At 45.8% G+C, this 57,671-nt stretch carries 42 protein-coding genes, 1 tRNA gene and 1 CRISPR repeat array (2 of these 44 only partly in view); of the genes, 22 read left to right on the top strand and 21 right to left on the bottom strand.

What is annotated here, in order from left to right; all coding sequences use genetic code 11:
• On the top strand, positions 1 to 153 hold the 3' end of the coding sequence (locus tag OSC7112_RS20990) for a DUF423 domain-containing protein (protein ID WP_015177791.1). Its footprint begins 240 nt before the window's first position; only the last 153 of its 393 coding nucleotides appear in the window; its start codon lies beyond the left edge, outside the window; its stop codon occupies positions 151 to 153.
• 41 nt (positions 154 to 194) lie between these two features.
• Here OSC7112_RS20990 and OSC7112_RS20985 read toward each other — a convergent pair whose 3' ends face one another.
• A complete protein-coding gene (locus OSC7112_RS20985; RefSeq protein ID WP_015177790.1) occupies positions 195 to 1,292 on the bottom strand; it encodes a bilin-binding protein in 1,098 nt (365 codons plus the stop codon).
• An 844-nt stretch (positions 1,293 to 2,136) separates the two neighbouring features.
• Here OSC7112_RS20985 and OSC7112_RS20980 point away from each other — a divergent pair.
• On the top strand, positions 2,137 to 3,570 hold the full coding sequence (locus OSC7112_RS20980; protein WP_015177789.1) for a phosphoglucomutase/phosphomannomutase family protein: 1,434 nt from the start codon (positions 2,137 to 2,139) through the stop codon (positions 3,568 to 3,570).
• 369 nt (positions 3,571 to 3,939) lie between these two features.
• Complete coding sequence (locus tag OSC7112_RS20975; protein ID WP_015177788.1) at positions 3,940 to 4,215, top strand: LapA family protein; 276 nt, start codon at positions 3,940 to 3,942, stop codon at positions 4,213 to 4,215.
• Between the two features lie 16 nt (positions 4,216 to 4,231).
• On the opposite strand, the gene OSC7112_RS40025 is transcribed toward OSC7112_RS20975, so the two are convergent.
• The 3 genes from OSC7112_RS40025 to OSC7112_RS20960 form a co-directional block, all read right to left on the bottom strand.
• Positions 4,232 to 5,275 carry a helix-turn-helix domain-containing protein gene (locus OSC7112_RS40025; RefSeq protein WP_015177787.1) on the bottom strand — a complete coding sequence of 348 codons (1,044 nt, stop codon included), beginning with the start codon at positions 5,273 to 5,275 and terminating at the stop codon, positions 4,232 to 4,234.
• A gap of 154 nt (positions 5,276 to 5,429) precedes the next feature.
• Positions 5,430 to 6,485: a hypothetical protein gene (locus OSC7112_RS20965; RefSeq protein ID WP_015177786.1), complete on the bottom strand. Its 1,056-nt coding sequence runs from the start codon at positions 6,483 to 6,485 to the stop codon at positions 5,430 to 5,432.
• Between the two features lie 559 nt (positions 6,486 to 7,044).
• Entirely contained in the window at positions 7,045 to 7,719 is a 675-nt protein-coding gene (locus OSC7112_RS20960; RefSeq protein WP_015177785.1) for an Npun_F0813 family protein, read from the bottom strand.
• Between the two features lie 941 nt (positions 7,720 to 8,660).
• Between OSC7112_RS20960 and OSC7112_RS20955 the strand changes: the two genes are divergently transcribed.
• Positions 8,661 to 8,734, top strand: a tRNA-Arg gene (locus OSC7112_RS20955).
• 39 nt (positions 8,735 to 8,773) lie between these two features.
• Here OSC7112_RS20955 and OSC7112_RS40020 read toward each other — a convergent pair.
• Complete coding sequence (locus OSC7112_RS40020; RefSeq protein ID WP_190274243.1) at positions 8,774 to 8,938, bottom strand: hypothetical protein; 165 nt, start codon at positions 8,936 to 8,938, stop codon at positions 8,774 to 8,776.
• A 122-nt stretch (positions 8,939 to 9,060) separates the two neighbouring features.
• Between OSC7112_RS40020 and OSC7112_RS20950 the strand changes: the two genes are divergently transcribed.
• The 3 genes from OSC7112_RS20950 (at position 9,061) to OSC7112_RS20940 (ending at position 12,777) form a co-directional block, all read left to right on the top strand.
• Positions 9,061 to 10,689 (top strand): site-2 protease family protein, encoded by a 1,629-nt coding sequence (locus OSC7112_RS20950; protein WP_015177784.1) that lies wholly within the window; start codon positions 9,061 to 9,063, stop codon positions 10,687 to 10,689.
• A gap of 240 nt (positions 10,690 to 10,929) precedes the next feature.
• Positions 10,930 to 11,880 (top strand): hypothetical protein, encoded by a 951-nt coding sequence (locus tag OSC7112_RS20945; protein ID WP_015177783.1) that lies wholly within the window; start codon positions 10,930 to 10,932, stop codon positions 11,878 to 11,880.
• Between the two features lie 228 nt (positions 11,881 to 12,108).
• On the top strand, positions 12,109 to 12,777 hold the full coding sequence (locus OSC7112_RS20940; protein ID WP_015177782.1) for a hypothetical protein: 669 nt from the start codon (positions 12,109 to 12,111) through the stop codon (positions 12,775 to 12,777).
• A 129-nt stretch (positions 12,778 to 12,906) separates the two neighbouring features.
• Here the strand turns inward: OSC7112_RS20940 and OSC7112_RS20935 are convergent, their stop codons facing one another.
• The 3 genes from OSC7112_RS20935 to glpX form a co-directional block, all read right to left on the bottom strand.
• Positions 12,907 to 15,927, bottom strand: coding sequence for a UPF0182 family protein (locus OSC7112_RS20935; protein ID WP_015177781.1), 3,021 nt, complete (start codon positions 15,925 to 15,927; stop codon positions 12,907 to 12,909).
• Positions 15,928 to 16,178: 251 nt separating this feature from the next.
• Positions 16,179 to 17,471 carry a glutamyl-tRNA reductase gene (locus OSC7112_RS20930; protein WP_015177780.1) on the bottom strand — a complete coding sequence of 431 codons (1,293 nt, stop codon included), beginning with the start codon at positions 17,469 to 17,471 and terminating at the stop codon, positions 16,179 to 16,181.
• A 145-nt stretch (positions 17,472 to 17,616) separates the two neighbouring features.
• Complete coding sequence (gene glpX, locus OSC7112_RS20925) at positions 17,617 to 18,654, bottom strand: class II fructose-bisphosphatase (RefSeq protein ID WP_015177779.1); 1,038 nt, start codon at positions 18,652 to 18,654, stop codon at positions 17,617 to 17,619.
• A 495-nt stretch (positions 18,655 to 19,149) separates the two neighbouring features.
• On the opposite strand from glpX, the gene OSC7112_RS20915 reads away from it, so the two are divergent.
• Positions 19,150 to 19,767, top strand: coding sequence for a CP12 domain-containing protein (locus OSC7112_RS20915; RefSeq protein WP_015177778.1), 618 nt, complete (start codon positions 19,150 to 19,152; stop codon positions 19,765 to 19,767).
• A 120-nt stretch (positions 19,768 to 19,887) separates the two neighbouring features.
• On the opposite strand, the gene OSC7112_RS20910 is transcribed toward OSC7112_RS20915, so the two are convergent.
• The 5 genes from OSC7112_RS20910 to OSC7112_RS20890 form a co-directional block, all read right to left on the bottom strand.
• Entirely contained in the window at positions 19,888 to 20,274 is a 387-nt protein-coding gene (locus OSC7112_RS20910) for a VOC family protein (protein WP_015177777.1), read from the bottom strand.
• Positions 20,275 to 20,503: 229 nt separating this feature from the next.
• A complete protein-coding gene (locus OSC7112_RS20905; protein ID WP_015177776.1) occupies positions 20,504 to 21,175 on the bottom strand; it encodes an SOS response-associated peptidase in 672 nt (223 codons plus the stop codon).
• 490 nt (positions 21,176 to 21,665) lie between these two features.
• Positions 21,666 to 22,610 carry a UV DNA damage repair endonuclease UvsE gene (gene uvsE, locus OSC7112_RS20900; protein ID WP_015177775.1) on the bottom strand — a complete coding sequence of 315 codons (945 nt, stop codon included), beginning with the start codon at positions 22,608 to 22,610 and terminating at the stop codon, positions 21,666 to 21,668.
• Positions 22,611 to 22,948: 338 nt separating this feature from the next.
• The gene (locus OSC7112_RS20895; RefSeq protein WP_015177774.1) at positions 22,949 to 23,155 is read right to left on the bottom strand and encodes a hypothetical protein; all 207 of its coding nucleotides are present in this window, start codon (positions 23,153 to 23,155) and stop codon (positions 22,949 to 22,951) included.
• Positions 23,156 to 23,451: 296 nt separating this feature from the next.
• On the bottom strand, positions 23,452 to 25,104 hold the full coding sequence (locus tag OSC7112_RS20890; RefSeq protein ID WP_041623325.1) for an ABC1 kinase family protein: 1,653 nt from the start codon (positions 25,102 to 25,104) through the stop codon (positions 23,452 to 23,454).
• Positions 25,105 to 25,418: 314 nt separating this feature from the next.
• Here OSC7112_RS20890 and OSC7112_RS20885 point away from each other — a divergent pair, with 314 nt between their 5' ends.
• On the top strand, positions 25,419 to 26,003 hold the full coding sequence (locus OSC7112_RS20885; protein WP_015177772.1) for a Uma2 family endonuclease: 585 nt from the start codon (positions 25,419 to 25,421) through the stop codon (positions 26,001 to 26,003).
• A gap of 76 nt (positions 26,004 to 26,079) precedes the next feature.
• On the opposite strand, the gene OSC7112_RS20880 is transcribed toward OSC7112_RS20885, so the two are convergent.
• The 3 genes from OSC7112_RS20880 to OSC7112_RS20875 all read right to left on the bottom strand — a co-directional run bounded on the left by OSC7112_RS20880 (position 26,080) and on the right by OSC7112_RS20875 (position 36,359).
• Positions 26,080 to 27,141 (bottom strand): mannose-1-phosphate guanylyltransferase, encoded by a 1,062-nt coding sequence (locus tag OSC7112_RS20880; protein WP_015177771.1) that lies wholly within the window; start codon positions 27,139 to 27,141, stop codon positions 26,080 to 26,082.
• A 361-nt stretch (positions 27,142 to 27,502) separates the two neighbouring features.
• Positions 27,503 to 34,522: a CRISPR direct-repeat array (repeat unit 37 nt; unit sequence GCCGCAATCAAACTAAAACCCTATTAGGGATTGAAAC).
• Positions 34,523 to 34,584: 62 nt separating this feature from the next.
• The gene (locus OSC7112_RS42595; protein WP_015177770.1) at positions 34,585 to 35,514 is read right to left on the bottom strand and encodes a trypsin-like serine protease; all 930 of its coding nucleotides are present in this window, start codon (positions 35,512 to 35,514) and stop codon (positions 34,585 to 34,587) included.
• Positions 35,515 to 35,747: 233 nt separating this feature from the next.
• A complete protein-coding gene (locus tag OSC7112_RS20875) occupies positions 35,748 to 36,359 on the bottom strand; it encodes a thylakoid membrane photosystem I accumulation factor (protein WP_015177769.1) in 612 nt (203 codons plus the stop codon).
• Between the two features lie 321 nt (positions 36,360 to 36,680).
• Here OSC7112_RS20875 and OSC7112_RS20870 point away from each other — a divergent pair, with 321 nt between their 5' ends.
• From OSC7112_RS20870 to OSC7112_RS20855, 4 genes are all read left to right on the top strand, one after another.
• A complete protein-coding gene (locus OSC7112_RS20870; RefSeq protein WP_015177768.1) occupies positions 36,681 to 37,583 on the top strand; it encodes an undecaprenyl-diphosphate phosphatase in 903 nt (300 codons plus the stop codon).
• A 162-nt stretch (positions 37,584 to 37,745) separates the two neighbouring features.
• Positions 37,746 to 38,558, top strand: coding sequence for a class I SAM-dependent methyltransferase (locus tag OSC7112_RS20865; protein ID WP_223300657.1), 813 nt, complete (start codon positions 37,746 to 37,748; stop codon positions 38,556 to 38,558).
• Between the two features lie 24 nt (positions 38,559 to 38,582).
• On the top strand, positions 38,583 to 39,065 hold the full coding sequence (locus tag OSC7112_RS20860; RefSeq protein WP_015177766.1) for a hypothetical protein: 483 nt from the start codon (positions 38,583 to 38,585) through the stop codon (positions 39,063 to 39,065).
• 86 nt (positions 39,066 to 39,151) lie between these two features.
• Complete coding sequence (locus OSC7112_RS20855) at positions 39,152 to 41,710, top strand: AAA-type ATPase lid domain-containing protein (RefSeq protein ID WP_015177765.1); 2,559 nt, start codon at positions 39,152 to 39,154, stop codon at positions 41,708 to 41,710.
• Between the two features lie 38 nt (positions 41,711 to 41,748).
• Here OSC7112_RS20855 and OSC7112_RS20850 read toward each other — a convergent pair whose 3' ends face one another.
• Positions 41,749 to 42,387: a ceramidase domain-containing protein gene (locus OSC7112_RS20850; RefSeq protein ID WP_015177764.1), complete on the bottom strand. Its 639-nt coding sequence runs from the start codon at positions 42,385 to 42,387 to the stop codon at positions 41,749 to 41,751.
• A 256-nt stretch (positions 42,388 to 42,643) separates the two neighbouring features.
• On the opposite strand from OSC7112_RS20850, the gene OSC7112_RS20845 reads away from it, so the two are divergent.
• The 4 genes from OSC7112_RS20845 (at position 42,644) to psbM (ending at position 46,987) form a co-directional block, all read left to right on the top strand.
• A complete protein-coding gene (locus OSC7112_RS20845; protein ID WP_015177763.1) occupies positions 42,644 to 44,098 on the top strand; it encodes a DUF512 domain-containing protein in 1,455 nt (484 codons plus the stop codon).
• A 141-nt stretch (positions 44,099 to 44,239) separates the two neighbouring features.
• The gene (locus OSC7112_RS20840; protein ID WP_015177762.1) at positions 44,240 to 46,132 is read left to right on the top strand and encodes a TolC family protein; all 1,893 of its coding nucleotides are present in this window, start codon (positions 44,240 to 44,242) and stop codon (positions 46,130 to 46,132) included.
• Positions 46,133 to 46,281: 149 nt separating this feature from the next.
• A complete protein-coding gene (locus OSC7112_RS20835; protein ID WP_015177761.1) occupies positions 46,282 to 46,578 on the top strand; it encodes a 2Fe-2S iron-sulfur cluster-binding protein in 297 nt (98 codons plus the stop codon).
• Positions 46,579 to 46,873: 295 nt separating this feature from the next.
• A complete protein-coding gene (gene psbM / locus OSC7112_RS36000) occupies positions 46,874 to 46,987 on the top strand; it encodes a photosystem II reaction center protein PsbM (RefSeq protein ID WP_015177760.1) in 114 nt (37 codons plus the stop codon).
• Between the two features lie 121 nt (positions 46,988 to 47,108).
• Here the strand turns inward: psbM and OSC7112_RS20830 are convergent, their stop codons facing one another.
• The gene (locus tag OSC7112_RS20830) at positions 47,109 to 47,960 is read right to left on the bottom strand and encodes a universal stress protein (protein ID WP_015177759.1); all 852 of its coding nucleotides are present in this window, start codon (positions 47,958 to 47,960) and stop codon (positions 47,109 to 47,111) included.
• Positions 47,961 to 48,101: 141 nt separating this feature from the next.
• Here OSC7112_RS20830 and OSC7112_RS20825 point away from each other — a divergent pair, with 141 nt between their 5' ends.
• The 4 genes from OSC7112_RS20825 (at position 48,102) to OSC7112_RS20810 (ending at position 54,332) form a co-directional block, all read left to right on the top strand.
• Entirely contained in the window at positions 48,102 to 48,602 is a 501-nt protein-coding gene (locus tag OSC7112_RS20825) for an acyl-CoA thioesterase (RefSeq protein WP_015177758.1), read from the top strand.
• Positions 48,603 to 48,744: 142 nt separating this feature from the next.
• Entirely contained in the window at positions 48,745 to 49,806 is a 1,062-nt protein-coding gene (locus OSC7112_RS20820) for a DMT family transporter (protein ID WP_015177757.1), read from the top strand.
• Between the two features lie 23 nt (positions 49,807 to 49,829).
• Complete coding sequence (locus tag OSC7112_RS20815; RefSeq protein ID WP_015177756.1) at positions 49,830 to 51,005, top strand: D-alanine--D-alanine ligase family protein; 1,176 nt, start codon at positions 49,830 to 49,832, stop codon at positions 51,003 to 51,005.
• A 471-nt stretch (positions 51,006 to 51,476) separates the two neighbouring features.
• The gene (locus OSC7112_RS20810; protein WP_015177755.1) at positions 51,477 to 54,332 is read left to right on the top strand and encodes a right-handed parallel beta-helix repeat-containing protein; all 2,856 of its coding nucleotides are present in this window, start codon (positions 51,477 to 51,479) and stop codon (positions 54,330 to 54,332) included.
• A gap of 70 nt (positions 54,333 to 54,402) precedes the next feature.
• Here the strand turns inward: OSC7112_RS20810 and OSC7112_RS20805 are convergent, their stop codons facing one another.
• The 3 genes from OSC7112_RS20805 to OSC7112_RS20795 form a co-directional block, all read right to left on the bottom strand.
• Positions 54,403 to 55,368: a DUF6282 family protein gene (locus OSC7112_RS20805; protein WP_015177754.1), complete on the bottom strand. Its 966-nt coding sequence runs from the start codon at positions 55,366 to 55,368 to the stop codon at positions 54,403 to 54,405.
• 68 nt (positions 55,369 to 55,436) lie between these two features.
• A complete protein-coding gene (locus OSC7112_RS20800; protein ID WP_015177753.1) occupies positions 55,437 to 56,342 on the bottom strand; it encodes an alpha/beta fold hydrolase in 906 nt (301 codons plus the stop codon).
• Positions 56,343 to 56,356: 14 nt separating this feature from the next.
• The gene (locus tag OSC7112_RS20795) at positions 56,357 to 56,803 is read right to left on the bottom strand and encodes a SufE family protein (RefSeq protein ID WP_015177752.1); all 447 of its coding nucleotides are present in this window, start codon (positions 56,801 to 56,803) and stop codon (positions 56,357 to 56,359) included.
• A gap of 196 nt (positions 56,804 to 56,999) precedes the next feature.
• On the opposite strand from OSC7112_RS20795, the gene OSC7112_RS20790 reads away from it, so the two are divergent.
• Positions 57,000 to 57,671: the 5' portion of a FecCD family ABC transporter permease gene (locus tag OSC7112_RS20790; RefSeq protein WP_015177751.1), read on the top strand. It continues 327 nt past the right edge of the window; 672 of the gene's 999 nt are visible here — the first part of the coding sequence; the start codon lies at positions 57,000 to 57,002; its stop codon lies off the right edge, out of view.

The following is a 57,671-nucleotide window of genomic DNA, read 5'->3' as shown; positions in this document are numbered from 1 at the left end:
GCTTTTATTGCCGGCACGATCGTCTTTTCAGGCAGTTTGTACGCCCTGAGTTTGACTGACATCAAATGGCTGGGTGCAATTACGCCACTGGGGGGAGTTGCTTTTATTGTGGGTTGGGGATGTTTGGCAGTTGCAGCTTGGAGTTTTAAATAGGCTATTGGTAAAATTAGAGGCAATTACCAATTACCAATTACTTAATTATCAAACACATTGCTGGAAAACATCTCTGTCACAGTACGCAAGTAAGGTAAAAATACCGTTAAATCTTCATCGGGAAGCCGATCGGATATTTCCCAAAACAAAATCAGCAGCATATCCTGCACTAACTCCCAACTTACATGAAGTTTGGGGTACAACATCACGCAAATTGGAAACAATTCTTGCTGTACCGGGCGAATGCTACCTTCCAAAACGCACCAGCACAAATAGCTTTGAAAAATCTCGACATCCCGGATGCCAGAAATTTTTACCTCCCGATCGCTCAAATAACCGCTGTTGCTGCAGTATCCTTGATGCTGGGAACTAGCCCGATCGTACACTGCACTAGCAATCTGAGTCGTATGCTGCAACAAATGCTGAACGGCCAATACATCTCTTGAATTCGGGGGCTGATTCGCCGCAGCCTGGTTAATCTCTCCGTAGGGAATGTGCAGGTAGTCCTCTATAACTTTTAAGTATGGTGTAAATTCCGATCGCTCTGACTCCGAAAGACATCCTAACAAGATTTTGCTAGTGTATTGAAACTCCACCGCCACAAATCCCAGCATTAACGGATCGGTCTCTGAGTATTTCCGCCTCACTTGGATAATATCTTTTCCTACCAGCACTGACAAGCGGAAAACAGGTTCTCTATCCCCGTAAGCGTCTATTGCTTTCCGATATAAAGTGCTAGTGTCGGCAGCAATTTCTAAAGGATTAATTAAGCTCGGAGCGATCGCGTACCGATCTATTTGTTCCCCTAAAACAGCTTCTACTCTACTCCAAGCTATCTCGCTGGCTAATTTCAGGGTATGTTTCAATTTGTCAACTATTTTGGCTCGATTTCCCTCAAAATTAGTCAACTTTGGGCTTGGGGGAATTTGTCGTAGCGGGGCTTGGTTTTCTCGTGCCGCCACTGTAGTGTAATATTTTTTTGCCCAGCTAACTGCTAAGGAAGAAACGTTGACGCCTTTAGCGTCTGGGAGTTTGTAAATTTCCGATCTGCTAATACCTTGCGCCGCCAAACTGTCGCCCTGTGGAAGTTCGCCTGCTGCTCGTAAATACTTTGAAGATATTTGTGAAATACCCGTCATGACAAACCTGGTTTTTTTTTTATTCGCACCCGATTCACTCCCTTAATAACGTTGCTAACTACAATTTTCTGCATTTGTACGCTGACAGTCATCTGCCTTTGTGCTTAGAACTAAAGGCTATTTTCCTCGACTGCCTGCATCTTTATATCATCTATACGTTAATAAGGTTATTTATTGTGTTTTAGAACACAGTCATCCTGTGAGCCGCCACCCAATTTTTTTTACCAGTAAAACCATCTGAAAATAAATTTAATTTGTCTTACAAGTTCAGACTTAAAGTCAATTGTGTCTGAAAAAAAATGAGCTTTGAAATATTTTATCTTTGTTTTAAATCGCTGTTGTCGATCGCCCTAGTTTCTCAAAGAACCTATGCTAAAGCACCAGCGAGCGGTGATTTGGATTGATTTATTTCCGTTTTTAAACGAAAAATTTATTTTTAGCCTTGCGGTTGTTCGGAAACCGTCACAAATAAAACAAGCTGCTTTTATAAAAAATTAAATTTAAGATTAGAATAAAATTGATGTGCCTTTGGTTAATGCCATTGCCATTGCGGTTTTTTAGATTTTCCAATAGCCCGCAATTGATAGGCGTTTATTGAAGCGTTTATTCGATAGCCAAACCACCTTTCAAAACCGGAATTTAGATAGGCTGGCCCGAGCGCTCTTCAACACTATCAACTCCGGCTGCTTCGAGTCATCCTCCTGCAGAGAGAGCTTGCCCCCATAGGGATAAGATGGGGTTGATTGGGCCCCGCGGGCGATCGCTCCTGACAAACAGCACGACCAGTACGTCTTTAAGGCTATGGCTTCGGGTAGGATTAATAGGACGAGAGGAAGTGGATAAAATGAGCGCCAGCAGCAATTCAACAGAAATCAAGTTCGGAACCGACGGGTGGCGGGGACTGATTGCCCGTGACTTTACTTTTGCCAACGTGCGAAAAGTAACCAGGGCGATCGCCAGCTACCTAGAAACCGCTTACACCAAAGACCGCCCAGTTCTAGTCTCCTACGATACCCGCTTTCTGGCAGACGAGTTCGCCCGCACGGCGGCTGAAGTATTGGCAGATTTGGGATGGACTGTGAAAGTGGTCGATCGAGATTGCCCCACACCAGTCATCGCTTACAGCGCCAAGCATCTCAACTCCGCAGGAGCTCTGATGTTCACGGCTTCCCACAATCCCGCACCTTACTGCGGCATTAAATACATCCCCGACTACGCCGGCCCGGCAACCCCGGAAATTACCGATACTATTGTGGCAAATATTGCTGGTGCTTCTGATGCGCCAGCCAAAGGCAGTCACAACGATAAAATTTCGACTTTTGACCCGAAACCCGAATATCTGAAGTTTCTTTATACTTTGATAGATGTGGAGCGGATTCGCTCTGCTAAGTTGAAGGTGAAGTACGATGCCCTTTATTCGACTTCTCGCGGCTATCTCGACGGTGTTTTGGAACACTGCGGCTGCGATGTCGAAAGTTTTCACACCTACCGCGACGTGCTGTTTGGCGGCGGAATGCCCGAGCCCAAGGGCGAACAGTTAGTCGAGTTGGTGGAAGCTGTTAAGAAGGATGCGGCGGATTTGGGTTTAGCTACCGATGGCGACAGCGATCGTTTTGGTATTGTTGACGAGTTGGGAAATGTCTTGACTCCAAATACTGTACTGTTGCTGCTGGCGCGTCACTTGGTGAAGAATAAAGGCTTGACTGGGGCGATCGTCCGTACAGTCGCAACTACTCACTTGCTAGACAATTTAGCCGCCAAGTACGGTTTAACAATCTACGAAACCGCAGTCGGTTTTAAATACATCGGCGAAAAAATGCGGGAAACTGCGGTGCTCATCGGTGGCGAAGAGTCTGGCGGTTTGAGCGTTTTGGGTCACATCCCCGAAAAAGACGGGATTTTGGCTGATATGCTAGTTGCTGAGGCGATCGCTTATGAAGGCAAACCGCTTTCTCAGTTAGTCGAAGAAGCCATTAAAGAAGCCGACGGCCCCCTTTACAACAAACGCTTGGACTTGCACCTAGAAGAAGCCCACAAAGCAGCCGTTTTGGAATCTTTTACCAAGAATCCCCCCACAGAAGTAGCAGGTATCGGCGTTAAGGAAATCGGCCGCAAAGACGGGATTAAACTTTATCTTGAAGACGGTGGCTGGGTACTGCTGCGGCCTTCGGGAACCGAACCATTGATGCGCGTTTACATGGAAACCAATTCTGTGGAAAAAGAAAGCCAAGTTGCCCAACACATGGAAAAGGTAATTTCTCAGTTAGAACCTGTTTAAATTTCTACCTATTCCAACGGGGGTTTTTCCCCTAGCGCTTGGGATTGTGAGGTGCGCCGAAGCGCACCTTACGTATTTTTGATAACTCTTGCAAAGCCTCTGAACATCAATCACCGATATTGGTCAGCGATTTATATATTTGCAATACATTGGGATTTGTTAAAGTTTGGGATTTGTAAATTTATCTATTTATTTTTAATTTTTAGTTAATTTAAAAAATTCGTAAATCTTTTCCGAATCTACTTGACTTTTATCCGGATAATCTTGTATATTATTAAATAATGGGGTGTTTGCAAAAATAAAAAAATTACATAGATTTCGATTATAAAATAAGTATATAAGTTAAATTATTAACCTGTCAACACGTTTATGAAAACAATTCCTCTGCTCGCCATTAGTTTTTTAGTAGCAATTTTAGCAAGCGCGATCGGCATTATCTCAGTGCAGAACGCCGCCCCAGTGTCCTTAAACTTTATCTTCTTTAAATCGATACAAATACCTGTAGGAGTAGTATTGGCCATGAGCATTAGTGCAGGACTCATTGGCGGTGCGCTGCTGCAACCTCTGTGGAACCTTTCAGATTCCCAAAACTCGCGTCCTAAATTTCAGACAAATTCAGAAGACTCTAACACCGCAGAATATTAACTTAATTGCTGAATCCTTAGATGGAATACACTTGGCCGTCAATCAGCAGCCGAGTAATTCCTTTGGCTAGCAAGTAAGGCGCGGCTTTTTGCAGCAGCCTGCCGTCAGGAATTTTGAAAACCCTTTGATTGCGAGTAGCAAATCGGCGGGCCACTCGGTGATTGTCAAACACTGCCAGGGTTTTCTCGCGAATTTCCGCAGGCGGAATTTGACCCAGTTCGCCAAAAGCTTTTAGAGGTCTGGTGATTAACTCCGCTGCCCGATCGACCACCAAATAACAAATTTTGGGTACAGATGCTTCGCTTAAAGGCAAAACTTGAATCAGTCCTGTACCCCGAAGCTCGTAAGCGTTGCCCTCGAAGAGGATCGACTCGCCCGACGACGAAATCGATCCCAGCATACCGCCTTCAAACAGAGAGTCTTCATCCTCTAAATCTTCGTCGAAGTCGTCATCTAAATCGTCCTCATCATCCTCATCATCCTCATCATCCTCATCATCCTCATCATCCTCATCATCCTCGTCGTCCTCGAAGTCGCTAAAGTCTTCACCTGCCAGCAGCCCGGATGCTGGCAGCATTGCCTTTCGTTCACCAGTCACAACAGCGCGGTGGCTGCGACCGGCAAGATTGGCTGCTTGGGCTTCTGGCACATCAGAAACATCCAAATCCGACTCTACATTCCCTCGAATTTTGAGTTCTGCAACTGGTTCAGGGACCGATCCAGAACGCTTTCGGATCGTCGGTCTCGAATTTGAGGCTGACTGCTGGACGGGGACTGACTCCGACAGGGGGACACCTACAGGAGCGATTTCGCCATCTGCCGACGGCTCAGTAGTCGCCTCTGTCGGTTCAGAAACACTGGTGCGATCGGGCAAACGCTTTTGTTTTTGCTGCACTAAAAATTCGTATTCCGGCTCCGACAAAGCCCCCTGAATGATGCGCCTCACAGTCGAACTGCTCACTCCGTAGCGCTTTGCCAGAGTGATAGTATTCTCGTTTGACTGTCGGTACAGCCTGATGAGTTCGCGTTTGTCTGAATCGGAGAGTTTTGTAGGCGTCATGCCAAGTTTTCCAGCAAAAAGACGTGAAAAGACGCAGGATAGCAGTCAGCGAACTGTGATTTTTCATCTTCGATTTCAAGCTCAGAGATGCCGACAAGGGCAAAAAAGCTTTCGCCTCCCCATCGCTTGCCAAAGCAACTCGAATCTCAAATCGCTACGCTGCGCGACGACTGCGCCTGCTCTGGCGAGAACGGGTTGAGATGTCATGTTCCAAGATAGCTCCTATTCCGAACAGGATGGCGCTGAAAACAAAAAAGACTTCCAGCAAACTGCCGCTTTGATAACTACCCTGAGCCTGAGTATCGCGCCATTTAAAGTACATATCCGCGATGTAAAGCGAAAAAGTTGCAGCCGCAATCATTCTCCAAGATTGGGAAAAACGTCCTCCCCAAAACGCCAGCAGCAATGCCGTAGCAATAATCAGCAGAAAAACGTCCCCGACGATGTAAAACAAATTGATTGCATTTTTGTAAGGCGACAGTTGCTTGTCCAGTGCCATCACCCATCCGGGAGCTTTGATTTCTGCTTCTTCTGCTTCGGGTGCGGATGCAGCATCAGTTGCAGCAGCTTTTGGCTGTATCTTGGACGAATTGTCCAAAGCAGGCGCTCTTCCTGCTGCAACTGATGCTGGTGCAGATTCTGTCACTACTTCCTGAGTGCCTGCCGGAGCCATTCCTAGCTGGGTTCTCCAAGAGTCAGGTGCAGCCACCCAGATAGCTACAGCAATCCCGAAGGCTGCAATTCCCGCTAACAAAGCCCACTGCCAAATTTCTAGATTCAGCCGCTTGGAAGTCACAGCTACAACCATGCCCCCGATCAGGACCACATAGCTGCCCAGATAAAACGCATCTGCAGGAGACACGTCGGGATCTAACTCGAAATAGAGTTCCCAAATCCCGAACAGCACGCCACCTAGGAAATAAAACAGCATCCCCAGACCTATGCCCAGCCAGACGTTGCGCCCGCTGACCATGTGCGGGCTTTGCCAGTTTCTAAAACAGACTAAAGCCGCTCCGAAGTATGCTCCGCATTCAAAAATATAAGTGCCGATCGAGTACCACAGAGGTAAACCCTCTTCTGCTGAGAGGGGGACGCTGAACAGCAAAAAGAACAGCAGCGCCATGACAGCCCAGACAATGCCCGCAATCACTAGGGTCTGAGCTGACAGTAAAGATGAAGATGTAGATGACTTTTCTGAAGTGCTACTCATAGGGATTCCACGAGACCTAACTAGCGGTTGAACGCACCCCATCTCAATCTTTGATTGGAGATGAGGATTCTTTCGCCAAAAAACCTTAAAAAACCTCTATCTGACGCTTCCGGAATAACTGGCGTCCTCAGTGTGTCGTCGAGACTTTTGCCCTCGTACACTATAGAAAGACTAAGCAAGAATAATATCTATTTACTAATTCAATAAATTAGTCGTTAGTCGATCTTGTACCCGGAAATACAATGATAGACATACGGTAGATGTCTGCACCGTTAAGGTTTTTACAGTACCCAATCTATCTCTGAAATTATACCCTCAAAGGTTGAGGTATCTGTTTTTTTGCTTTCCTGCTCCCCTACTCATATCAATGATTCTGGGTGGGGACTGGGATCGAAACTTAGTTAAATTGCCAGACCATAGGTGGCATCCAAACCGAATCAACAATTTGGTTGGTCAATACAAGTTGGCAATCCAACCTGTATATCGCGTACCCCCTACAGTGCAATTATCTAAGCTCCATTATCGGGACCCAATTGTCTGAGCAATTGTCACAGATTTTCTATCCTGCGATCCACAACTTGTTGAGGGCTGATTGTTTCAGCCAATCTAGAAACTGAGTCCGATCCGGTGCTGGCATATCTTGCAGCACATCGCTCACTCCCTCCGCGAAGTCTGTATTGCCAAAATATGATTTACCCAAACGGTGGACTTCTTGCAATAAGGTCTTGAGATGCTGCTCTTGCCAAGGAGGCACCTTGTGATTTTGCAAGGGACTAACGGTTAGCCAGTTTTTTATCGCATCAGGGGAGTCTGCCTGGGGGAAGTTTCCCTGCTGAAATACCTTGGCGATATCTTTCTGAAACGATGTGGCTTGCCTTGCGCCTAAGAGGTCTTCTACATCGAAGTAAACAGCTTGGAGCAGCAGCAGACAAGCTTGCGCGAACAGCGGTGCTTTGGCTGCTTCATTCCCTGCCGGTTCTTCACCGGCAAGCTGATCTAAACGGACTTTTCCCCAGACGCTATATCTATCCGGCTCTTCTAGCAGAACACAGGCTTTGCCTCGGTTGTCGGTTAAGTCCCGCCACAAGGCTCTGGCGTCTTCTGCTTGCTTGCCGTTGAAGGCGCTGATCAGGCGAAAAGTCTGCCCCTGATAATTGAGAATGGGAATTTGTTGATCCCGTTTTGGGTGTTGAAAATTGGTTATTTCAACATCCTGCCGTTTCAGAATAAACATGACACTGCGATTTGACTCCTGTCATGGCCGAGGTGCTGTGCTTTTGACACTCCCCATGCCTAAAGGCGAGGGGATTCTTGATTCAGCGAGTCCACTTAAATTAGCAGGATTGCTCCCGATCACCCAGAGATGGTTCTCTCCTCAAGCGTTCCGATACTTTTTTGCTAACAAATGCTAACAAATATCTAAGTTGAGATTGTCTCTCAGCCTTGGCTTATAAATCAATGCACGAAGGAAAATCCCCCGCGCACAATTTACTACTGCTGTACTGGCAACGCTTGATTTTCGCGCTCGTGCCGAGCGGGCGATTGACTGTTTTGCTTTGATGCCGTAGAGGAAGCTTATATAGAGGCTCCTTACCATCAGGGATTTTCACCTGAGTCTTTCAATCCTAGTTCTACCACATTTTTATCAAATATCAAGTCGAGCATAATGTTAGCCAACATAACTCCATGTCAGCAAATTAGTCATTCTGACTCAACTCATACCTCAAATCAGGGGACGCTCTCTGGTTTTGCGGTAATGCGGTCAGCGTTTTAGGCTTTGTCACTAGCGGATGTTAACATAACCAACAGACTTCAAGGAAAAAGCACCTGTGGCTCTTGTCCTGTCTGAGCTCCGTCTTAATTTGGGGAGATATCCGATCGCCCAAATAGTTGGGTTTCACCTCGACCTCTAAATACTTTACCCGAGTTCACGTCCTACCGAGTTTTGATTGTAAATTTACCTTTGTGCTGTTTGCCGGTGAGTCCCTCCAGCTTTTGTCAGATACAGTCTTGGAGGCCCAGGCACTCTCATCATCTTGGTTTTTTTTCCCGATCCCTCGCACTGCACCCCATATTTTTGTACATCGAAGCGGTTTCTGCGTAAGTCATCACATAATTTACTTGCTCGATCGCACACTGCACCGATACAATAATCTTGTTAGCGATTTTTGAGTTGGGTGCGTAACTCAGTTGGATAGAGTAGCTGCCTTCTAAGCAGCGAGCCGCAGGTTCAAGTCCTGCCGTACCCGTTAACTAAACCTAATAGCATCAATGCTTTGAGCCGTTCTTCACCCCGTCAGGAGAGAGCTGCTCAAACCTTGTTTGTTTCGCGTTTGTTTCGCCCAACAAATGCACAACACCGCCTGCCAAACCCAGACCAATCTTCCTGCTTCTGGGCGATCGACACTGCTACCCTTTTGAGTATATGTTTGCCACAGCCAATGTGGTATCATAAAAGGTTTATTGTGTCAATAGCCGAGATCCTGCGATGTTCAAACAGCACCAGCAGGTTGTGGGCCGAGTAGCCCTCAGAGGTTATCCTTAGTAATCAGGCTAGTTTCCGACAGGTTTGGATATGTTCCCAACAACTCTATTTCACGTTCCCCAAAATGTAATGCTATTACTCGACCGCAGCGCGATCGACCGATTAAAGCCCCTATTGGCGCAAGCAACCGGAATGCCTGTAGTTGCATCGGAAAATACGGCAACAATTGCGCTCGTATTGGTTGCTCTGGGAATTCTGGGTTGGGGATTTTATCGCGCTAGACCTTTTGGCAAACTGGGAATTTTGGCTTGGTTGCAGTCTGTTGCGCTGATGAGTCCCTGGCTGCTGTTCTTTGGTTTGTTCGCCGCCGGAATTTACCTCAATCTAGTGGCGGTATTGTTGCTGCTGGTGGCATCCACGGGATTGTACATTTATCTGGGCCGGCAATTGCGTAAGGCTGCATCTGATACAGTGCTGCCGCGGCCCGATGCTGCTGAGGTAAAGTCGCAAAGCGATGCTTTCTCTGCCCCTGAGTCGCAGCGACCACCAGCCCCAGAAACCGTTAAGATCGTCACCTCGTCGCCTGCGAATAATGAATCAGAAATAATTCCCGTTCCAGTGGAAGACCTCAAGGCAATTAAAGGCATCTTTGGAATTGATACTTTCTTTGCCACAGAAACGATTCCCTATCAAGATGGGGTAATCTTGAAAGGCAATCTCCGAGGAGACCCAGAACAAGTACACTCGCGTTTGACGGCAAGTTTGGAAGAAAGATTAAACGATCGCTACCGTCTATTTTTAGTAGAAAATCAGGACGACAAGCCCGTAGTTATTATCTTGCCCAGCACCAACGACCCCCAGCCAACTACCGTATATCAAAAAATCCTAGCAGTCGTGCTGCTGCTGGCAACAATTGCTACTAGCTTAGAGACAGGCGGTTTGCTGCTGGGTTTCGATTTCTTTAACTCGCCGGCTAGATATCTAGAAGTTTTGCCAATTGCAGCCGGAATTTGGGCGGTTTTAGGCTCTGGGGAAATTGCTCGCCGAGTGCTGGCAAATCGGTACAAGGTTGGCTTGAGTTGGCCGTTTTTTATACCAACTTTGCAGATAGGTTGTTTTGGAGCGCTCGACCGTTTTGAGTCGCTGCTGCCCAACCGTAAAGTTTTGTTTGACATCGCTTTTGCCGGATCGGCGGCTGGGGGAATAGTTTCTGTGCTAATGCTGGTAACGGGTTTGCTGCTGTCTCACCCCGGCAGTTTGTTTCAAATTCCCGCAGAATTTTTCAAGGGCTCGGTTTTGGTGGGAACTTTGGCAAAAGTGGTTTTGGGTTCGGCTTTGCAGCAGCAGATTGTTGACGTTCACCCGCTGGTTGTGATCGGTTGGTTGGGCTTGGTAATAACGGCGATTAATTTGATGCCGGCGGGACAATTGGACGGGGGTAGAATCGTGCAAGCCATCTACGGTCGGAAAATAGCCAGTCGCACTACTTTGGCGACTTTTGTGGTGCTGGCCATCGTTTCTTTAGTTAATCCTTTGGCTCTGTATTGGGCGATCGTGATTCTGATTTTACAGCGGAATCTGGAGCGGCCGAGCCTCAACGAGCTGACTGAGCCTGACGACGCTCGCGCGGCTTTGGGTTTGCTAGCTTTGTTCTTGATGATTGCTGCGCTGTTGCCGTTGACTCCGGCTTTGGCTGGCCGTCTGGGAATCGGGAACTAGCAATAGTCGGGCATTTTTGGTAATAGGCTCTTGGGTTGCGGTAAATTAGTGGAATATAGGAATTGAGCGATCGAACTGCGAACTGAAGGGCGATCGGGTTCCTAACTACTAATTTCCAATTAAGACCCGCGCCCAGGGCAATTTATCTACTACCAAAAGTTGATTTTTTTATAACCCAAAATTTGTTTAAACTCGATCGATTAAGTGTAAATAACTTATCTGAGCCTATAGGATAAAGTCATGGCTAATCAACTTCCTCCTGTATTGGTAACTTTTGATGCAGATGTTTTAATGACTGGCAGAACCCAAGTGTGGCAAGAATATGCCAAGGTGGGAACTTGCTATATCCCGGAAGTAGTGTACGACGAAATAGATCGTCTGACAGGGCAAGCGGTGGAAAAAGCTCAAGAGCAAGTAGCTAGAGAGTTTATGCGATTTTTTGCCGACAGCGGCTGGATTGCAACTGACGCTCAGGAAACACACCGAGCTCTCGAACCTTCGATCAAAAATCAAAGCAAGCCAGCAATGCTGGTAGTGGCGACGGCTCAGTGCGTTTACGGTTTGGCTCAGGAACACCCGGACGCATTGGTGATTTTTGTGTCCAACAGTCAGCCTCTGCTGAAGCGGCTGGCTTCTGTCGGCGCTACGAATCTCTGCGGGATTACCGGGGCGATGCTGTTAAATTGGGCGAGGAAAGGGGAACGCCCGCCGGCGGCGACTCAGCAATTGCAAAGTTTGATGCGTACTCTCGCCGAACGCAAATCGACTCAGCGCCCTAACAGCAGAATTCAGGATGCTGCTGTTGGTCAAACGGCTACTTCTGCTAGCAAGTTAACGGGAACCCGCGGCGCTTCTGATCTAAAGTCGCCCAGCAGTTTTACTAAAACTAATAAAACGGGTTTGACTCAGAGGCGCAGTGCGAGCTCGCGCCCCAAAACGCCGCCCCGCAGTCGCGAGGAGTCGAAAGATTACGAGCCGGCTGTATATCGCATGAAACATATTACACCTCCGAAAAAAAGGGACAGCGGTTTTCTGTCTACTGTGTTCAATTTTTTGGGAGCGTTATTTTTCTTGACGGTAGCGGTAGGTATTTTGTGGCGAGTGTTCGATGTTAGGGGTTTTAGAAAGACTTTTGTGCCGGCTCTACCACAACCTGTGCAACAATTTGTTAAGTCGATCGACCGTAAATAATCTGGTTTTCTGAAAATTATACCTTCTGATGTGGCTGATTTGCACCTTCGGAAACTGGGATAGCACGCTTGATTAATACATCGGTTCGCTCGCCTAAATATAGCGGTAAGCTGCTCGTGGCGCACGCTACGTTTAGAATTTCTGGCCTTAGTCGGCTGGGAATTTTCAACGGCTACTATCACAACAGAAGATGAACGCTTCACTTTAGTGCTCTAAAAATCCATCGCCATGCTGAACGGGAACCAAATAATTAGTGGATTAGCACTGGCTTTTGCGGGTTTTGCTTATGCTTTAGTATTTTTTGTTCTTCTTCCCTTCAGACAGTACGATTATGCAGCACCACTTGGGGCAATAGCAATGGCGATCGCCCTTACTATAGCCATGAACTGGCTACTATCTGCATCGTTGCTAACTGGGTGGAGTTGGGTAGCTGCATTATTTGGTTTTCAGGTAGCCCTCATGTTTTTTGGTAGCGTGTTTCTGGAAGATGGGCTGTACCTGCCAAATTTGTTGTTTTTTGGAACTACGATCGTAGGATATGCGAGCGTTTATACCAGTTTTTCACAACAAAAAACACTGGTAATTGTAGGTTTATGTACAGTATTTTGCCTAGCTTCAATGTACTTATCTTTGATTGGTGGCTATGTGCTCAAAGGCAAAAATCCGTTTCAGGGTTCTTCTACCCAGATGCTGCCGCTGTTGAATCAAAGGGTAGAAATTATCACCGACAATCCCAAACAATTGTATTTGAATGGTAAAACTGGGGAACTCACGCATATTGACCGTTATGAGGTGACTGTGAAGCTAGATTCTGGAGGAGACGAGAGATTGATGTGGCCCTATGTCGATGTTTGGTGGCAGGATATCAAGGCTGCTAGCGAACAGAAATCGCAGTAATTTATATCGTTTCCGGTTGCATTAGAATCATAAAATTGAGTCAACACTTAACAATCAACCATTCAGTTTTTCGACCTAGAGTCAACAGTCAACAGTCAACAGTCATGACGACTGCAACCGGAATTCATATCATTCACTATTTAAAGCTGGTGCTGTTCCTTCTAGAGGTCGAATAATGGCCGGTTTATTAGTAGATTGTTGCTGAAAAAGTGCCTTGAGTGCCAATTCAAGATTTTCTGCCATGACTATGCGGTTTTCGTAGACAGCAATAACTCTGACTAAAGTTGGCAAACTATTGCGCTCTGCTTCTAAGTAAAGAGGTTCCACATACAGTAAAGATTGTTCAATGGGAATTACTAATAAGTTTCCTTGAAGTGCTTTGGAACCCTGGCGATTCCAGAGAGAGATTTGTTCGGAAATAACCGGATCTTGGTTAATTAAAGCTTCTATTTGTTCCGGGCCGTAAACTAATCGCTGTTTGGGGAACAGATACAGCAGCAATTTTCCGTAATCGCCACCATCCGATCGCCCTGCAATCCAAGCAATTAAATTGTTGCGACTTACTGGTGTAAATGGGAGCAGCAAAATAAATTCTTCTGCTGTTTCCGTTGGCAGTTTGGTAATCAAATAATACGGTGCTACTGGCTGTTGTTCGGTGCCATAAATTTCATTGGGAACTCGCCACAAATCCTCCCGATTGTACAATACTTGCGGGTCTTCCATATGATAAGTTAGCAAGCGTTCTGATTGAATGCTCAACAAATCTACTGGATATCTGATATGTTTGCGGAGAGCCGGAGGCATTTTGTCAAGGGGTTTGAAGAGTCCGGGAAAGATAGCTATCCAACTGTTAATAATCGGATCGGAGGGATAGGCAACGTAGAAGTCAACAGACCCGTTGTAGGCATCAATAACTACTTTGACGGAGTTGCGGATGTAGTTGAAATCATGATTTCCCGGGTCAGAATACGGATAGCGATCGCTCGCTGTATAGGCATCGATAATCCAGTAAAGATAGTTGGGAGATTTATCAGTATCCGAGGGTGAAGGTTTAATCTTGTTGCCATTTCCCTCCCTTTCTTTTTCTATATCATCATGGCTAAGATTGGCGTTGGCTACTACTAAATAAGGGTCGGAATCGTAGCGCAAAAAAGGAGCGATCGCCCGGACTCTTTTATTAATATTTCGGCGGTACAGCAATTTAGTTTCTGGCGTAAAATTGCGGGTAAGCGCCATTTGCCAATTTTTGAGATAATTAGCAAACAGCCAGCGCCGCCACATAGAACCGATCGCAATTCCGCCCCTACCGCTGTAAGTATTGTAAACATTGTCTTCGCCGCTGGGATAGTCGAATTCTTGGACTTTTGTGGGCGCCATCGCGTCTGTATCGGTGATTTCGCCGTAGTAAATTCGCGGGTAGCCGATCGGAATACTGGCCCGAATTCGATCGCTCGTTATTTCCAAAGCAGTCTCTCCTTTCTGGGCTGCAACTCCAATATCTTTGACAAAATAATCGGGTAAACCGCCGACACCGACTCTGTTTACGGGAGAAAGAGTAAAGCCGTAACCGTGAGTGTAAACGAGGTGTTCGTTCACCCAAGTTTGAGCTTCGGGGGCAACTGCTGTGTAATCTAATTCCCGCGCTGCCAGAAACACCTGTTGGCTGTCCGAATCTACCTTTTGTGCTTTTTCATTTTTGATTGTGTAGCGATCGATATCGGCATCAGGAAATGTATAATAGGGTCTGATTTGCTGTAACTGTCGGTTGGTTTGCAGCAGCGGCAGCTTGTCCCACAGCCGGATGTTGCTAATAGTAAGTTGATTTTTTTCTAAGTCGGCATAAGTCAGTTTTCCGGCGGGATCGAATGTTTTTATTTCGATTTTGTTGAGTTCAAAGGCTTCTTTAGTAAAGGCAATACTGCGCTGAATGTACGGCTGTTCTCGTGCTAGTTCGTTGGGTTTAACTAGGAGTTGCTGCACAATTGTTGGCAGCAGCAAAGTTACCAAAAAACTTAAAGTTAGCCAAGCTAAAATAATCTTTTTTATGAGTTCATTTTTTATTTTGAATGGGTAAACCTGGCACAGCATCAAAAGTGCGATCGCCCCCGCCAAAATACTCACAAATCCATAGCAGGGCAGTCGCACCGTCACGTCAGCGTAATTCGCCCCGTAAGTAACGTCTCCCCGGGAATACAGCAATGCGTAGCGCCCCAGCCAGTAGCGGAATGCGGCGGCTAGCATTAAAGCTGCACCCAACCCGTACAAGTGGCGCTGCTGCGATCGAGAAAACCCCAAAAATCTCCCTTGACTCAGGCTATTTCCCGACAGCAAATATGTTAAAGCACAAGATACTAAACTGTACAAAAATACAACTGCCAGCCACCAGCCTAGCAAATCTAAAATTGGCAAAATAAATACATAAAAGCTAATATTTTGATTGAAAAGAGGGTCGGTTGTGTTAAAATTAGTAGGGTGAAAATATTGCAAAACATTTGTCCAGCGACTGGCGGCAATCAGCCCGATCGCCAAACTCAGAAAAAGGGCGATCGCCCGCAGCCAAAAATCAGGCTTAATTACCACAGCTAACATTGTCCCCAGCAGCAAGCCCAACTGCCACCAGCGAGAAAATAGCTGCACCGCCCCATGCTGGATTGACTCAATTCCCAACTGCACCGGCGGTAGAGGTAAATTGTCAACTATACCGAAATAGGCGATACTGCTGGCAGCTAACAGCCCGCAGTGAATTACTGTCAAAGTTGCGATCGAACTCAATCCGAATATAGTCAACAGCAGCCAGGAAAAGGTAATTTGGGATTTAGCAACAGGTATTTCGTAATTATTCCCGGTATTCTTCCCCGTTTTGTTCGCCCTCAGTGAAGCAAATAGCGCCCCCGCAACCGGCGATTTCTTTTCTTCCGCAGGATGTTGCAGGCGGCGGGCTAAAGCCAAATTTCCCAGTAAAAAGCCAGAAGAAACAGCAATTGCGATCGTCCCCAACAACCCTTGAGTTTTGAGCTTTAATAGAAAAACCTGAAGATATCCAACTTCCTGAAACCAGAGAATTTCTGCTGAAATGCGGGAGGCAAACTCAACAACCAGCCATAGCCCCGCAATCAGTAGGATTATTTGATAAATTCGCCTATTAGTCATTAGTTATTAGTTATTAGTCATTAGTTATTGGTTGAATGATAACTGATATCAGGTTCGAGCAATTTACCCTCCCGAATGATGCTTTTGCCGCAAGGGTTAAAGGCATTTTTATTCATGGTAATTGACCGGACATAATATGACTCCTGCTTTCGGGTCAACGGCTAACTGCTTTCGGGTCAACTGACTAATGACCAATGACTAATGACTAATGACCAATGACTAATGACTAATGACAGATGACAGATGACAAACTAGCTGTACTGCTGATTGACATCCACATCCAAATTAAACAGTGTTTGCAAAGTTTGCATCGCTTGCCGCCGCGCCTCAATATCCTGCTGAGCGCGCAACTGTACCATCGGATCGTGCAAAATCTTATTCACAATCCCCCTTGTTAAAGATTCAATCACATCTTGATGTTTCTCCGAAAATTCAGAACCAAGACGCGATAAAGCTTTTTCTAACTCTTGTTCCCGAATCAATTCTATCTTATCCCGCAAACAGCTAATAGTAGGAACAGTTTCTAGGCTGCGCCACCAGAGATCGAAAGCCTCTACTTCCTGTTCCAGCAAGCCCTGAGCTTCCATTGCCATTTTGCGGCGGCTTTCGTGATTTTGAGCTACCACTGCTTTCAAGTCGTCCACATTAAACGATCGCACATTAGCGAGTTCGTTCGCATCCGAGTCAATGTTGCGTGGCACAGAAATATCCACCAACATCAAAGGGCGATTCGGGTCTAAAACCGCTTCCAATTTAGCTTTATTTAACAGCGGATCGGTAGCTGCGGTACTGGTAAAAACCAAGTCAGAACTGGCAATTACCTGCATCATTTCCGAGAGCTGATACAGGTGCAATTGTGCATCTTTAAACTGACCGGCCAACTCCAGGGCGCCCCGCACAGAGCGGTTAACGATCGAAATATGGCTAGCTCCTTTTGAGAGCAAATGCTGCACCAAAAGCCGCGACATTTTGCCAGCACCGATAATTGCAATTTTGCTGCTTGCTAAATTCTGACCCTTCATTTGAGCCAATTCTGCCGCCGCCGAACTGATAGAAACTGCACCGGTACCGATGCTAGTTTCCGTGCGAACTCGTTTCCCTGCTGTGAGAGCTTGCTTGAACAAGCGCTCTAAAATTCTGCCTACACCTTTGTACTGCTGGGCGAGTTTGTGAGTTTGTTTCACCTGAGCCAAAATTTGTCCTTCTCCGAGAACCAAACTATCGAGGCCAGAAGCCACTCGCATCAAGTGCATCACCGCATCTTCGTGCAGCAAAATAAACAGGTGAGGACGCAAAGACTGCACATAAACTTTACTGCATTCTGAAAGGAACTGAATAACCTCTCGCACACCCGGTTCCGACTCGCTGGTAACAATATAAATCTCTAAGCGGTTGCAAGTGCTGAGGATGGCAACCTCTTGAATGTGCGGGTAGCCGCGCAATTGGGCGATCGCCGCTTCAACTTTCTGTTCTGGAATGCTCAGTTTTTCGCGAACTTCTACCGGCGCTGTTTTGTGGCTGAGACCTACGACTGCAATATTCATATCTGTGATTTGTCACTATTTCTTTCTTAGTTGTTAACAGTCACCTGTTATTAGTTCTTAGTTTATCGCTAATTGCTAATCATCGGTGACTGTTAACCGTTAACTGTTAGTGGTTAACATTTAACTGTTAACCACTAACTAATCACTAATTCAATTGCAAAGCTTTCGGGTGGTCAAACATATGGATTGTATCCACAAACCGAGCAGTTTTCGACTGAGAAGAAATTACCAAACTTTCCGTGCGAGCGCCACCGCCAAAGAAGCGAACTCCATCCATCAGCGTTCCGGGAGTAATCCCGCAAGCTGCAAACAGAACTGTTTCTCCAGATGCCAACTCTTCAGCATTGTAAATCTTGTCAGGGTCTGTGATGCCCATCTCTTTAAGTCGAGCTATATTGCTCTCTTTGCTTTCACCGATCAAACCAGTTTTTACAACAGCCGGATCGTAAATTAACTGCCCTTGGAAGTGACCGCCCAAGCAGCGCATTGCTGCTGCGGAAATCACACCTTCCGGTGCTGCGCCAATACCCATAAGTGCGTGGATGTTGGAACCAGAAAACGCGCAAGAAATCGCTGCCGAAACGTCGCCGTCGCTGATCAGCCGAACTCTTGCACCCGCTCCCCGAATTTCATTAATTAAATCTTTGTGCCGGGGGCGATCCATGACCACCACCACCAAATCTTCAATACTGCGGCCGAGGCAATCAGAGATAATTTTGAGGTTTTGAGTGGGCGTTTTGCGAATATCTACATGATTCTTAGCAGCCGCAGGAGCAGCCAATTTGTTCATGTAGAAATCCGGTGCCGCAAACAAACCACCTTTTTCAGAGATTGCCAAAACTGCCATCGAACCGTTTTGACCGTAAGCCACGAGGTTAGTACCTTCGCAGGGGTCAACGGCGATGTCAATTTCTACCAATTCATCTGGGTTACAGAAAGTATGGGCATCCTCGCGGGTACAAATACCTACTTGTTCGCCGATATAAAGCATGGGTGCGTCATCGCGCTCGCCTTCGCCGATCACGATGCGACCGCGCATATGAATTTTGTTCATGCGCTCCCGCATTGCTTCTACAGCCACTCTATCGGCTTCGTCTTTCTCGCCTTTGCCCATCAAGCGAGCGGAGGCGATGGCTGCCTGCTCAACTACTTCGATAATCTCTAAACCGATTACATTGTCCACGAACTAGATCCTCCCAACTGCTGATGCGTGCCTTGTGCTCTTTTGCACTCCCAGCCATCAAGTTTATCAGAGGCGGGGATCTGTGCGAGCGCAAGCAGTTGCTTAGTTTGTGTTAACTTTTGCTTCTTTGATACTGGGGCTGGAAAATCTGAGTCCAACCAGCTCAAAGATCGATCGCCCCAATACTTCACTCTTGCTTGGAGGATCGCACGCTAGCCCCGTATGAGCGATAAATCGCGGATTCCAGGGGGTTCCGGGGGAGCGAGGGGCTGTTTCAGGCAACTTGTGATACCGAGTGCCGTTAAAGGTTTTATGATGAGTTTGCGATCGCACGATTTCTCAGAAACCTGGTGGCTAAACCGGATTTATCGTTACTAAACCCAAAATTTTGGTAGCAACCGAGTTTTTGAGGGTAAGTCCTAATGACGATCGCAAATCAAATGGACAGCCCCAAATCGGGACGCAGTAGACTTTATCAGCGGGAAGGAATAAAAAATGATGATGAAAGCCCAAGATATTATGACAACAGAAGTTGTTACCATTCGCGGTTCAGCAACGGTAGCTGAAGCGGTGGCGATGATGAACGATTTGTGTTTGCGCGCGTTGATTGTGGAACGCCGCCACGAACAAGATGCCTACGGCATTGTGACTGAAACGGATATTGTCTATAAAGTAGCCGCCTACGGAGTAGACCCGAAAAAAGTCCGCGTCTTCGAGATTATGACCAAACCGTGCATTACGGTCAATCCTGACTTGGGCGTGGAATATGTGGCTAGGTTGTTCGCCAATACCCGCATCCGCCGGGCGCCGGTGATTAAGGACGAGCTAGTGGGCATTATTTCGGTCACGGATATATTGACAAAAAGCGATTTTCTTGAGAAGCCAAAGAGTGTTTTATTTGACGAAGCAATCGAACAGGCGATCGCCGATGCCAGAACTATCTGTGCCGAGAAAGGCGTTACCTCTAGAGAGTGCGCGGTAGCGTGGGATATTGTAGAGGAAATGCAGGCTGAGGCTTCTCACCAGCGAGCGATGAAGCTTGAAAAAACGGCTTTTGACGAGTATTGCGAGGAAAATCCCGAAGCTGCTGAAGCGCGGATGTACGAGAGTTAATTTAGTTATTAGTCATTAGCCATTAGTTATTAGTTATCAACTCTTATTTAGGGATTGATAACTAATAGCTAACGCTCGGAAATAGCTGGTTTTCGGCGAGATTCACGAAAAATAAAAAACTTAAGTGTTTGGCCCCATCATACAAAACACATTCAGCTTGTTCCCATCAAGATCCCGAAAATATCCCGCATAAAAACCCGGCAACACGCCTCTTGGCCCGGCAGCTCCTTCATCCTGAGCCCCAAGTTCGATCGCTTTGTTATAAACTAAGTTGACTTTTTCGGGACTGTCAACTTGAAGAGCTATCATTACTCCATTGCCAACAGTTGCTCTGTTACCATCAAATGGTTTTGTAATAGCAAGTGCTGGTCGATCGGGAGAAACGCTCCATGCGATAAATCCCTCAAATTCCATGAATCGTCGAGCGCCAATTTCAGCAAGCAAAGCATCATAAAACTTTGCTGCACTTTCAATATCGTTGGTACCCAGTGTAACGTATCCGATCATATTTTTTGTCTTCTAACTGATGTTAAGATTTAAAAAATGTTTGAGCAAATAACAACTGAGTTATAGCCTTTGGAGCGAAATATGAGGTACTCTAGGCCTCCGTGGGCATAGGGCATACCTCACTTTTTTTATAACCGCTGTAAACTGCTCCTTAGAAAACCAAAGTTACAACTCAAACATTATTTTACATCATAACTCAAAGTATCTCGCTTTTGTCCGCTGCAATGATTTATTGCCGATCGCTAATACATTCGGGAGTGTCTCTACTTGGACTGTTGACGATCGCACTTACGGCCTTTGCTTTCATGGCTTCGGAAGCATAGGGCTTTAACAAAGGCAAAACTTCCCGAGCATTTTTAACAGAAGGATCGAGCCACTGTTCCCAATCGCTGTCGGGCAGAATCACCGGCATTCGATCGTGCATCGGCTGCACTGTTTCGTTAGCAGCGGTAGTAATTATACTGCAAGATACAATGTTTTCTTTTTCGGGAGATTCCCAATTTTCCCACAAACCGGCAAAAGCAAAAGGTTCGCCGTCTGCCTTTTGAAAATAGTAAGGCTGTTTGTTCTTTCCCTGCTGTTGCCATTCGTAGAAACCGTCAGCGACTATCAAACATCGCCTGTGCTTGATGGCGCTGCGAAAAGCAGGTTTTTCGGCTACAGTTTCCGATCGCGCGTTAATCATGCGACTGCCTATTTTCATGTCTTTTGCCCAACTTGGAATCAGACCCCAGCGCATAAATTGAAACTGTCGCTGCATTTTTTGTGGTTCAACTGTTACTGTGGCAACTGATTGAGTTGGGGCGATATTGTATCGCGGTTTGATGTCGGGAACTGCCGACAGTTTGAAGAACTCGGCGATGATTTCACCTGAAGTAGTTAAAGTGTATCTTCCGCACATAATTTATAGTTGGTATTAACGCGGTTTTCTTGCCATTCCGGCAGTTCGACAGTCGGGCAATCCGGCAGTCCGGCAGTCCGGCAGTCCGGCAGTCCGGCAGGGGTTTAAACCCCTGCCTCAAAGCGAAAGTCGGTTAAAACCGACTGGAAATACGAGCTCAATATCTATCTATTTTAGTCCTCTTTTAGAGGACTTTAGCTATGAGACAGGGGTTAAAAACCCCTGTCGGATTGTCGGACTAAACCGGGCGGGACACCCCACAATAAAATTCATTCTTTGTGGAACAGGCCGGAAAGCCTGTTCTTAGGATTTACCGTTAAAAACCCTCTCGGACTGTCACAATAAACCGGGCGGGCGAGACGCCCACCCCACAATAAAATTCATTTTTTGTGGAACAGGCCGGAAAGCCTGTTCTTGCGATTTACCGTTAGGTGGGGGCGGGTTTTCAAGATGATTGGTTTTAGGCAATTATTGTGGGTAAAACCCGCCCCTACGAGACACTGCTAAATTGTAGAACATTCGCACACAACCATTCGGCGCGCAACTTTTCAATAGCTAATTCTTTAAATTTAGCTTCTACTTCAATCCAAGGAGCTTGATAATAGCAATTAGGCATTTCTGTAATTAAATCGCTGTGGCGCGGATCTGCAAAAAAATCTTTTCCATTCGATATGTGTACTAATTGCCATTCAGGAACCGACCAAGTTGTGCGGGCTGCTGCTAGCATTTCGGCTACACTCGGGTCGTCGTAAGTTTCTAAATGTTCGTGAATGACGTGGTGGTGGGCGTCAAAAACCATTGGTACCCCGGTATCGAGACAAACTTCTAAAATTTCCGAGGAACTGTAAGCGTATTCGTCATTTTCAAAGGTTAAGCGCGATCGAATCGATTCGGGTAAATCGCGGATGACTGATTTGAGCTGCGAAGTACGATCGCCCTTGCCGCCGTGAATGTTCATCAGCGCCTGGGGCGATCGGGGCTGTTCCAACATATCTAAAATTAAAGCATGAGTTGCGAGAATTTTAATGCTGTTTTCAACCACAGAAAGCTTGTCGGAACTGAGGACGACAAATTGATCCGGGTGGAGTACCAAACGGATGCCCAAAGACAAAGCGCGATCGCCCGTAGTCCGCAATTCCTCAGTCATGGAGTGTAGCACTGCTTCCCCCAAATCTGTATCTGCAAAAGGGAACAGTGCAGAAGTCATGCGGTAGAGCTTAATGTGATTGACGGAACAGAAGTCGATCGCTTTGTCAAGCCGCTTTAAGTTGTCTGCATAAAGCTCGCGCAATACAGTTTCTTGTTCAGTTTCCGAAAGCTGTAAAAGTCGCTTCCGCGTGACAGTGCGAAAGCGAACTGCATCGGATGTTGTAATGCAGACTAACCCCAATTCCGGCAATTTGTCTTTGTGAAATAGTTGGTTGATTTCGCTCATTTATCAATAATTCCTAACTTGAATTTTAGGTTAAATAGTTTTGTCGTAAGGACTTTAGTCCTTTGTTTTGAAGCTGTTATATCAATTCCGGTTGTATCGGAATGATTAAACCACAGAGGGCACAGAGGACACAGAGAAAGAGAAGAGAGAGATAATAATTCCGATGTCAACGGATTTGATATGAGGTACTACTGAACCTGCCAAAATAGTCCGGCGGAGATTGAAATTGCTGGCGGACTCTGGAAGTGCAAGATGTAATTAGCACAAACCTGATTTTTATCAAACATCTAATCAACAGCGTCGCAGATAGCATATCGATGCCAATTTAATCGATATAACTATTGCTGTTCTTCGCCAGACTCAGCCTCTTCGTCGGGCCGCGCCGTGGCAACAGGATTTTCCATTGCTTCGTTATGGAACGGATAACCGGATGTTTCTTGATTTAGCGGGTCAGCGGGTTGGTCGTCAGGGGATGTAATTTGACCGTTAGTGTTGGTATTGGGTTTTGTGGAAGAGCTTTTATGGCTGGCGTGACCGCTACTCATGTTTTTTTCCTCCATTAGGTCGATCGAACAATTTCTAGCTTAGACTTAGCTGCTGCGGGCGATCGCCTATCTTAAGTCAGAGATGTTGCTTAATAGTTGAGGATGCTATAGTTTTTCTCGGCAAGAGTGCGGTAGATAGGAAAACCGCAGATTAAGGCAGATAAACACAGATTAACGCAGATAATTTCAATATCTCTCTGCGAATGGCGATCGGATTTGGAATTTGTCGGTCGCGTACCTCCCGAAAATTGAGAAAGGCTATATATCTCCTGATTTTCCCCATTTCTACTTGATAATTAACTCCGCAAACGGCCCGATCGCAGAATGCTAATAATCAACCAAAAACCCAAAAAACTCGCCGCCCCAAACAAACCTGTGCTCAGAAAAGATAGCTGAGCAGTTTGCGCGTTAGAAGAAATAATTGCAGCCCCTATAATCAGCGAACCCACGACAATACTAAAAGAAAGTCGGTTCGCAGAATCCCCCAGAGTGCGGCGTAGCGGATCGAGCTCTTTTAGCGTCAAGTTCCACTTCAAAGTTTCCGAAGTAACCCGGTCTAAAAGCACTTCCACTTGTCGCGGAGATTGCAAAGATAAGCTTTTGAGATCCAGGGCTGTTCTCAGCAGAGCTTGCACCGGGTCGTCTCCTAATAACTGACGCCGAAACATATCGGTCATCAGCGGTTTTACCTGCTCTACAATATTAAACCTGGGATTAAACGAGCGCGCCAGTCCTTCCAAATTAGCTAGAGTTTTTGCATACAAACCGAGATTGCTGGGCAGCCTAATTTTATTTTTGCGGGTGATTTCCAGCACCTCATAAAAAATTTCCGACAAGTTCATTTGCGACAAGCTGACATTGTAATACTTGCGTAGCATTCGAGCTAAATCATTTTCTAGATTCACTAAACTTGTCGGCTGAGCAAATTCTGCCATTTCCAAAGTTAATTGAGCGCAGCGCTGAGCGTCTAAATCGACAATTGACAGCAACATTTCTGTCAAATTCTGCTGAGTGCGCGGGTCTAATCGGCCGACCATGCCGCAGTCCAGCAATGCTATCCTGCCGTCTTTGAGATAAAATAAATTACCGGGATGCGGGTCTGCGTGAAAGAATCCGTCGATATACAACTGCTGGAAGAAAACGCGGCAAAGCAGCGTTGTAATTTCTTCGCGTTCGGCATTTATATCTCCTTGGTGGCGAATTCCTTGCAAATCGCCTAACAAAATTGGGACTCCGTTAAGCCACTCCATTACTAAGAGTTTTTTTGTGGTTAACTCCCAGTTAATTTCTGGTAAGACAACTTTTGTGGGGTCAAACCAGCGGCTTTTAGATAAATTGCGGCGCAGTTCGTCTGTGTAGTTGGCTTCTTGAATGAAGTCTAGTTCTGCACGCAGGGCGATCGCAAATTCTTCCGCTAGGGCGACAATATCGTATTGTTGACCGAAGTCTGTGAGCATGACAAGTTCTGCCAAACCTCGGAGCACGGCGATGTCTTGTTCGATGACAATCTCAATACCGGGGCGCTGAACTTTGAGGGCGACTTCGCGGCCGTCTTTTAAAGTAGCTTTGTGGGTTTGGGCTATCGAACCTGCGGCGATGGCTTCGGTGTTAAATTTGGCGAAGGTATCTTCGAGAGATTGTGTGAGTTCCAGGCGGACGATTGCTTCTACTTGCGACCACGGTACGGGCGGCACTTCCGCTTGTAGCGTGGAGAGAGTTTCGATGTAGGTAGCGGGCAAAAGGTCGGGACGGGTGCTCAGCAATTGACCCAATTTGACAAATACTGGGCCTAATTCGACGAGGATGTTGCGGAGAACTGCTGGAGTTGGGAGACTGGGTGCGTCGGTTTTGCTGCCGGTTAGGAGGCGTTTCATGTAGTCCCAACCGTTGCGGAAGACGACCTCTAGAATTTCTCCTTTGCGAGAAGTGTTTTGAACTAGGCTAAACAAGGGGCCTCCGGGTCGATCGGGTTTAAGGGCTATAACTACTAGGATAGCGCTGTTGACCGGGCTGACCAGTGTCTTGGGGAATAACTTGGGGGAAATAGTGGGATTCCCTACGGGATAGCTTCGCACGCGCGTATTTTGGGGTGTGGGGGCGATCGGTCTTTGGCCGTGGCATTAATCCTCATGGTAATATACATTTAAAGCAGACATGATATTTTTATAATTAAATTTATTGACTTGAAAAAATGTGTCAAATAATTGAATGAGTAAGTTATTACAAACCCGATTATCAATGTGTTTTAAACCCTATAAGAGACATGATTGCCATCCAATTTCCTACCAACTCGATCGAATTATCCATCAACTTAACTGACGAGCAATTTTTTGAGCTTTGTCAGCACAACCGCGATTATCAATTTGAACGTACAGCATCAGGGGAATTAATTATTATGCCACCGACAGGCAGTGAAACTAGCAGGCGTAATGCCGATTTAACATCTCAACTCCGAGTCTGGAACCGTGAAACTAAACTGGGAGTAGTTTTCGACTCTTCGGGAGGCTTTAAACTCCCCAATGGTGCCGATCGCTCTCCTGATGCCTCTTGGGTCAAAAAAGAACGCTGGGATGCTTTAACACCCGAACAAAAAGACAGTTTTGCTCCTTTGTGTCCTGATTTTGTTGTTGAGTTGCGTTCTCGGACTGATTCGTTGAAAAAACTGCAAGAAAAAATGCAAGAATATATAGATAACGGTGCTAGATTGGGTTGGTTAATTGACAGGCAAAATCAGCGTGTTGAAATTTATCGCCCCGGTCAAGATGTTGAAATTATCCAAAATCCTCGCACTCTCTCAGGGGAAGAGGTACTGCCAGGTTTTGTCTTGGATTTAGCAGAAATTATGTAACATTCCTGGACGCAAAAACTGGATAGCAAAACTATTGGTAGCGGTAAGGTACGCAGTGCGTACCCTACAAAATTAGTTACAATAAATCTTTCAAATTTTCATCTTCTCCTAACACCTTAATTACCTGTTTAATCTCCTGCGTCCTGTCTTTTTTCACAATCAAAGTTACGTTGCCATCTCTGACAACTACCACATCTTCTAAACCAATGGTGACGATGACTTCATTCTCATCCGCTGCATAAAAGATGCCGCCTTTCGTGTCAATTCCGACGTGTTTTGCTAAATCCACATTCGGTTTGTCTCCTTGCAGCAAACGGCCGATCGCATTCCAATCTCCCAAATCGTCCCAGCTAAAGCCTACGGGCAGAACACAAGCCTTTTGCGTCTTCTCCATCAGCGCGTAATCGATGCTAATTTTGGGTAATTCCGAGTAAGCCTGCGCGCCTTTCGCCTCCAAAGCTGCCATCATTTCCGGTACATGATTTCGCAATTCTGTCAAGACTGTTCCGACTCGAAATACAAAAATTCCGCCGTTCCAACTAAACTTGCCGCTGGCTACAAATTCTTCAGCAGTTGTACGATCGGGCTTTTCGGTAAATCTCGCCACCCGATAGGCCGGAAAACCCCCAAAACTGCCAATTTCCTCGCCTTGTTCGATGTAGCCGTAGCCGGTGGAAGCATAACTCGGTTTTACTCCCAAAGTGGCGATCGCATCCTGATTTCTCGCCAAATCCGCCGCCGCCTCCAAAGTCTTGACAAACTCCTCGGGTTCCCCAATCCAGTGATCCGCCGGGAAAAAACCCACCACCGCATCCTCACCGTAACGCTTGGCAGTTTCTATAGCAGTCCAGGCCACCGCCGGCGCAGTATCCCGGCCCTCCGGTTCCGCCAGCAAATTCTCAGGAGGTAGCAGCGGCAACTGTTCCCGGACTCCCGCAGCCAACATTTCCGACGTTACCACCCACAAATCGTCCCAGCCGTTACCTAATGTTAATAGTCTTTCTGCTGTAGCTTGCAGCAAACTCTTGCCGCTACCGTCGAGACTCAAAAACTGCTTGGGGCGCTGCTTGCGGCTGAGAGGCCAGAAACGTTCGCCTTTACCGCCGGCGAGTATTACGGGAATTAAGGTTTTGGTCATGGTTTGAAGTTTAAGGGTTCTGATCTATTTTGCTCGACAGCTTATAATTATGGAGAGAATTGTGGCTGTCTGCGGGTGCTCGGAGCGATCGAACTACATTTTTTGCCTAGTTTCCGTGAATGGGTAGCTGTAAAAATCGGGGTATGAAATTTTTCGACTGGAACCCACGTGCAGCAACTGTTTGAGGCTCACCCTCTGAAAAAACGATTCACGGAAAGTCTGAAAGCTTTACAGGATAACGTTTTGGAGTGAGGATGAAAATTTGGGTATTGACAAGGCAAAGGCTGGAATGGTACTTTTGTTTTAGATTCACGGAACTGCACCTTGAAAACCAAATACAGCAAGGCTTCTGGAACGGGCGGCCGCAATCAAACTAAAACCCTATTAGGGATTGAAACAGAGAAAAATATCCCAAAATTCCCAAGACTATTAGCCGCAATCAAACTAAAACCCTATTAGGGATTGAAACCTCAATGGTCGATAGAACCAATCAGTGCTGTCAAGCCGCAATCAAACTAAAACCCTATTAGGGATTGAAACTTTAATTACAATCTGTTAATTTGGGCTGAACGGGTTGCCGCAATCAAACTAAAACCCTATTAGGGATTGAAACTCTGGGCTGCGCTATCGGCTCAGACGAAATCTTGCGCCGCAATCAAACTAAAACCCTATTAGGGATTGAAACTTGCCGATGTGCGGTCGCTGACCGCGCGGACGATAGCCGCAATCAAACTAAAACCCTATTAGGGATTGAAACTGGAGGGGTATTATTGTCTGGACAAGTAGTAGAGGCTAGCCGCAATCAAACTAAAACCCTATTAGGGATTGAAACTCATCTGATATACTACTAAAGTAATGTCTCTAGCCGCAATCAAACTAAAACCCTATTAGGGATTGAAACTTGTACCCGATTTGATTCTAGCTGCTTTTTCACCTAGTATTATGCCGCAATCAAACTAAAACCCTATTAGGGATTGAAACCACCATTTTATCGAGTAGGTTAGCTGCATCATGTCGATCAAGCCGCAATCAAACTAAAACCCTATTAGGGATTGAAACTTGAGGTATTACAACTTGTTCAGCGTGTTGTTCTTGCAACGTGCCGCAATCAAACTAAAACCCTATTAGGGATTGAAACAAACAAAGGCATTTGGAAAAAAGCTGGATGTAGCATAGTCACGCCGCAATCAAACTAAAACCCTATTAGGGATTGAAACTTATGACTACTAAAAATCGGTGTTGAGCATTCTAGAGCCGCAATCAAACTAAAACCCTATTAGGGATTGAAACAAGGCATCATAAGTTAGTAGATACACTCTAGACAATGCCGCAATCAAACTAAAACCCTATTAGGGATTGAAACTTAAGCTTTAGTGGCTCGTTCCCTTTCCTTATGTGACTGCCGCAATCAAACTAAAACCCTATTAGGGATTGAAACTATGGGGTAAGGGTTCTGGGATGATGACTATAAGTAGGCCGCAATCAAACTAAAACCCTATTAGGGATTGAAACTTAATTGCGCCTCTACAATAAAACCAGAACTCCCGAGCCGCAATCAAACTAAAACCCTATTAGGGATTGAAACTAAATTTGTAGTTTTTGTAGGAGAAAAGCATTTGCCGCAATCAAACTAAAACCCTATTAGGGATTGAAACTTAATTTTGCTCATGTCTAACATTGGACTGCGTTTTTTGCCGCAATCAAACTAAAACCCTATTAGGGATTGAAACTAAAGTTTCTATTTGTTTGTCTATATGCTCTATTTGCTTCTTAGCCGCAATCAAACTAAAACCCTATTAGGGATTGAAACGTTCTTCCTGACTGGCAAGCTCAAATTCCGAGCCATAAAGCCGCAATCAAACTAAAACCCTATTAGGGATTGAAACAATCGGTCCCAATACTTCATGGTAGTTAATTTTGCGCGCCGCAATCAAACTAAAACCCTATTAGGGATTGAAACTTAATGAAAGCTAAGGTAGAACAAGTAGGGGGAACGCCGCAATCAAACTAAAACCCTATTAGGGATTGAAACCAGAAACATCTGCAACACAAATTAAATCAAGCTGTTCATAAGGCCGCAATCAAACTAAAACCCTATTAGGGATTGAAACGAAACACCATGATAACGAAGAAAATTAGGAAGTGGCGGGCCGCAATCAAACTAAAACCCTATTAGGGATTGAAACTTCATAGAATTGCGTCATCGTCCGACTGGATAGGCCGCAATCAAACTAAAACCCTATTAGGGATTGAAACATTTCCACACGCAAGAAATGCGTACTTGCCTGATTTTAGGCCGCAATCAAACTAAAACCCTATTAGGGATTGAAACAAACTAAATTACACGCATAAAAACGCTTGACACGCACAAATAAGCCGCAATCAAACTAAAACCCTATTAGGGATTGAAACTGAAGGGATTAAAGCCCTTCCCAACTCATAATTTCAGCCGCAATCAAACTAAAACCCTATTAGGGATTGAAACCATCTTCTCGAAAGCGCTCAAGCCGTTATTCAATTTTCCGCCGCAATCAAACTAAAACCCTATTAGGGATTGAAACAAAACGTTCTGACCCCATAAACTCCTCAACCATAGCCAGCCGCAATCAAACTAAAACCCTATTAGGGATTGAAACAAGTATTTTTGGGACTCCAACAATCCAAAGTGGAATGAGCTAGGCCGCAATCAAACTAAAACCCTATTAGGGATTGAAACTTCAATCGAATACACGCAAGTCTGGCGGGACTCTACTCAGCCGCAATCAAACTAAAACCCTATTAGGGATTGAAACTATGGCGTTTTGGGTAGACCCAGAGCTGGCAAAACAGTACGGCCGCAATCAAACTAAAACCCTATTAGGGATTGAAACTAACTGCTGTTTTTGGTAAGCTGCCTGCGACTGCTGGAGGTCGGCGACACGCCGCAATCAAACTAAAACCCTATTAGGGATTGAAACTGCACAGATGGTGGGGAGTAAAAGCTTAACATTGTGTAAGGCCGCAATCAAACTAAAACCCTATTAGGGATTGAAACTAGGTGCTGTCACATCTAAAACACCAACCGCTGTCGCAGGGCCGCAATCAAACTAAAACCCTATTAGGGATTGAAACTGATACAGTAAATCGGGTAGTCTCCCACAAACCAACTCGAGCCGCAATCAAACTAAAACCCTATTAGGGATTGAAACTAGAGTAATCCGGGCTGGGGCTTATCGTACCCAAGCCGCAATCAAACTAAAACCCTATTAGGGATTGAAACTTGACGGATGGGTTATGTCGTTGTTGATAGTTAGATGGTAGAGCCGCAATCAAACTAAAACCCTATTAGGGATTGAAACGATCGAGATCCTGCTTTCCACTACGACAACCACCGCCGCAATCAAACTAAAACCCTATTAGGGATTGAAACATAGCTAATATATCAGTTTGACGAGGATCACTTAATGCTGCCGCAATCAAACTAAAACCCTATTAGGGATTGAAACTAATCACAGACACCGACTCATCAAGGATGACAGGCCGCAATCAAACTAAAACCCTATTAGGGATTGAAACCTTGTATTTGGTGCGAGCTTGAGTGAATTGAGGGGGCCGCAATCAAACTAAAACCCTATTAGGGATTGAAACAAATCAAGAGACTCCAGGGCTGAGGGTATCGAGGCTCGAATCATTTGCCGCAATCAAACTAAAACCCTATTAGGGATTGAAACGAGTGATTTAAATACTTCGACTTGTACGCCTCTAGCCGCAATCAAACTAAAACCCTATTAGGGATTGAAACCGCAAGTATCGCTTTGAGGGCGCATAAACTCTTTCCGGCCGCAATCAAACTAAAACCCTATTAGGGATTGAAACCCGAATTCTTCCCCTTTTGCCGGCTTTGGGTAAGGTCGCTGATAAGCCGCAATCAAACTAAAACCCTATTAGGGATTGAAACTGGTCGCGGCACACTCCCGAAGGGCTTAAGGCTGTGGGCCGCAATCAAACTAAAACCCTATTAGGGATTGAAACGCTATTTTGATTTGTTGCCAGAGGTCGAGGGATGCGATCCAGCCGCAATCAAACTAAAACCCTATTAGGGATTGAAACCCAAAAAAATAACACCAAGCGCCCCGCGTACAAGCCGCAATCAAACTAAAACCCTATTAGGGATTGAAACTTTCCCTTCTACCACCTCCCAGGCGTTGCTTTGGCGAGCCGCAATCAAACTAAAACCCTATTAGGGATTGAAACTTCCAAAGCCATTCAATCTGGCGGAATTCGGCGGGCCGCAATCAAACTAAAACCCTATTAGGGATTGAAACAATTGTATTTTGCGACCAATTGGTCTGCCAACGTCGGCCGCAATCAAACTAAAACCCTATTAGGGATTGAAACTTCATAATTTCTTCAGTGGTGGCTTTATGATTATTGCCGCAATCAAACTAAAACCCTATTAGGGATTGAAACATATTACATTGCTCCTCTCATAATTGAGCTGAGCCAGGCCGCAATCAAACTAAAACCCTATTAGGGATTGAAACGTATGGAATTACCGAGCAATTGCACAATTTACGCTCTGGCCGCAATCAAACTAAAACCCTATTAGGGATTGAAACCCGCCGCCGTGTGGGTGACAGTAGAAGGGATTGCCAGCGTAACGCCGCAATCAAACTAAAACCCTATTAGGGATTGAAACCCTAAATTCTCGTGGGGCTGACTAACTAATCGCAAGCCGCAATCAAACTAAAACCCTATTAGGGATTGAAACGCTTCGTCTTGATTGAGATCTATCTGTCGTTCGTGCCGCAATCAAACTAAAACCCTATTAGGGATTGAAACGTTTGACCCCTTAGTATATATATAATAATTATCTTCAGCCGCAATCAAACTAAAACCCTATTAGGGATTGAAACGTGCAAGCTTGCTGATTATGCCTGCGTAATTTTTGAGCCGCAATCAAACTAAAACCCTATTAGGGATTGAAACTTCTTTAATTTCATTCATTGAGATCAGATTACCAGCGCCGCAATCAAACTAAAACCCTATTAGGGATTGAAACTAAGTGTTTCCGGCTGAGGTTTACCAAAACCTCTATTTCTTGCCGCAATCAAACTAAAACCCTATTAGGGATTGAAACCCGCTCAAATTAGTGGAACACCCCGGAAGCCTAGCCGCAATCAAACTAAAACCCTATTAGGGATTGAAACGGGCTGTGGTGCTGTTGAAACAGCCGGAGGATTGGGCCGAGCCGCAATCAAACTAAAACCCTATTAGGGATTGAAACTTGTTGGTAGGAGCAGATTCGGACACCAGCAGTTTAGCCGCAATCAAACTAAAACCCTATTAGGGATTGAAACTGGGCGTAGTTGTTGCAGTTCCCCTCGGCGGTGGTCCAAGCCGCAATCAAACTAAAACCCTATTAGGGATTGAAACTGTGCTCTCGCGGGCTGGTGTGGGGGCTGTGGGTTTGCCGCAATCAAACTAAAACCCTATTAGGGATTGAAACGCCCATTAAATTTGAAATTCGATACTTTGTCGTGGCGGGCCGCAATCAAACTAAAACCCTATTAGGGATTGAAACCACCAATACTCCAGCCAGAAGGCTGCCAGTATAGCCGCAATCAAACTAAAACCCTATTAGGGATTGAAACCAATCACAAGGCGATCGTAATATTCAATATCTTCATGCCGCAATCAAACTAAAACCCTATTAGGGATTGAAACTCGGGAATCAATTCTCAAAGACTGATGTGGAACAAAATTTGCCGCAATCAAACTAAAACCCTATTAGGGATTGAAACTGCTAGTAAACTTTTCTCCAATTTGGAAATTATGCCGCAATCAAACTAAAACCCTATTAGGGATTGAAACTTGGAAAAACCTTATAGCATTGATAACCACGATATTCAGCCGCAATCAAACTAAAACCCTATTAGGGATTGAAACACAAACAACGGGAAGGATTTGATTTTGAGGCATCCAAGCCGCAATCAAACTAAAACCCTATTAGGGATTGAAACCTCACTCGGAACATCAGCAACAGTCGCTTTGTTGCCGCAATCAAACTAAAACCCTATTAGGGATTGAAACTTTGATTTTCATCCCCCCAGGTTTCCACCATTTGCCGCAATCAAACTAAAACCCTATTAGGGATTGAAACCCTGCGCTAGCCCAAGCTTTAAACTCTGTAAGCGCCGCAATCAAACTAAAACCCTATTAGGGATTGAAACAACGGGTACTTAAGCTATAAATGGACAAGCAGAGCCGCAATCAAACTAAAACCCTATTAGGGATTGAAACTCACATTGTTTGATTTCTCTCAACGAGTTTCAGGCTAAAATATAGCCGCAATCAAACTAAAACCCTATTAGGGATTGAAACAGGAAGCGTCGCTTCCGCCCGCGCCAATGACTTTTCAGCCGCAATCAAACTAAAACCCTATTAGGGATTGAAACATGACCTTGATTAATGGTGGTGCTTGCTGGTATCGCCCCGCCGCAATCAAACTAAAACCCTATTAGGGATTGAAACCACCATCTCCGGTGTGAGGGGCCCGGAGTGATAGCCGCAATCAAACTAAAACCCTATTAGGGATTGAAACCTCTCGGAAGAATTCAAGCTTTTCACCCTAGAGCCGCAATCAAACTAAAACCCTATTAGGGATTGAAACAATTACCCGCCAGCCAAGAGCTTGAGCGGCTGGGCCGCAATCAAACTAAAACCCTATTAGGGATTGAAACCCCCTAACAGCCGAAACCCCCCTTTTTAAGGGGGGTCGGCCGCAATCAAACTAAAACCCTATTAGGGATTGAAACTAGAGCCCAATCCTTCAGCTTTAGGGCCTCATAGGCCGCAATCAAACTAAAACCCTATTAGGGATTGAAACCGCACAGTTGCGATCGGCGCCAACATGGCTTTGGGCCGCAATCAAACTAAAACCCTATTAGGGATTGAAACCAAACCGGGGCTACCCGGTTGGGAAATATACCGATTTTTGCCGCAATCAAACTAAAACCCTATTAGGGATTGAAACGACTGGAAGTACCAATAGCCATCGTAAACGCTATATCGCCGCAATCAAACTAAAACCCTATTAGGGATTGAAACATCAAACTCAAGCCACGCCCAACTGACGCGGTACTGCCGCAATCAAACTAAAACCCTATTAGGGATTGAAACAGGATAAGCTAACTTCCATGCGTCGGCGTGGTAGGCCGCAATCAAACTAAAACCCTATTAGGGATTGAAACTAATATTTGCATTGATCCCATTTTGTGGCCCTCAGCTTGCCGCAATCAAACTAAAACCCTATTAGGGATTGAAACTCTTAAAAAGGCTATGGCACTGTATGCGGGGTTTAATGCCGCAATCAAACTAAAACCCTATTAGGGATTGAAACTACAGCTTTTGGAAGGGTGAAAGCATAGTAAACCACTACCCCGCAATTAAACTAAAACCCTATCAGGGATTTTTTGTCACCCGATCGATCCAGCTTGCATAAAATGATACCCGCGTGTCGCCGGAAATTTCCCCAAAACTGCCATTATCGTCAATTTTATCAATATCGCTGATGTTTGTTTTGAAAAATCCTCGATCGCTATAACCCCAAGAACTAATCCCCGCAATCTTCCCGTCAACAAACGAAGGCCCGCCCGAATCTCCGCTAGCCGTAGCTATCTCATTTTTTCCCAAACCGCGATCGCGCAACCTCGGAAAATGCCTCCCCAAAGCATCGTGTTCGCTAGTTCCCGCGTCAAAATCAAAGATTAATTGACTTCCCAAAACCAATTGCGACATATCTGATTCTGTAGCATCTTTCAAAACATCAATTAAAGCATCATAGCGATTCTGTCCGCTATACCTTTTCGCCTCAGAATTAGAATTTTCATCCTGTCCCTTTGCACCTAAACCAATATATCCGTATCCAACTTTTGTCAATACTTTACCCACTTCATTTTTGTTTCTATTTATCTCGTACTGTTCGATACTTGGCGGCGCGACCCTTTTCAGCTTCAAAATAGCAATATCGTTGCCAACCTCCGATTCGTAACCAGTCCAGCCCGGATGGATATAATATTTGCTAACGGGGATGCTAACTTCACCGCTAGGCAATTTAAAAATTGCTTTAATTGCCGTTTCAGCAGGAACCTTAACTCCGCCTTCGTTCAGACAGTGGGCCGCTGTGAGAACGTACAAACCTCCCCTTAGCAGCGAACCAGTACACAAAGCCCCATCAAGATAGGCGACGCCTGTATATTGATTTAAAGCTAAAGGTTTGCGGGAACTGCTGTCAGGAAAAGCGCTAATTATCGATCGCCCAACTTCGGCAGTTTTTAAAACAAAAAATACCGTCAGAACCGCGATTAATAAGATTTTGATTTCCGACTTCATTTTTAATACTGAATTGGTTTGATAGCTGTTCGAGACCTGACTTGTGCAAGAAGTCGGGCCTCGGAAGTATTTCGTTTATGGAAGTTAGCTTATATCCTTTCCGGTTGCATCGGCATAATAAAATCGAGTCAACAGTTAACACTCAACCATTCTGTTTTTCTAGCCCGATTCAACAGTCAACAGTCAACAATAATTCCGGTGCAACCGGAATCGATATTACTTATTGCCACATTTTACTTCGATAATTCGACGTTAAGTTCGTTCACAATGCGGCGTTTTAGAGGGATTGATTGTTCTCTAGGCAGCAAGTCAAATACTTTCCGAAAAGCATCATCTACCTGCTCAAACGGTATTTGTCCTTTTTCGTTAAAAACTACTTTTCCCGATTGGTCTAGGATGACAGTTTGAGGTACGAAGCCTTCGTAATAATGGCTGGGTTCCGTGATTTCTGGTGACGGTTCCGGAGGCAAAGAGTCAATTGTTACGGGGATAAAATCGGCTTCGCGGCCGTAAAATTCTTGGAGTTGAGAGACGACGATCGCGTATTGCTTGGAGTCGCTGCTGTCATCAGTGTAAAAAACTAACAATACGGGTTTATGGCGTTTGAAAGAATCTGCAATCTTGACTTTAGGAGGAACTAGGGAACCGTTGCCGGCGTAGAGGGCAAATATTGTACCGTCGAAGCGATCGTCGGTGAGAGTTGCCAAGGCGGGCGCAGTGCCGCTTAGCAGTATGAAGCTAAGTGCGATCGCCACTGTTAACAGACTGGCTGACAAGATTCGCCTCAGCCAGCGGATGCCAGAAGCAGCAGTAACAAGTGAATTTTTGTTCTCAGGAAATATCATAGGTTGTGGGCAGTTGCTGTAACGAAAGCGAAATCAGATGCAAAAACTTTCCTAAGTTTATCAGCAAAATGTAGGCAAATGTTGTTGAGTAGGTTAAAGTAGTTTCGGCTCTACGATCGTAAATTGCTGATAGTGGCGATCGACAAGGCGATTCTACAGCCCGAAGATCGCTATTTGCGATGGCTTTTCAAGGGCAGACTGGAACTGTCCGCGCCACAATAAAATTTATTTGTGGTGGGGTGGTCTTCTAGCTTCCCATAAGGGTGCAAGATATTAAACTCAACTGATTGCTAGAAACTGACAACTGGGAATTTACAACTAATGATAGCTTTGCTTGACGCACTCCTCGCCCAAACTCCCGCTGCTGATGTTTCCGGCCAGACTCAAATCAATCTGGTGCAGGCGATTGTTTTAGGAATTGTACAAGGATTAACAGAGTTTTTGCCCATCAGCAGCAGCGCTCATTTGAAGGTAGTGCCGATCGCCCTGGGATGGGGCGATCCGGGGGTTGCTTATACTGCTGTTATTCAGTTGGGCAGCATTGTCGCAGTGCTTTGGTATTTCTGGAAAGACTTGACAACTATAACTTTTGGTGCTGTAGATGCCGTGGTGCGGCGCGACTACAATTCGCAAGAGTTTCGGATCGCATTGGGCATTGCTTTGGGAACAATACCTGTAGTCTTTTTTGGGCTGCTAATCAAGATATTGGTTCCAGATTTTGACAAGTCCCCGCTAAGAAGTTTGGGTGCGATCGCCATTGCTTCGATCGTCATGTCGCTGCTGTTAGCAATAGCAGAAAAAATTGGCAAGCGCAATCGCACTTATGAAAAATTAACTGTTCAAGACGGTATTTTGATGGGATTAGCTCAAGCAATGGCATTGATTCCGGGGTGTTCGCGATCGGGTTCTACCCTAACAGCAGGATTGTTGATAGGATTGGAAAGACCCGCCGCCGCGCGGTTTTCTTTTTTATTGGGAATTCCGGCAATTACTCTGGCTGGATTAGTGGAATTGAAGGGTGCTTTGGGAGAAGGAGTCGGCGATGCTGGAGTTGCAGCTTTGATAGTAGGAACGATTTCGGCATTTGTGTTTTCTTATTTGTCGATCGCGTGGCTGATGAAGTTCCTGCAAACTCAAAATACGTGGGTGTTTGTGTGGTATCGGCTGGCTTTTGGCGTGGCAATTTTAACGGCGATCGCAGGTGGGGCAGTTAAAAATATTTAATAGGTGAAATAAACATTGCAGGAGTGGCTTTAGTCGCTCCTGACTACAAGTTAGCCGCCAACAATGACAGAATATAATTGTGCGATAGCCCAATGAGGCGGTTGAAGTAGCAGATACCATGTTAAAGCTTCTACAAACTGCTAAGACTCAAAACAATGCGTAATGCTAAACTGCAAACATAGTCCTTTACCCGTGTCACAAACCATGACCGCACATCAGGAATCCATCATCGACCAGTTCACTCGTCAGGCAATTCCATTCTCTAACTTGTACGCTCACACAAATCAAGAATCTCTGGATTTACTGATGAAGATGGCGAGTGTATCTGACAAAGACACAGTTCTAGATGTTGCTTGCGGCCCGGGTATTGTTAGTTGTGCTTTTGCGGAAGTTGCCAGTCACGTTACTGGCATTGATTTAACACCAGCGATGATCGCACAAGCCCAGATTTTGGCACAGCAAAAAAACTTGACTAATCTCTCATGGCAGCAAGGCGATATCGAGACGCTACCATTTGCCGATGATAGTTTTTCCATTGTTCTGAGTCGTTACGCTTTCCATCATTTTTTGCGGCCAGATGTTGTGCTGTCGGAGATGGTTCGCGTGTGTCGTCCGGGCGGTCGAATTCTGATTGCTGATGTGGCGATGCCGCCGGACAAAGTGGATACTTACAACTATATTGAGAAAATCCGCGATCCATCTCATACTCGCGCCTTGACTCTGGAAGAGTTGCCTAAATTAGTCGCGGATGCCAATCTTCAAAATATCAAGTTGGCATTTTACAAGGTAGAATTAGAGCTTGAACAGCAGTTAGCTGCTTCTTTCCCAAATCCCGGCGATGACAATAAGCTGCGACAAATTTTTAGAGAGGATATTGGTGTTGACAGTCTGGGGGTTGGCGCACACGAACGAGGAAATGAAATTCATTATGCGGTTCCGATCGCTGTGATTGTTGGCGAGAAAGCAAAGCTATAGTTAGCTGGAAATAGGAATTAGGTAATGCCGATCGCAATTCAAGTGCTGCTGCTAATTCCTACAATGGATGAGGAGGCTTTCATCTGGCTAATCCGAAGACAAGCTACTAATACGCAAGCAGAATCCGGCTGCGGACATCTTCATGTTGCTGTCGAACACGCTGAACAACCAGGATCGGTGTTAGTTATCCTCACCGATCGACCTCATCCTCAAGGTTGGAGTCAAACTAACTGTGAATTTATACCGGTAAAACCTGCAGATGGATTGCCGCAAGAGGTAAAAGTATGGCAGATGGTTTCCACGCAAGAAGTGAAACCAGTAAGACCCTCTGATGTAGCACAATGGATACGGCAAGCGGTGCGACTCGGATGGCAGCCTCGGCTACCTGGAATCACTTTTAACGTGCAGATTGCAGGAGGACGTGCAAAAAATATATTAGAGCGGGGAGTGTCGATCGGCTATGCTGAAGACAGAAAATTAACACCACACTCAAACTCAAAATGCTAGTCGTTCCCAGCAGTTAATATTGATGCAGCACAAAAATATATATCCTACACCAACCACCACGATTCGGCTTTCGCCGACGAAGCGCGATGTCTACCGAAACATTAGTTAACTGGCTCGAATCGAGCACCGAATTAGGCATATTATCCCGCGAGATTTTACAGGCGATCGCCGGTGAAATGGAAATGTCAACTTATCCCCCTGGATTTCGAGTGGTAATCGAAGATACACCAATCACTCATCTCTATATCCTAGAACGAGGACAAGCCGATCGCTATCGCCGCAAACAACCGGGATTAATGTGGGGGAGTAGTTTGTTGCCGGGGGCGATCGTCAATTTATCTGCCCTCCAGCGATCGCAACCTGCCGACAGTCGAATTATAACTCGGACAGAGTGTCAATTTTGGGTAATTAGTGCCGATCGCTGGCGCAATTTGCTAGAAAGATATCCACGCATTACCGAAGCCTACGCTCAACGCTTGGCAGCGAAATTAGAACAGTTAGAAGCAGAAATTGCCTACGAACGCGAGCGTCAAAATGCCCTCCGCAGCTATCTAGTACCCCGGGCAAAACGGGGAGTCATTGGGAACAGCCGTTATGCGGTAAAATTGCGCCAACAAGTTCGGGCTGCATCGAGTGACGGGCGATCGGTATTAATCTCTGGCGAACCTGGTTTAGAAAAAGATAATTTAGCTGCTTTAATTCATTTCGGTTCCCATCGCCGCAACGAGCCAATTATTCAGATCAAAAGTGCCTTGCTTCAGGCTAATGGAGCGGAATTATTCGGGCGTTTGGGCGGCAAGCCGGGGCTGTTGGAATGGTTGGGAGAAGGTACGTTAATTTTAAATGACGTGCAAGAATTACCCGCTCAATTATGCCCCCAAATTCAGCAATTATTAACCGATGGAACCTATACGCTAGTTGTCAAGGAAGGACAAATACCACCACCGCCGCGTTCTAGCAACGCGCGGATAATTTTAATCTCAGAAATGGTCTTGCCCCAGCTAGATAAGCTGGCGCAACACAAGATTAAAGTACCGTCATTGCGGGTGCGAAAAGCAGATTTAGAGGCACAAGTTAACTATTATCTCAACATCTTTTCCCGCCAAAAGAAATTAGTCAGACCCCAAGTCACACCGGAAGCAATTCGCCGCTTGCAAGCCTACGATTTTCCCGGGAATTTACAGGAATTGCAGGGAATGGTCGATCGCGCTTTAGTTCAAGCACAGGGGAGTCAGGTATTAACGGAAGAAGTATTCTGGGCGCAGGCTGCGAAGCAACAAAAATTTCGGCTTAATTTATTGAAGATATATCCCAAATTTCGGCAATTTTTACGCAGCGATTGGTATCCCGATCGCGTGAATTATTGGTTTACCACTTGGGTATTTGCCGTAGTTGTAATTACCCTGTTTGTCGCTCCCCAAGATCGACAGCATAATTTTGCCCTAAATATCTTTTGGGCGTGGTGGTGGCCGTTAATTTTATTATTATTCCCCATCATCGGGCGATTGTGGTGTGCTTTTTGCCCGTTTATGATTTATGGGGAAATCGTCCAAAAACTATCGCTGAAAATTTTCCCGCGCACTCTCAATAAATGGCCGCGCCAACAAGCAGAAAAATGGGGCGGCTGGTTTCTCTTCGGACTATTTACTCTGATATTTCTGTGGGAAGAGTTGTGGAATTTAGAAAATACCGCCTATTTATCCAGTTGTTTGTTATTGCTAATTACGGCTGGCGCGGTAATTTTTTCCCTCATCTTCGAGCGGCGATTTTGGTGTCGTTATTTATGCCCGATCGGGGGAATGAATGGATTATTTGCTAAACTCTCAATTATCGAACTTCGCGCCCAACAAGGAACCTGCGGGGCGGAATGCAGCACCTACCAATGTTACAAAGGCGGCCCCGGCTTGGGGGAAGGATTAACTACTAATGGCTGTCCGATTTATTCCCATCCCGCCCAATTAACCGATAATAAAGATTGCGTGTTGTGCATGACTTGCTTGAAAGCTTGTCCGCATAGATCGGTAGAATTAAATCTGCGCCCTCCCGGCATCGAATTATGGACTACCCACGTTCCCCACAGTTATGAAATCGCGCTGTTATTTCTATTGTTGGGCGGTATCTATCTGCATCGCTTGCCGGAGATAAATAGTTTGTTGGGGCTGGGCATCAATTTAGAGGAATTTTTACCTCATTTAGGACTGTCGATCGCAGTGTTAATTATCCCGCCGATGATTCCCCTAATTGCCTACGCAATTATACAGGCAATTTATCGATTGGGACAAGCAGAAACCGTGCCATTTACAACCTACAAACCCCTCTCATTTGTCTCTCTCGCCTACGGTTATTTACCCTTAGTCTGGGGCGGTAGTTTGGCTCACTATTGGCGATTGGGTTTGCAGGAAGGCGGGCGAGTGATTCCTGTAACTTTTGCCACTTTCGGACAAATTAGAGACGATTTACCCAGTTTTATCGGCGATCCAGCGGTGATTAGTTTCTTGCAAGGTTTAACTTTGATTGTATCATTATTAGTCACAATATTGGTGACTCAAAAAATTGCCAAGCGGTCGATTAAATCTTTGATTCCACAGCATTTAGCGAGTTTGTGCCTGATGGTGAGTTTGTGGTATGCGATCGTAGGAACCTGAGAGTGAGTATGCGCTCTATTACTTTGAGTTTTAATTTTTTACTCCTCTGACCAATTTAAGAGCAGGCTTCTTGCTGACAGGTACAGCAAAACACCATTAAAAAGGTGCCAGAGGAAATGAGTCCCTGGTGAAAAGAAAGGGCAAATTGCGCGATCGAGAGTACGAAATGCAAGGGCTAATAGGAAGACACCTGTTGCTGCTAATATAATGAATGGTTCGCGCTTTTGCTGTCGATAGTGATACACTCCTAGTCCGAGCAAAACCAAAAAAGCAGGAGCATACGAAAGAGAACCATTGAGAAGATTTGTAAATTGCTTGCTAAAATCGCTAACAAAAAAGAATGCTGCAAGTAATACTCCTGCATATCCTGAATTCATCCTAACTACCCGACGACTGTAAAGCCATATAAAACAAAGCTGAAAGAGCAGAATAGGAATCACATCTAGTAAATTTGCCCATCGCGTTGCAAATGTATGAAACAGGAAACTTCCGATACCAATACTGGTGGCTAAAGCAATCAGTATCCAAATACCAGGGGATATTTTGTGGTGTCGCTGAGCTAATTGCCAAATAGCCCATGCTGCAATAATGAAAGACACATTGGAAATAGCATTCAGTGGCTCGCTCCATAAACCAGGAATGAGCCGCTCACAGTAAAGGTCGATATACTCATTCATAGCTCTACCATTGATTGTTTCAAGCTAACTTATAATTGTGTCGCAGATGCGGTACAATACACTATCTAATCTAGAATACCGCAAGTTGCTGATGTATGTAAACCCATTCTTACTCGCCTTCAGCATTTTAAACTAAACTAAAATTGGTATAATTTAGACAGGTGAAGGGAAGATAGTATAAGGGTTATATTTACACATGAAACCTTAACAATTTTTGTAAAATCCTCAATCTAACCTAACAATTAATTCCGAAGTTATGAGCGAATCGTCAATTAAACCAGCCCTAATCACCAAAGTTATCCCCGACAGCATCTGCGCGGAAATGGGATTTGAACCCGGAGACTCAATCGTCGCCGTCAACGGTCAAAAACCCCGCGACTTGATCGACTATCAATTCCTGTGCGCCGATGAATTTCTCGAACTAGAAGTTTTAGACAGTAAAGGCAAAACCCACAAGTTAGAAATCGATAAAGAGTACGACGAAGATTTAGGATTGGAATTTGAAACTGCTCTCTTCGATGGACTAATTCAGTGCAACAACCGCTGCCCTTTTTGCTTTATCGACCAGCAGCCTCCGGGGAAGCGGGAAACTCTCTATCTCAAAGATGATGACTACCGCCTCAGTTTTCTTTACGGTAGCTATCTTACTCTCACCAATCTAAATCAAAAAGAGTGGGAGAGAATCGAACAAATGCGGCTTTCTCCTCTTTATGTTTCGGTGCACGCTACTGAACCGGAAGTGCGAATTAGGCTGTTAAAAAATCTCCGCGCTGGCAAGATTCTCGAACAAATCAAATGGTTTCAAGAACGCCGCTTGCAAATTCACGCTCAAGTAGTTGTTTGTCCCGGTATTAATGATGGCGAACATTTAGAACGCACTTTGTTAGATTTGGCAAAGTTTCATGCTGGAAATATTCCTGCTGTAGCATCGGTGGCTGTGGTGCCGGTGGGTTTAACTCGCTTTCGCCCTCCGGAAGATGAATTAATTGCAGTAACTGCGGAAAAAGCGCGAGAAGTCATCGAGCAAGTGCAGAAAATTCAAGTGCTTTTAAGTACAGGAAAAGGCGGCGGAAAAGCTAAAAAGCAGAATTCAAAATCGACCCCCCCCAACCCCCCCTTGCTAAGGGGGGGAGAAGATTTAAATGGCTTGTTAGGAAGGTCAAAATCGCGCTGTATTTGGCTGGCTGACGAGTGGTTTTTAATAGCTGGTTTAGATTTGCCGTCGGCTGCTGATTACGAAGATTATCCGCAAATTGGTAACGGTGTGGGATCTATCCGCCAGTTTATCCAGCAGTTTGAAACGGCTTTTGAGAAGCTGCAACCGATGCCAGTTAACCCGCCGCGCAAGTTGGTTTGGGTGGTGGGGAATGCTGTTGAAAAAGCTTTTGAGCCGATCGTACAACAACTAAACCAAATTCCCGGCTTGTCCGTCAACATGGCAGCACTGTGCAGCCGCTACTGGGGACAAACTATCACTGTTACGGGTTTGCTCACCGGGCAAGATTTGCTCGAAGCTTTGCAGGGGCGAGACTTGGGAGATGGCATCCTGCTGCCGTCGGTGATGCTAAAACAGGGGGAACCGCGTTTTCTCGACGACATGACCCTAGAACAGCTCGCCAGCTCGCTGAAAACCCGGATTTTGCCGGTGAGCGGAGTAGAGGAACTAATCTCGGCGGCGATCGGTCTGGCAAATGCTGAAGTTAAATTCTAAATTTTGAATCGAACATTCAAAAGTTAAGATGAGTAGGGTAATTGTGACTTGTAACCGTCGAGTTCAGGCTACAGACTAGAAAATTGAGACCTCAATCTTGCTCTAAAATTGTCTCTAGGATTGCAGAGTAATTAAAAAATTATGCGTGTTTTTCGTCAAATCATCGTAGTCGGAGTGGGCGCTGCAATTACTTTGGGCAACGCCGCACAGAGTGCTTCAGCACAGTCTCCGGCTGAATCTCAGGACAGTTTGGCCCTTAGCAATCAGCTCGAATTAGGGCAGAATGTTCGATCGACCTCGAACACAGCGGCAGAATCAGCATCACAGCCCGAACAGTCGATCGCCCTTAACCCTCAAACCTCCGAGTCTCAGCAGCCAGGGGGAGGAAATATCGCATCAACTCCCCCAACCGGGCCCGAGCAAGCATCAAAGCCTCAACAGGCTGCTCCGGCTTCCCCATCAACTCTGTCTCAGGCCGGTGCAACGCCTCTTAGAGGGTTGGAACCGACACAGACTCAGCAGCCTTCCCCTAGCCCTCTCAACAATGTTCCTGTGCCGAGTTCCCCGGTACCAATTCTCCGGGGCACTCCGAACGAAAGTTTCCCCCCTCTCCCTCCGAAGGGCATTTTAGACACCAAGCCTCCGGCTTCCCTGGAACCCAACCCGAATCCGCTGCTGTTTCCGACAAACCCGGAGGATGTCAGGATCGAGCAAACTGAGCCAATTACCTTGCAGCAGGCGATCGACCTCGCCCGCCGCAACAGCCAAGTTTTGCAAATCGCCGGACAGCAAGTAGAACAAAGCAGATCCGCTTTGCGCGAACAGCAAGCTGCTCTTTATCCAGACCTGAATTTTCAAATGGACGCCAGCCGGTCTGTGACTGCCGGCGGAGAACTCGGAATCCGGGCTCGGCAGCGCCAGTTCAACTTTGAGGCTAGCCGAGGGCAGCCCGCCCGCGAAGCCGGGCCAAATTTCGGCAGCAACAGTCTCAACAGCACTTTGCAGTTGAACTACGATGTCGATTTGTTCGGAAGGCGGCGGGCTAACATCCGCGCGGCAGAGGAACAGTTGCGCCTTCGGGAACTGGATGTGGAACGCCAAGCCGAGGAACTGCGCTTCGACACTGCTGAGGCTTACTACAACTTGCAAAACGCGGACGGACAAGTTGCCATCCGCCAAGCTTCGGTCAGAAATGCCCAGCAAAGTTTGCGGGATGCCGAAGCCCTGGAACGGGCAGGGGTGGGAACCCGGTTTGCGGTGTTGCAGGCTCAGGCAAATTTGGCTAACGAAGTGCAACAACTGTCAGTAGCCCGTCGCGATCAGCGAGTTGCCCAGCGGCGTCTGGCTGAGATTTTGAATATCAGCCAGTCGGCGAACTTGACAGCGGCCGATCCGGTAGAGCAAGCGGGCTCTTGGAGGCTGTCTTTGGAAGAGAGTATCGTGCAGGCTTTTAAGAATCGCCCCGAGTTGGAACAGCAGTTGGTGCAGAGGGATATCAGCAAGCAGCAGAGGCGATCGATTCAGGCGGGGCGTTTGCCTCAACTGAGTGTTGGGGGTAGTTACAACGTGCTGGGAATAGACCCTGACGACCCTGCCCGGTTTGCTACTCGCGGCTGGGCAGATGGTTATTCGATCCGGGCGAGTCTGACTTGGAGTATCTTCGACGGGGGCGCGGCGAACGCGAGGGTGAGACAGCGGGATGCTGATATTGCGATCGCCGAAAGTCGATTTGACCAACTCCGCAACCAGGTGCGGCGGGAAGTGGAACAAGCTTATTTTGGCTTGGAGTCGAGTTTTGAGAATATCGAAACTTCTGAGGCGGGGGTTTTGCAGTCAAGGGAAGCTCTGCGTCTGGCGAGGCTGCGGTTTCAAGCTGGTGTGGGTACTCAGACGGATGTGATTCAGGCGGAAACTGATTTGACTAGGGCTGAGAGAAACCGATTGTCGGCAATTGTCACCTACAACCTGGGGCTTTCGTCTCTCCAGCGGGCTGTGAGCAATCTTCCTACGAATAACCTCTCGGATGCTCCTTGAGATTGGGTTGGGGCGATTCCTGCTCGGGATAGCTACGCTCCCGCGCACCTTAAATCACACAGGTAATTAGACATCGGGTATTAAACGTCCGACACATTAGTTAATATTTTGTAATAGAGTTCGATGTCAACTGCGTTAAGGAATCGGCAATGGCCAATATCAAGTTTGTGAAGGAAAATAAGGAAGTCATCGCAGCAGACGGAGCCAATTTGAGGCTCAAAGCTCTAGAAAACCGCATCGATTTGTATACATTTTCGGGAAAGATGATGAATTGCGGGGGCTACGGTCAATGCGGCACCTGCATTGTGGAAATTGTCGAGGGCAGTGAAAATCTGTCGCCCCGCACTGACTTTGAGAACCGCAAGCTCAAGAAAAAGCCCGAAAACTATCGGTTGGCTTGTCAAGCTACGGTCAACGGCCCGGTGAGCGTGAAGACTAAGCCGTGACTCTCTGAAGGCAGAAGGCTAGAGATGCTCTAATGCAGAAGGAAAGAAAAATGCAGAATGCAATAATTTTGTTTTTTTTTCCTATTTCACTGTATAATCACGCATTTTGCCGGGCTAGGAAAAGAAACTTGGTTTCTAGGACAAATCAGACATTGGGCAGGGAGGCATCCAGGCAGAAAGCGGGTTTCGACGCTTGTCCGTCAGCTCTTCTTCTGTCTTCGAGTTTGCCTTTTGCCTTTGAGTGATATCCTAGTTGTGTGTGTTTTCCTATTTTCCGATAGAGGCGAGCGTCTTCATGGAAGTTAACGATTTAGGGTTTGTGGCAACCATTCTGTTTGTATTGGTTCCCAGTGTTTTTCTAATCATTCTGTACATTCAAACAGCTAGCCGTCAAGGTAGAAAAGATTAGCAACTGCTGCTATTTCTGTCAGGCGCAAGCTGCTTGCAAAACAAAGCGCCAACAGCTTTTTGCTGAGGCGCTTTTTTTGTTAACTGTTGAGTGTTGGCGGCTAACTCTTAACGATGAGATTCTAGCCGACTGTGCGGGCTAGCAAGACGGGACAGTTGGCATAAACTCGCACGTAGTCTGATAGCGAATTTCCCAGGAGTCGATCGATATCCACAAAGTTTTTGGCAACGTTGGGTCGCCGATCCGGGGAACCGAGCACCAACAAGTCGGCGTTCAGGTCGTCTGCAATCCGACAAATTTCTTCCCCTGGCTTGCCTGTAGCACTCACGCAGCGGTAGCTAACTCCCATTTGTTTCGCTAGTGCTACTGCCGGAGCTAATACGGGGTCTTTTTCAGCACTTGCTGTTAAATCTTCGCTGGCTTTTCCCGTCAAATCTTTGGTGACGTGTACTAAAATTATTTCTCCGCCACTGACTTCTTTGACCAAAGATAGCGCAAGCTGTAACGACTGTTTGGCAGCTTCTGATTTGTCTACCGCCACCATGACGCGCTTGATTTTTTTGACGTAGATGTCGTCTTTTACTAACAGCATCGGTCGGGATGTTAGCTGGAAAACGTACTGGCTGACTGAGTTTTCCAAAATCGATTGCAGCCGTCCGAGTCCCCGGGAACCCATAATTACTAAGTCGGATTGTTCTTCTTCTGCGACTTGGCAAACTGTGGTTTTCGGGTCTCCCTGTTTGAGCCGGGGGTTGACTTTGCTGGGATCTATTTTCAGAGACTGGACTGCTTGTGCTAAAATTTTGCCTCCTTCTTCCAACTTCTCGGCCATGCCATCGGAGGTTACTTGCGGCGGCACGACGTGCAAGACGGTGACAGAGGTTTGTTGCAAGGAAGGGATGTCCATCAACATATTAAACATCTCTTCGCACAAGCCGCGACCGGCTACGGCTACTAAAATTTTTTCTATCATGGTTTTGGCGGTAAAAACAGTTGAGTTTTCTTGTGCGACGTTAAACTAGAGCGTTGGTACTCTAGTTGCTTACTGTTAAGCATAAGCCTGAAGTTTGTCTTATGATTTGTAGAAATGTAGCGTTTTGGAACGATTTGTAAAGTGTTAGAGAACGATCGAACTCAACCAGAACTCGCACCGGCTGGTGCTATTCAAAACCGGTCCAGGATGGACTCTGAGGGATGGTTTGAATATTTGGTGCGAGTGTACCCTCATCATACTGACTACAGCGGTGTGGTGTGGCACGGGACTTATCTGGCTTGGATGGAGGAAGCTAGGGTGGAAAGTTTGCGCTCTCTTGGCATCGAATATGCAGACTGGGTGGCGCAGGGTTTGGAATTGCCCGTGGTGGAACTTTCGCTGCGCTACCACCGGGCTGTACAAATGGGTCAATCTGTGGCAGTCAGAACGCGGATCGCTGCTACCGAGGGCGTGCGGCTGCTTTGGGATTACGAAATTCGATCGCCTGATACTCAGGAGTTATATGTGACGGCACAGGTAACTTTGGTTGGTGTCGATCGCGACAAGAACAAGATTATCCGCCAATTGCCGCCGGCGCTAAAGGAGGCTTTGACAAGGCTTTCTGTGAAACCTTCAACCTAAGCTGCTGTTAACTATAAAAAATAGTTGGTGCAGCCCTAGTAAGTAGAGTGCGTGACTTTTGAGTCACTTTATTCGCCGCCCAAATTTTCTTTCGTCACGCACCCTACACAACTGCCTTCTGCCTTCATTGGAAATTTTAATAATGTCAAAAAAACTGGGATTGCCAGAGCCAAATATTGAACTTCAGCGCAATTTTTTGGAAAAAACCGAGTTAAACTCTGTCTTAACAACTGAAGACAAAACTATTGTTTCGGGAAATCCAGACAGTTTAAACAACGGTGAATTAGCTGAGATTCAAGGCAAAATTTGGGCGATCGCATCGCTGTCGGCGGCGCTGCTAGCGGTGTCGCTGGCTGCAATTTTTATTAGGTTGAGCGAACGGGAAATCAGCCCGAATGCTACTGTTTTTAACCGTTTGTGGATAGCAACTGTAGTATTTGGAGTGTGGAATGGTGCGGGTGCTGCGCGCCGCCGAATGTCTGAGGCACAAGTTGAAGAGCGATCGAGCTACACCCTGCAGGATGTGATGCTGTTAACAGCCGTAGGCGTGGTTTCTTCTGCTTCTGTGGGTTTCTGGGCCTGGTCACTGAGTCAGACTAATGTCGCTAATTCTACTGTACTGCGAAACTTAACTCCTTTATTTACTACTTTGGGGGGATGGCTGCTGTTGGGGCGGCGCTTTGACAACAGGTTTTTGGTGGGACTGGCGGTGGCTTTGTCCGGCGCAATTGCGATCGGAATGGACGATTTGCAAACGGCGGGAGACACTCTTGTCGGTGACATTGCTGCTCTTTTATCGGCGATGTTTTATGCAGGAAATCTGCTAATTTCAGAACATTTGCGAACCAAGTTTCCGGCAACAACTATATTGATATGGCGATGTTTCATTGGCAGTATATTGGTTTTGCCACTGGTTTTGCTTGCGGGCGATCGAATTTTCCCTTATTCTTGGCAGGGATGGCTGACTGTAATTGCTTTGGCCGTGATTTGCCAAGCTTTCGGTCAGGGACTGCTGATCCACAGTCTAGGTCGTTTGTCCTCGGAATTTGTAGCTTTTTTCCTGCTGCTAGAACCTGTAATTACCGCTATTATGGCTTGGGTGCTGTTTTCGGAAAGTTTGACCTTGTTTAATTGGTTTGCTTTTTCTGTGGTTTTGGCTGGAATATATTTGGGAAAATCCAGCGGATCTGTAGCAAAAAAATGATATACAAAGGAAAAAATCATTAAATGATTCCCACATCAATTAGCCTGAATCGCTGGCATTATGACTTTAGTTTGCTGCCTCAATATTTTGAGGTGCTGTTTGCTAAATTGCGGATTGCTGTGGTGTTCGGCGGCGACTGCAATCGCCCCGGCTCAGTGATTTACAAAACTCACAATCCCCGCTCTTGGAAGAGTTACGAAGCAGTCGCCCGCGAGATTGCTAGAGCCTTAGCAGAAATTGGCTTTCAGCAAGTTTTTGTCATGCCTGACGACATGAATTTGCCGGAACAACTCAAACAAAAAAATATCCATTTAGTGTGGCTGAATACTGGCGGAGTCCAGGGCTACAATCCTGTTTGTCACACTCCCGCACAGTTGGAAATGTTGGGAATGCCTTATGTCGGTCACAATCCTTTAAATAGTTCAACTTTAGATAACAAACACGCTTTTAAACGGGAACTGCAATCAGTCGGCATTCAAACCGCTCCGTTTATGACTTGGCATCCTTCTCAAGGGATTTTGCAGCCTAATTTGCATCAGCGTTTTGCCATTGCTTTTGGTGACTATCAAGGGCCGTTTGTTGTTAAACCAGTATCCGGTCGCGCTTCGCTGCACGTTCATTTTGTAGACAAACTTGAGGGTTTGTCTGAGGCGGTTTCGGAAGTTCACCGAGCCACTCACAATACTGCTTTAATTGAAAAGTATTTGCCGGGTCGAGAATTTTGTGTGGCCGTTTGTGGCTATGTTAAATATGCTAAAGGCGGTTTCTCTAAAAATATAAAACCTTTGGCTTTTTCCACTGTCGAGCGGGTGCTGGAGCCTGACGAACGCATATTTACCTCTATGGATAAAAAAGCGATTACGGCCGATCGAGGACGGTTGATGGGCGGTGAGGAACCGGAACTAAAACAAGAGTTAATTGAGTTAGCTCGAAAAATTTATTGGGAGTTTAGTTTGAACAGTTTGGTGCGGATCGATGTCCGAAGTGATGCTGATGGCTCGCTTTATGTTTTGGAAGCAAATCCCAAACCGGATCTGAAACATCCAGGGGAAAATGTGACGAGTTTGGTAGCTTTAGGTTTGGCGGAATACGGGATGAGTTATAACGATTTAATTTTTAGTTTATTGGCGGATAGGTTGGATTATTTGTTGACTCAGCATATCGAAATTATTCCTCATATTGTGGATTTGCTGCATTAATCGGACTTGCAGGGTGCGTTGGGCGCACCTTACCTGCAAACAAAAGGGATTTGTAAAGAAATATAAATTATCGAGCCAAGTGAACAAAGGCTGGCAAGTTGTGATAGTTTTGAGTAATATCAATTCCGGTTGCACTCCTCCGGAATTGTTGGCTGTTGACCGAAAGCATCCAGGATACAAGCCCCCGGATTCATCCGTCCAGAAATAAAAAACCTGTATCCGATAAAGAGCCGAACGTATTTATCTCGCGCAAGTCAATGCTTCAATTCTTTAATCTCAAATCTCAAATCGCGCAATCGATTGACTGTTGACTGTTGACTCTGAGTCGCAAAACTGAATGGTTGATTGTTAACTGTTGACTCGATTTTATTATTGCGATGCTACCGGAAACGATATAAGATAGGGATGTGTGGATGTCCATTTTTGGGTCAGCATCAAAATTACTCAATTTATATTAATTAGATAAAACCAATGGAAGCATTACTTTTATTAATAGGATTTGGAGGCGGGGCATTAGTCTGCTGGCTAATTTTAAATAAGCGAAATTCCCGCAATTTGGTGCGGATGCAGGGTTCGCAGGAGGCTATATCGAATTTGGCTGCTCAGTTGGATGCCCGAACTTCGGAATTGCGGCAAAAAGTGCAGAAGGAAAATCAGCTCAATTCGGAATTGTCTCAGTTGCAAAGTCGGTTGGAAACTGTGACTCGCGAGCAAGATTTTTTAAAAAATCAAGTGTCGGAAATGGAAGCATTTTTGGCAGGAATTGCCCAGGATAGATCGCAGATTGATTCTCTGATTGCTGATTTGGAGTTTCAGCTAGAAAATGCTCAGCAAGCAGAGTCGCAGTTAGCAGAAGTGGCAGAACTTAAATATCAGTTAGAAGTTGCGGAGCAGGAGCGATCGCAGCTTAACGCTCAATTCCTGGAAATGCAAGCAGAATTAGAGGCGGTTGATGCAGAACGTTCTCAATTTCACGCTCTGCTGTCGGAATTTGAGAGTCAGTTGGAAACGGCTACTCAAAGCAGATTGCAGGTACAGTACCAGTTGTCGGAAATTCAAATTAAGTTCGATCGCTCCATTGAAGAGCGGCAGCAACTTCAGTCTCAAATGTCGGGTTTGCAAGCTCAACTGCAATTAGTCGAAGCAGAGCGATCGCAATTTACTTCGGAATTTTCAGAGCTACAAGCTCAATTGGAGAGTGCAGAGCAAGAACGCGAAATACTCAACTCTCAATTGCAAACCGCTCGCCAACAAGCAAAGCAACCTCCATTGGAATTATTAGAACTGCAAAGACAGCTAGAAGCGGCTAATCTGGAGAAAATGCAGTTAAACTCTCAACTGCATGAAGTACAAATTCAATCCGAAATAGTTGTGCTAGAGCGAGAAAGACTGCTGTCTGAGTTGTCAGAATTGGAGTCTCAGATACATCGCAAGGAGGGAGAGAACTCGCAACTCCAGTCTCAGTTATCTGAACTGCAAGCTCAATTAGAAACTGCTAACACAGAACGCTCGCACCTTGATTCTCAACTGTCGGAATCCCAAAGTCAAATCGAGACAGCCAACCAGAGCCAAACTCAACTTCAATCTCAAGTATCGGAGTTAGAAAATCAGCTAGACAGCCTGCGTCAAACTCGCTCTGAATTAGAAGTTCAGCTAGAAACTGCTAACACAGAACGCTCGCAACTTTATTCTCAACTCTCGGAAATTCAAAGTCAAACCGAGACAGCCCACCAGAATCAAAATCAACTTCAATCTCAAATCTCCGAGTTAGAACACCAGTTAGAAAGTGTGCGTCAAAGTCGCTCTGAATTGGAATTTCAACTCACTTCTGAAATCTCCCAATTGCAAAGCCAAACCGAGACAGCCAATCAGAATCAAAATCAACTTCAATCTCAAATCTCCGAGTTAGAAGCTCAGCTAGAGAGTGTGCGTCAAAGTCGCTCTGAATTGGAATCTCAGCTCACTTCTCAACTCTCGGAATCCCAAAGTCAAATCGAGACGGCTAATCAGAATCAAGCTCAACTTCAATCTCAAGTATCGGATTTAGAAAATCAGCTAAATAGCCTGCATCAAAATCGCTCTGAATTAGAAGTTCAGCTAGAAACTGCTAACACAGAACGCTCGCAACTTTATTCTCAACTGTCGGAATTCCAAAGTCAAATCGAGACAGCCAACCAGAATCAAGCTCAACTTCAATATCAAGTAGCCGACTTAGAACAACAGTTAGAAAGTGTGAGTCAAAGTCGCTCGGAATTGGCATCTCAACTCAGTTCTCAAATCTCCCAATTGCAAAGTCAAATCGAGACAGCTAATCAAAATCAAGCTCAACTTCAATCTCAAGTATCCGACTTAGAAAGTCAGTTAGAAAGTGTGCGTCAAAGTCGCTCTGAATTGGCATCTCAGCTAGAAACTGCTAACAGAGAACGATCGCACCTTTATTCTCAACTGTCGGAATTCCAAGGTCAAATCGATACAGCCAACCAGAATCAAGCTCAACTTCAATTTCAAGTATCCGAGTTAGAACACCAGTTAGAGACAGTTTATCAAGAACGCTTGCAGCTAACATCGCAACTTTCCGAAGCGGGCGATCGACAATCCGAGCATTTTGACTCGGAGTCAAGGCAAATTGAAGCATCTACTTCAGATACCAAAGTTTTGAAGAGTCAAGGATTTGTTGTTTCTCAGCAGGGTCAAGGCGATTATACTACTATTAGCGAAGCGCTGAAAAATGCAGCACCAGGCACGCGCATTGACGTGCATCCAGGCGTTTACCGCGAAAGTCTAATTCTCGACAAATCGGTAGAAATTATCGGCAGCGGAGAGGTCGATCGCATTGTGGTTGAAAGTATCAACTCAAACTGCATTAAAATGGCAACTGACAGTGCTTTAGTGCGGGGTTTAACCCTGAGCGCCACAGGGAAATATTACGCTGTAGATATTCGCAAAGGCGAGTTAATCCTAGAAGACTGCGATATCACTTCTGCGGACTATTCTGTGGTGGGAATTTGCGGCCCCGATGCAAATTCTACCCTCCGCCGCAGTCAAATTCATGATGGGGTATGGAACGGAATTTTTATATCGGATAATGGGAAAGCAACAGTGGAAGATTGCAGTATTTTTAACAACGGCAGTTTGGGAATAGGTGTCGGATTGGGAGGAAAATTGATCGTGCGCCGGTGTCGGATTAATGGTAATGAAGGTGAGGCGATCGCCGTTTACAAAGATGGCATTGCTACCGTCGAAGATACCGATTTAACGGGCAATGCTGGGGGTGCTTGGCGCATTGCAGATAACGGATACCTGCGCGGCAAAGGCAATCAAGAATAGAAGAAGGAAGAGGGAAGAGGGAAGATAATTATCAATTAGCGATTCCAAATCCCCAATTACCAATACCCAATTACCAATTCTCAATGCCTAACAATCGAGCTGGATTGTGTTTCATCATTAAATCAATTTCCTGCGGAGAAATGCCTTCATCTATCAATTTTTCCACAAAGAATTTGTAACCTTCCGCAGGTAAAGGATCGGGTTTCCTTCCTAAATCCGTGCTCATAACAAAATGCTCTGCTCCTATTAGTTTAATCGCTGCTGCCATCTTCTTAATTGAAACTTGATGCCAGTTTTTGTGTCCGTCATCAGCGGCATTTTCTCCCATCAAATCGTTGACAAATGCGAGTTCTAAGAAAGCTCCGGCTGCGGCGGCTGTTTGCATATTTTCTAGGGATAAACCGGGTACATCCGCCATTGCGTGGGTAATCAGGATGTTCTTAATGTTGAGCAGTTTAGCTTCACCGACAACTGCCATGACTTCTTCTGAGGAAATATGACCAGTTTCCAATACCAAATTCTCTTTGGCTACAACCTTCAACACCGCTGCTGTTTCCGGTAAAACCTTGCCATTTTCCGCAACTTTAATCCCCATTCCCGACTTGTGAAAAACCTGCAAGTGGTGCTCAGCATCAACCGTTGGCAGCCACACTACTTTACCGTATTTGCCACCGATTCGGTGCATTGCGTCAACGGCGTCGGGATTAATTCCGCCTACCGAATTATTGAGAACAACTCCTCCGAAAACTTGGATTTCTGGTACTATTTTATTAACCAGAACTGCCCGCGCTGCTGTGCTGGCATAATGATTTTTCAATACAACAGCTTTCATCTGCGCCCTAGCAGCTAATTTCGCTACTTCAAAATCGTCCAACCTGCGGGGAATGACATCAGGAGAAGAATGAATGTGAAAGTCGATCGCACCTTCAATCGTACTCTGTGGCAAATTGATTATCGGCGAATCTCCGACAGCATATACTGGCAGACAAAACCAATAGCAAAAAATCCAAACTAACGTTAAAAAAACAGCTTGCATTCCTCCCCTCTTCCCTTCTCCCCTCTGCGTTCTCTGCGCCCTCTGCGGTTCATCCCCTCTTAATCCTCTCAAATAAAAGATTGAATCGCATTTGCTAAAGCTTCTGCATTTTCTTCGTGCATTCCCAAGGAACCAGGAATAACTCGCGATTCAACACCCGGTAATTCCGTTAATGCTTCCATTTCAGCCTTTGATTTTGGCGGCGCATTTTCAGCAATTACAACCATCACCGGCACTGCTAACTGTTGAAATTTATCTGTAAATTCCGATCGCACTTTTGCCGGATCTAAACCACCAGTCACAAAGGCAGCGGAACCGTATCGAGCACCGGGTTTTTGCGTCACTTGCCATTTGCTTTGGATGAAATCGGGCGTGACTTTAGCTGCATCGGCGTAGACGTGGCGGCGGTACATGAGACTGAGGAATGACGGCGCAGTGTTGAGTTTGTAAAGGAATTGTCCCAGTAAGGGCGATCGTACTAATTCTCTCACGATTCCGTGCCAGCCGCTTTGCTGTTTGCTCATCGTCGGCAAAGGCCCGCGCCAAGTCGGTGCAGCTAACACAATCTTTGACCAAACATTGGGCTGTGATTGCGCTAATTGCATCACATAACCCGCAGCGTGACCGGCAGCAACTACAGCAACCGGACTGTTAAAAGTTGCCTCAACAAAATCCTTGAGAAATTGATGGTATAATTGCGGTTGATAGTCGGTTCGCGGGCGATCCGATTCGCCGAAACCCGGCCAATCTAAGCTCACAACTTGAAATTGAGGAGCTAACAATTCTGCTAAAGGACGCATTTCTTCTCGCGTCGAAACCGTACTGAAAGCAGGCAACAGCAATACAGGATTTCCCTGTCCTCTGGTTTCGTAAATAACTTTGATTTGCGTTTCTTTCCAATTCCAGAGATATTGTTGAACTGCGGCGGGATAGTTGCCAGAAACTGATTTTGTTAAATTTGTAGTTTGAGTCATGGCTGTTTATTCTTTTAATTTGCTTCTGCTTGCTTGCTCAATTCACAAGCAAGTGCCTTATTTTTCATCATTTGAAAGATGTTGTAAAATCCGTTAGCGCGGGAAGGTGTCAGACTCACGTTCAAGCCCGTGTCTTGAATAAAATCTGGGGTAATGGTGACAATTTCAGCAGGCGTTAATCCGCTCAAACCTTCCACCAGCAACCCAACTAATCCTTTGACTAACTGAGCGTCTGAATCGCCTTGATACAGAACTTTTCCCTCTGCCAAATTTGCAGTAACATAAACTTGCGACACGCAGCCAGAAACTTTGTTTTCCGGCAGTTTATCGCTTTCGGGAAATGCTGGAAGTCGCTTGGCATACCACAGCAGTTGTTCGTAGCGCTGTTTCGGATCGGAATGTCGCTGGAAGCGCTGGACGATTTTAGCTAGGGCTGGCGGTAGCGCGGTGTTTGCGGACATGATTCACTCGTAGCGGTTTACTTCGTTAATATTATACATTTAATTTTGCCGACGGGTGCGATCGCCTGCTCATCTGCTCCCACGGAAGCCGTCTTCAGGTGAATCGGTTATTGTTATTGTAGTTAACGAGTTCGAGCATTCAAAACAGAGGAAATATGGTATTTAGTGCTGTTAATCAAGATTGTGGTGTAATGTAGTGAATCTCCCAAAAATCTGGCTAAAATATCGAGTTTTTCAGGCAGTTATATTCTTAGGATTGGGTTTGCTATTAACCATCGCCCTTTCACTTTCTTTTGGTGCGGTGCCGATGAGTGCCGATCAATTGTGGCAAGCATTTCTGCACCGAGGTGATGCTGTCAATCAGACTATTTTCTGGGAATTGCGTTTGCCCAGAGTTGCGGCAGCGCTGACGGTTGGTGCGGCTTTGGGAATGTCGGGGGCTTTGCTGCAAGGTTTGCTCCGCAACGGTTTAGCCGATCCTTTTGTATTAGGAATTTCGGCGGGTGCGGGGTTGGTTGCGATTACAATGCTGACTTTGGGAATATTTCAAACTTGGGTGCCTTTGGCGGCTTGGATAGGTGCTATTTTAACTTCGATGCTGGTCTACTTTTTGGGAAAAACTAAAACGGGAATTTCCGTGGAACGTTTGGTTTTAGCTGGTGTGGCTGTGAGTTCTCTGTTTGGGGCAATACAAACTACACTGCTGCTGTTAGCTGAAGACAGCCGCTTGCAAGCGGCTTTGAATTGGTTGATCGGCAGTTTGAACGGTCGCGGTTGGTCGGATTTGCAGGTGGCTGCACCTTATATTTTGGCTGCTTTGCTGTTAGGATGTTTTTTGGGTCGATCGATAAATTTGCTGGCTTTGGGT

Source organism: Oscillatoria nigro-viridis PCC 7112 (assembly GCF_000317475.1).
GTDB classification, from domain to species: domain Bacteria; phylum Cyanobacteriota; class Cyanobacteriia; order Cyanobacteriales; family Microcoleaceae; genus Microcoleus; species Microcoleus nigroviridis.
Note: the sequence above shows the minus strand (reverse complement) of the source record. Positions and strands in the feature narration are given on the sequence as shown.

Bases quoted from the DNA above. Each gene is read 5' to 3' on its own strand.
- OSC7112_RS20830 (WP_015177759.1), bottom strand. From the start codon at position 47,960: ATGATAGAAAAAATTTTAGTAGCCGTAGCCGGTCGCGGCTTGTGCGAA.
- OSC7112_RS20950 (WP_015177784.1), top strand. From the start codon at position 9,061: ATGTTCCCAACAACTCTATTTCACGTTCCCCAAAATGTAATGCTATTA.
- OSC7112_RS20840 (WP_015177762.1), top strand. From the start codon at position 44,240: ATGCGTGTTTTTCGTCAAATCATCGTAGTCGGAGTGGGCGCTGCAATT.
- OSC7112_RS20945 (WP_015177783.1), top strand. From the start codon at position 10,930: ATGGCTAATCAACTTCCTCCTGTATTGGTAACTTTTGATGCAGATGTT.
- OSC7112_RS20875 (WP_015177769.1), bottom strand. From the start codon at position 36,359: ATGATATTTCCTGAGAACAAAAATTCACTTGTTACTGCTGCTTCTGGC.
- OSC7112_RS20815 (WP_015177756.1), top strand. From the start codon at position 49,830: ATGATTCCCACATCAATTAGCCTGAATCGCTGGCATTATGACTTTAGT.
- OSC7112_RS20870 (WP_015177768.1), top strand. From the start codon at position 36,681: ATGATAGCTTTGCTTGACGCACTCCTCGCCCAAACTCCCGCTGCTGAT.
- OSC7112_RS40025 (WP_015177787.1), bottom strand. From the start codon at position 5,275: ATGACGCCTACAAAACTCTCCGATTCAGACAAACGCGAACTCATCAGG.
- OSC7112_RS20905 (WP_015177776.1), bottom strand. From the start codon at position 21,175: ATGTGCGGAAGATACACTTTAACTACTTCAGGTGAAATCATCGCCGAG.
- OSC7112_RS20810 (WP_015177755.1), top strand. From the start codon at position 51,477: ATGGAAGCATTACTTTTATTAATAGGATTTGGAGGCGGGGCATTAGTC.
- OSC7112_RS20805 (WP_015177754.1), bottom strand. From the start codon at position 55,368: ATGCAAGCTGTTTTTTTAACGTTAGTTTGGATTTTTTGCTATTGGTTT.
- OSC7112_RS20985 (WP_015177790.1), bottom strand. From the start codon at position 1,292: ATGACGGGTATTTCACAAATATCTTCAAAGTATTTACGAGCAGCAGGC.
- OSC7112_RS20885 (WP_015177772.1), top strand. From the start codon at position 25,419: ATGATTGCCATCCAATTTCCTACCAACTCGATCGAATTATCCATCAAC.
- OSC7112_RS20975 (WP_015177788.1), top strand. From the start codon at position 3,940: ATGAAAACAATTCCTCTGCTCGCCATTAGTTTTTTAGTAGCAATTTTA.
- OSC7112_RS20835 (WP_015177761.1), top strand. From the start codon at position 46,282: ATGGCCAATATCAAGTTTGTGAAGGAAAATAAGGAAGTCATCGCAGCA.
- OSC7112_RS20895 (WP_015177774.1), bottom strand. From the start codon at position 23,155: ATGAGTAGCGGTCACGCCAGCCATAAAAGCTCTTCCACAAAACCCAAT.
- OSC7112_RS20940 (WP_015177782.1), top strand. From the start codon at position 12,109: ATGCTGAACGGGAACCAAATAATTAGTGGATTAGCACTGGCTTTTGCG.
- OSC7112_RS20980 (WP_015177789.1), top strand. From the start codon at position 2,137: ATGAGCGCCAGCAGCAATTCAACAGAAATCAAGTTCGGAACCGACGGG.
- OSC7112_RS20850 (WP_015177764.1), bottom strand. From the start codon at position 42,387: ATGAATGAGTATATCGACCTTTACTGTGAGCGGCTCATTCCTGGTTTA.
- OSC7112_RS20965 (WP_015177786.1), bottom strand. From the start codon at position 6,485: ATGAGTAGCACTTCAGAAAAGTCATCTACATCTTCATCTTTACTGTCA.
- OSC7112_RS20855 (WP_015177765.1), top strand. From the start codon at position 39,152: ATGTCTACCGAAACATTAGTTAACTGGCTCGAATCGAGCACCGAATTA.
- OSC7112_RS20960 (WP_015177785.1), bottom strand. From the start codon at position 7,719: ATGTTTATTCTGAAACGGCAGGATGTTGAAATAACCAATTTTCAACAC.
- OSC7112_RS20915 (WP_015177778.1), top strand. From the start codon at position 19,150: ATGATGATGAAAGCCCAAGATATTATGACAACAGAAGTTGTTACCATT.
- OSC7112_RS40020 (WP_190274243.1), bottom strand. From the start codon at position 8,938: ATGATACCACATTGGCTGTGGCAAACATATACTCAAAAGGGTAGCAGT.
- OSC7112_RS20880 (WP_015177771.1), bottom strand. From the start codon at position 27,141: ATGACCAAAACCTTAATTCCCGTAATACTCGCCGGCGGTAAAGGCGAA.
- OSC7112_RS20865 (WP_223300657.1), top strand. From the start codon at position 37,746: ATGCTAAACTGCAAACATAGTCCTTTACCCGTGTCACAAACCATGACC.
- OSC7112_RS20935 (WP_015177781.1), bottom strand. From the start codon at position 15,927: ATGACTAATAGGCGAATTTATCAAATAATCCTACTGATTGCGGGGCTA.
- psbM (WP_015177760.1), top strand. From the start codon at position 46,874: ATGGAAGTTAACGATTTAGGGTTTGTGGCAACCATTCTGTTTGTATTG.
- OSC7112_RS20820 (WP_015177757.1), top strand. From the start codon at position 48,745: ATGTCAAAAAAACTGGGATTGCCAGAGCCAAATATTGAACTTCAGCGC.
- OSC7112_RS42595 (WP_015177770.1), bottom strand. From the start codon at position 35,514: ATGAAGTCGGAAATCAAAATCTTATTAATCGCGGTTCTGACGGTATTT.
- OSC7112_RS20845 (WP_015177763.1), top strand. From the start codon at position 42,644: ATGAGCGAATCGTCAATTAAACCAGCCCTAATCACCAAAGTTATCCCC.
- OSC7112_RS20860 (WP_015177766.1), top strand. From the start codon at position 38,583: ATGCCGATCGCAATTCAAGTGCTGCTGCTAATTCCTACAATGGATGAG.
- OSC7112_RS20930 (WP_015177780.1), bottom strand. From the start codon at position 17,471: ATGAATATTGCAGTCGTAGGTCTCAGCCACAAAACAGCGCCGGTAGAA.
- OSC7112_RS20795 (WP_015177752.1), bottom strand. From the start codon at position 56,803: ATGTCCGCAAACACCGCGCTACCGCCAGCCCTAGCTAAAATCGTCCAG.
- uvsE (WP_015177775.1), bottom strand. From the start codon at position 22,610: ATGAGCGAAATCAACCAACTATTTCACAAAGACAAATTGCCGGAATTG.
- OSC7112_RS20910 (WP_015177777.1), bottom strand. From the start codon at position 20,274: ATGATCGGATACGTTACACTGGGTACCAACGATATTGAAAGTGCAGCA.
- OSC7112_RS20800 (WP_015177753.1), bottom strand. From the start codon at position 56,342: ATGACTCAAACTACAAATTTAACAAAATCAGTTTCTGGCAACTATCCC.